At 37.4% G+C, this 57,671-nt stretch carries 57 protein-coding genes and 1 pseudogene (2 of these 58 cut by a window edge); 25 read left to right on the top strand and 33 right to left on the bottom strand.

Features of this window, described 5'->3' with window-relative positions; all coding sequences use genetic code 11:
* The 21 genes and pseudogenes from AY601_RS21750 to AY601_RS21855 all read right to left on the bottom strand — a co-directional run.
* Nucleotides 1-900: the 5' portion of an XrtY-associated glycosyltransferase XYAG1 gene (locus AY601_RS21750; protein ID WP_068405064.1), read on the bottom strand. Its footprint begins 258 nt before the window's first position; only the first 900 of its 1,158 coding nucleotides appear in the window; its start codon is at nt 898-900; its stop codon lies off the left edge, out of view.
* Complete coding sequence (locus AY601_RS21755; RefSeq protein ID WP_068405066.1) at nt 897-2,297, bottom strand: exosortase Y-associated Wzy-like protein; 1,401 nt, start codon at nt 2,295-2,297, stop codon at nt 897-899. The genes AY601_RS21750 and AY601_RS21755 overlap by 4 nt, the downstream gene beginning before the upstream one ends.
* Entirely contained in the window at nt 2,290-3,447 is a 1,158-nt protein-coding gene (locus AY601_RS21760) for a glycosyltransferase family 4 protein (RefSeq protein WP_068405067.1), read from the bottom strand. The genes AY601_RS21755 and AY601_RS21760 overlap by 8 nt, the downstream gene beginning before the upstream one ends.
* Before the next feature lie 34 nt (nt 3,448-3,481).
* Nucleotides 3,482-4,714, bottom strand: coding sequence for a glycosyltransferase (locus AY601_RS21765; protein ID WP_232324646.1), 1,233 nt, complete (start codon nt 4,712-4,714; stop codon nt 3,482-3,484).
* 53 nt (nt 4,715-4,767) lie between these two features.
* Nucleotides 4,768-5,991: a hypothetical protein gene (locus AY601_RS21770; RefSeq protein WP_157288057.1), complete on the bottom strand. Its 1,224-nt coding sequence runs from the start codon at nt 5,989-5,991 to the stop codon at nt 4,768-4,770.
* Nucleotides 5,988-7,208, bottom strand: a complete 1,221-nt coding sequence (locus AY601_RS21775) for an acyltransferase family protein (protein WP_068405073.1) — start codon at nt 7,206-7,208, stop codon at nt 5,988-5,990. Before AY601_RS21775 ends, AY601_RS21770 begins: the two co-directional genes overlap by 4 nt.
* Nucleotides 7,205-8,233: a glycosyltransferase gene (locus AY601_RS21780; protein WP_068405075.1), complete on the bottom strand. Its 1,029-nt coding sequence runs from the start codon at nt 8,231-8,233 to the stop codon at nt 7,205-7,207. Before AY601_RS21780 ends, AY601_RS21775 begins: the two co-directional genes overlap by 4 nt.
* Complete coding sequence (locus tag AY601_RS21785) at nt 8,230-9,207, bottom strand: glycosyltransferase (protein ID WP_068405076.1); 978 nt, start codon at nt 9,205-9,207, stop codon at nt 8,230-8,232. The genes AY601_RS21780 and AY601_RS21785 overlap by 4 nt, the downstream gene beginning before the upstream one ends.
* Nucleotide 9,208: 1 nt before the next feature.
* The gene (locus tag AY601_RS21790; RefSeq protein ID WP_068405078.1) at nt 9,209-9,910 is read right to left on the bottom strand and encodes a hypothetical protein; all 702 of its coding nucleotides are present in this window, start codon (nt 9,908-9,910) and stop codon (nt 9,209-9,211) included.
* Nucleotides 9,911-9,982: 72 nt separating this feature from the next.
* A pseudogene (locus AY601_RS21795) lies at nt 9,983-10,858 on the bottom strand (glycosyltransferase).
* A gap of 13 nt (nt 10,859-10,871) precedes the next feature.
* The gene (locus tag AY601_RS21805; RefSeq protein WP_068405085.1) at nt 10,872-11,870 is read right to left on the bottom strand and encodes a glycosyltransferase family 2 protein; all 999 of its coding nucleotides are present in this window, start codon (nt 11,868-11,870) and stop codon (nt 10,872-10,874) included.
* 1 nt (nt 11,871) lies between these two features.
* Complete coding sequence (locus tag AY601_RS21810; RefSeq protein WP_068405087.1) at nt 11,872-12,876, bottom strand: glycosyltransferase family 10 domain-containing protein; 1,005 nt, start codon at nt 12,874-12,876, stop codon at nt 11,872-11,874.
* 28 nt (nt 12,877-12,904) lie between these two features.
* Nucleotides 12,905-13,801: a hypothetical protein gene (locus tag AY601_RS21815; protein WP_068405091.1), complete on the bottom strand. Its 897-nt coding sequence runs from the start codon at nt 13,799-13,801 to the stop codon at nt 12,905-12,907.
* Nucleotides 13,794-14,546 carry a glycosyltransferase family 2 protein gene (locus AY601_RS21820; protein ID WP_068405093.1) on the bottom strand — a complete coding sequence of 251 codons (753 nt, stop codon included), beginning with the start codon at nt 14,544-14,546 and terminating at the stop codon, nt 13,794-13,796. Before AY601_RS21820 ends, AY601_RS21815 begins: the two co-directional genes overlap by 8 nt.
* A 1-nt stretch (nt 14,547) precedes the next feature.
* On the bottom strand, nt 14,548-15,204 hold the full coding sequence (locus AY601_RS21825; RefSeq protein ID WP_068405095.1) for a class I SAM-dependent methyltransferase: 657 nt from the start codon (nt 15,202-15,204) through the stop codon (nt 14,548-14,550).
* Nucleotides 15,205-15,215: 11 nt separating this feature from the next.
* A complete protein-coding gene (locus AY601_RS26120; protein ID WP_084359385.1) occupies nt 15,216-16,469 on the bottom strand; it encodes an ABC transporter ATP-binding protein in 1,254 nt (417 codons plus the stop codon).
* Between the two features lie 12 nt (nt 16,470-16,481).
* Complete coding sequence (locus AY601_RS21835; RefSeq protein WP_068405098.1) at nt 16,482-17,345, bottom strand: ABC transporter permease; 864 nt, start codon at nt 17,343-17,345, stop codon at nt 16,482-16,484.
* Nucleotides 17,329-18,459, bottom strand: a complete 1,131-nt coding sequence (locus tag AY601_RS21840; RefSeq protein ID WP_068405100.1) for a glycosyltransferase family 4 protein — start codon at nt 18,457-18,459, stop codon at nt 17,329-17,331. Before AY601_RS21840 ends, AY601_RS21835 begins: the two co-directional genes overlap by 17 nt.
* A 112-nt stretch (nt 18,460-18,571) precedes the next feature.
* Nucleotides 18,572-19,090: a UpxY family transcription antiterminator gene (locus AY601_RS21845; protein WP_068405102.1), complete on the bottom strand. Its 519-nt coding sequence runs from the start codon at nt 19,088-19,090 to the stop codon at nt 18,572-18,574.
* A 9-nt stretch (nt 19,091-19,099) separates the two neighbouring features.
* Nucleotides 19,100-21,502: a GumC family protein gene (locus tag AY601_RS21850; RefSeq protein WP_068405104.1), complete on the bottom strand. Its 2,403-nt coding sequence runs from the start codon at nt 21,500-21,502 to the stop codon at nt 19,100-19,102.
* A complete protein-coding gene (locus AY601_RS21855; RefSeq protein WP_068405106.1) occupies nt 21,502-22,278 on the bottom strand; it encodes a polysaccharide biosynthesis/export family protein in 777 nt (258 codons plus the stop codon). Before AY601_RS21855 ends, AY601_RS21850 begins: the two co-directional genes overlap by 1 nt.
* A gap of 402 nt (nt 22,279-22,680) precedes the next feature.
* On the opposite strand from AY601_RS21855, the gene AY601_RS21860 reads away from it, so the two are divergent.
* The 3 genes from AY601_RS21860 (at nt 22,681) to AY601_RS21870 (ending at nt 25,369) form a co-directional block, all read left to right on the top strand.
* Nucleotides 22,681-23,427 (top strand): glycosyltransferase family 2 protein, encoded by a 747-nt coding sequence (locus AY601_RS21860; RefSeq protein WP_068405108.1) that lies wholly within the window; start codon nt 22,681-22,683, stop codon nt 23,425-23,427.
* A gap of 16 nt (nt 23,428-23,443) precedes the next feature.
* Nucleotides 23,444-24,562: an MraY family glycosyltransferase gene (locus AY601_RS21865; protein ID WP_084359387.1), complete on the top strand. Its 1,119-nt coding sequence runs from the start codon at nt 23,444-23,446 to the stop codon at nt 24,560-24,562.
* A gap of 165 nt (nt 24,563-24,727) precedes the next feature.
* Complete coding sequence (locus tag AY601_RS21870) at nt 24,728-25,369, top strand: TetR/AcrR family transcriptional regulator (RefSeq protein WP_198163565.1); 642 nt, start codon at nt 24,728-24,730, stop codon at nt 25,367-25,369.
* A 241-nt stretch (nt 25,370-25,610) separates the two neighbouring features.
* On the opposite strand, the gene AY601_RS26390 is transcribed toward AY601_RS21870, so the two are convergent.
* The 11 genes from AY601_RS26390 to metK all read right to left on the bottom strand — a co-directional run bounded on the left by AY601_RS26390 (nt 25,611) and on the right by metK (nt 36,393).
* On the bottom strand, nt 25,611-25,808 hold the full coding sequence (locus AY601_RS26390) for a glycoside hydrolase domain-containing protein (protein ID WP_420480564.1): 198 nt from the start codon (nt 25,806-25,808) through the stop codon (nt 25,611-25,613).
* A gap of 39 nt (nt 25,809-25,847) precedes the next feature.
* Complete coding sequence (locus tag AY601_RS26395) at nt 25,848-26,195, bottom strand: glycoside hydrolase domain-containing protein (protein ID WP_420480554.1); 348 nt, start codon at nt 26,193-26,195, stop codon at nt 25,848-25,850.
* A 93-nt stretch (nt 26,196-26,288) separates the two neighbouring features.
* On the bottom strand, nt 26,289-26,537 hold the full coding sequence (locus AY601_RS21875; RefSeq protein WP_068405112.1) for a hypothetical protein: 249 nt from the start codon (nt 26,535-26,537) through the stop codon (nt 26,289-26,291).
* A 170-nt stretch (nt 26,538-26,707) separates the two neighbouring features.
* Entirely contained in the window at nt 26,708-27,583 is an 876-nt protein-coding gene (locus tag AY601_RS21880; RefSeq protein ID WP_068405114.1) for a thiopeptide-type bacteriocin biosynthesis protein, read from the bottom strand.
* A complete protein-coding gene (locus AY601_RS21885; RefSeq protein WP_068405117.1) occupies nt 27,576-29,792 on the bottom strand; it encodes a lantibiotic dehydratase family protein in 2,217 nt (738 codons plus the stop codon). The genes AY601_RS21880 and AY601_RS21885 overlap by 8 nt, the downstream gene beginning before the upstream one ends.
* A gap of 62 nt (nt 29,793-29,854) precedes the next feature.
* Entirely contained in the window at nt 29,855-31,060 is a 1,206-nt protein-coding gene (locus AY601_RS21890) for a lanthionine synthetase LanC family protein (protein ID WP_068405120.1), read from the bottom strand.
* A gap of 220 nt (nt 31,061-31,280) precedes the next feature.
* The gene (locus AY601_RS21895) at nt 31,281-31,625 is read right to left on the bottom strand and encodes an antibiotic biosynthesis monooxygenase family protein (RefSeq protein ID WP_068405121.1); all 345 of its coding nucleotides are present in this window, start codon (nt 31,623-31,625) and stop codon (nt 31,281-31,283) included.
* Nucleotides 31,622-32,752, bottom strand: coding sequence for a cytochrome P450 (locus AY601_RS21900; protein ID WP_068405123.1), 1,131 nt, complete (start codon nt 32,750-32,752; stop codon nt 31,622-31,624). Before AY601_RS21900 ends, AY601_RS21895 begins: the two co-directional genes overlap by 4 nt.
* A 183-nt stretch (nt 32,753-32,935) precedes the next feature.
* Nucleotides 32,936-33,283 (bottom strand): hypothetical protein, encoded by a 348-nt coding sequence (locus AY601_RS21905; RefSeq protein WP_068405128.1) that lies wholly within the window; start codon nt 33,281-33,283, stop codon nt 32,936-32,938.
* Nucleotides 33,284-33,335: 52 nt separating this feature from the next.
* Nucleotides 33,336-34,883, bottom strand: coding sequence for an alpha,alpha-trehalase TreF (gene treF, locus AY601_RS21910; RefSeq protein WP_068405130.1), 1,548 nt, complete (start codon nt 34,881-34,883; stop codon nt 33,336-33,338).
* A gap of 241 nt (nt 34,884-35,124) precedes the next feature.
* On the bottom strand, nt 35,125-36,393 hold the full coding sequence (gene metK, locus AY601_RS21915; RefSeq protein ID WP_068405133.1) for a methionine adenosyltransferase: 1,269 nt from the start codon (nt 36,391-36,393) through the stop codon (nt 35,125-35,127).
* 232 nt (nt 36,394-36,625) lie between these two features.
* On the opposite strand from metK, the gene AY601_RS21920 reads away from it, so the two are divergent.
* From AY601_RS21920 to AY601_RS21965, 10 genes are all read left to right on the top strand, one after another.
* Nucleotides 36,626-37,525 carry a diacylglycerol/lipid kinase family protein gene (locus tag AY601_RS21920; RefSeq protein WP_068405142.1) on the top strand — a complete coding sequence of 300 codons (900 nt, stop codon included), beginning with the start codon at nt 36,626-36,628 and terminating at the stop codon, nt 37,523-37,525.
* A gap of 10 nt (nt 37,526-37,535) precedes the next feature.
* The gene (locus AY601_RS21925) at nt 37,536-37,889 is read left to right on the top strand and encodes a translation initiation factor (RefSeq protein ID WP_068405144.1); all 354 of its coding nucleotides are present in this window, start codon (nt 37,536-37,538) and stop codon (nt 37,887-37,889) included.
* Between the two features lie 133 nt (nt 37,890-38,022).
* Nucleotides 38,023-39,627: a phosphoenolpyruvate carboxykinase (ATP) gene (gene pckA / locus AY601_RS21930; protein ID WP_068405147.1), complete on the top strand. Its 1,605-nt coding sequence runs from the start codon at nt 38,023-38,025 to the stop codon at nt 39,625-39,627.
* Nucleotides 39,628-39,906: 279 nt separating this feature from the next.
* Nucleotides 39,907-40,734 (top strand): MotA/TolQ/ExbB proton channel family protein, encoded by an 828-nt coding sequence (locus AY601_RS21935; protein WP_068405149.1) that lies wholly within the window; start codon nt 39,907-39,909, stop codon nt 40,732-40,734.
* Between the two features lie 86 nt (nt 40,735-40,820).
* Nucleotides 40,821-41,435, top strand: coding sequence for an ExbD/TolR family protein (locus tag AY601_RS21940; RefSeq protein ID WP_068405151.1), 615 nt, complete (start codon nt 40,821-40,823; stop codon nt 41,433-41,435).
* An 8-nt stretch (nt 41,436-41,443) separates the two neighbouring features.
* Entirely contained in the window at nt 41,444-41,980 is a 537-nt protein-coding gene (locus tag AY601_RS21945) for an ExbD/TolR family protein (RefSeq protein WP_068405154.1), read from the top strand.
* A gap of 27 nt (nt 41,981-42,007) precedes the next feature.
* Nucleotides 42,008-42,829 carry an energy transducer TonB gene (locus tag AY601_RS21950; protein WP_068405156.1) on the top strand — a complete coding sequence of 274 codons (822 nt, stop codon included), beginning with the start codon at nt 42,008-42,010 and terminating at the stop codon, nt 42,827-42,829.
* Between the two features lie 14 nt (nt 42,830-42,843).
* On the top strand, nt 42,844-43,068 hold the full coding sequence (locus tag AY601_RS21955) for a hypothetical protein (RefSeq protein WP_068405158.1): 225 nt from the start codon (nt 42,844-42,846) through the stop codon (nt 43,066-43,068).
* A 1-nt stretch (nt 43,069) separates the two neighbouring features.
* A complete protein-coding gene (locus AY601_RS21960; RefSeq protein WP_068405160.1) occupies nt 43,070-43,975 on the top strand; it encodes a substrate-binding domain-containing protein in 906 nt (301 codons plus the stop codon).
* A 146-nt stretch (nt 43,976-44,121) separates the two neighbouring features.
* Nucleotides 44,122-45,834, top strand: coding sequence for a tetratricopeptide repeat protein (locus tag AY601_RS21965; RefSeq protein ID WP_232324647.1), 1,713 nt, complete (start codon nt 44,122-44,124; stop codon nt 45,832-45,834).
* 100 nt (nt 45,835-45,934) lie between these two features.
* On the opposite strand, the gene AY601_RS21970 is transcribed toward AY601_RS21965, so the two are convergent.
* A complete protein-coding gene (locus AY601_RS21970; RefSeq protein ID WP_198163566.1) occupies nt 45,935-47,395 on the bottom strand; it encodes a serine hydrolase domain-containing protein in 1,461 nt (486 codons plus the stop codon).
* Between the two features lie 878 nt (nt 47,396-48,273).
* Here AY601_RS21970 and AY601_RS21975 point away from each other — a divergent pair.
* From AY601_RS21975 to nuoL, 12 genes are all read left to right on the top strand, one after another.
* Nucleotides 48,274-48,645 (top strand): NADH-quinone oxidoreductase subunit A, encoded by a 372-nt coding sequence (locus AY601_RS21975; protein WP_068405164.1) that lies wholly within the window; start codon nt 48,274-48,276, stop codon nt 48,643-48,645.
* Nucleotides 48,646-48,751: 106 nt separating this feature from the next.
* The gene (locus tag AY601_RS21980) at nt 48,752-49,294 is read left to right on the top strand and encodes an NADH-quinone oxidoreductase subunit B (RefSeq protein ID WP_068405166.1); all 543 of its coding nucleotides are present in this window, start codon (nt 48,752-48,754) and stop codon (nt 49,292-49,294) included.
* Nucleotides 49,294-49,794: an NADH-quinone oxidoreductase subunit C gene (locus AY601_RS21985; RefSeq protein WP_068405168.1), complete on the top strand. Its 501-nt coding sequence runs from the start codon at nt 49,294-49,296 to the stop codon at nt 49,792-49,794. The genes AY601_RS21980 and AY601_RS21985 overlap by 1 nt, the downstream gene beginning before the upstream one ends.
* Before the next feature lie 4 nt (nt 49,795-49,798).
* Entirely contained in the window at nt 49,799-51,013 is a 1,215-nt protein-coding gene (locus AY601_RS21990; RefSeq protein WP_068405170.1) for an NADH-quinone oxidoreductase subunit D, read from the top strand.
* On the top strand, nt 51,006-51,518 hold the full coding sequence (gene nuoE, locus AY601_RS21995) for a complex I 24 kDa subunit family protein (protein WP_068405171.1): 513 nt from the start codon (nt 51,006-51,008) through the stop codon (nt 51,516-51,518). Before AY601_RS21990 ends, nuoE begins: the two co-directional genes overlap by 8 nt.
* Nucleotides 51,518-52,885, top strand: coding sequence for an NADH-quinone oxidoreductase subunit NuoF (nuoF, locus tag AY601_RS22000; protein ID WP_068405173.1), 1,368 nt, complete (start codon nt 51,518-51,520; stop codon nt 52,883-52,885). The genes nuoE and nuoF overlap by 1 nt, the downstream gene beginning before the upstream one ends.
* Nucleotides 52,886-52,946: 61 nt before the next feature.
* A complete protein-coding gene (locus AY601_RS22005) occupies nt 52,947-53,951 on the top strand; it encodes a 2Fe-2S iron-sulfur cluster-binding protein (protein WP_068405175.1) in 1,005 nt (334 codons plus the stop codon).
* Complete coding sequence (gene nuoH, locus AY601_RS22010; protein ID WP_068405177.1) at nt 53,951-54,991, top strand: NADH-quinone oxidoreductase subunit NuoH; 1,041 nt, start codon at nt 53,951-53,953, stop codon at nt 54,989-54,991. The genes AY601_RS22005 and nuoH overlap by 1 nt, the downstream gene beginning before the upstream one ends.
* Before the next feature lie 33 nt (nt 54,992-55,024).
* Nucleotides 55,025-55,525 (top strand): NuoI/complex I 23 kDa subunit family protein, encoded by a 501-nt coding sequence (locus AY601_RS22015; RefSeq protein ID WP_068405179.1) that lies wholly within the window; start codon nt 55,025-55,027, stop codon nt 55,523-55,525.
* Nucleotides 55,526-55,605: 80 nt separating this feature from the next.
* Nucleotides 55,606-56,103 (top strand): NADH-quinone oxidoreductase subunit J, encoded by a 498-nt coding sequence (locus tag AY601_RS22020; RefSeq protein ID WP_068405181.1) that lies wholly within the window; start codon nt 55,606-55,608, stop codon nt 56,101-56,103.
* Entirely contained in the window at nt 56,103-56,432 is a 330-nt protein-coding gene (gene nuoK, locus AY601_RS22025; protein WP_041883890.1) for an NADH-quinone oxidoreductase subunit NuoK, read from the top strand. The genes AY601_RS22020 and nuoK overlap by 1 nt, the downstream gene beginning before the upstream one ends.
* A gap of 21 nt (nt 56,433-56,453) precedes the next feature.
* On the top strand, nt 56,454-57,671 hold the 5' portion of the coding sequence (gene nuoL, locus AY601_RS22030) for an NADH-quinone oxidoreductase subunit L (RefSeq protein WP_068405183.1). 675 nt of this gene lie beyond the right edge of the window; the window shows 1,218 of its 1,893 coding nt (coding positions 1-1,218); the start codon lies at nt 56,454-56,456; its stop codon lies off the right edge, out of view.

The following is a 57,671-nucleotide window of genomic DNA, read 5'->3' on the forward strand; positions in this document are numbered from 1 at the left end:
GCTTTCAATCACCACATTACCAAAATTCTCATCATAAGAAGGAAGGATGAGCAAGTGATGGGCGGCCATTAGCTCAAACTTGTCGTCGTCTTTAAATCCGACCCAATCTACCCGATGATCAATTTTATAGTCATTAATTAATTTTTTCAACACTGCAATATATTTTTCATCGCCACTTCCTGCAATAGTAAGCCGGAAAGGAAGCGTAGTATCGGCTAGTGCAGCGAATAATAGCTCAAGCCCTTTTTTCTGTTCTATTCGGGAAAAAAAAAGTAACCTGAAAATTCCATTTTCCTGTGGGTTCAGAGGTGTGGTTGTGGGGAAATGTGCAATCTTGGGCATCTTTACAAAATTGTATAGCGTGTAAATGCCTTTTGGCTTTAGTAATGTAGCCATTGCAGCTTGTTCTCTTTCAGAAGTCGTATGCAGAAAACAATAGCTGAGCAACGGCCTGCCGATAAGTGCATGAAATACTTTTTTTAAGGCTATATGCCTGTTCTTAAAAGAATAGTTACTCAAAGTCCCACGTGGTGACAAGACAATTGGAACCCTGCGTAAAATAGCAATAAAGCAGGCGAATATAGATACAAGGTTCCACCAGGCATGGACATGAACCACATCAAATGATTGTACTTCTTTCCATAGAAAGGCTAATAAACCAGGGGAGAAGTGGCTGTGGTCTTTAGTGAGCCGTTTGAAATACCTTACTTTTACGCCATCAATATCCTGAGGAAGAACCGTTGTAACCTGCAGTTCTGTAAGTCCATTAGCTGTTGTTGTAAATACTTCTACCGTACAACCTGCCTTTACCAGCTCTTCGCTTAGTTTTGAAACGGACATGGTTGGCCCCCCATAAATATACGCCGGTTTATAAGAGGCGTTTATCTGTAAAATTTTCATAGCCGTTTGATCACGTTTGTGAAAAGTAATACTCTGAATATTAAATACATTGTAACATAGTTCCAGAATACGGCATTGATTAGAAATTCAAGGCTAAGCCCACGCCAGAATAGCTGGAATAATCCGGTAAATATTAATGCCGTACCTAAGGTATAACCACCAAATATCTTTTCTGCTTTTATAGCGATCAGCTGACATGCCGCCCCATAAATGAACAATAATATGAAAATGCTTACGATGCCGCCAGATAAGTAAGCATCAACAACGATGGCTGGTTTGGCAGATGCATTAGATCCGCGGGATATAATCCCTGCATTATAGACACGTTCCATAACCATATTTTCGGTAATTGGTTTTGATGGCCACAATATTCGGGGCATAATAGCTATTGCTGATTGCCTTAAGAGCTGTGTCCCATAAAAATCAATATGAGCAGGCGTAGACTTCACATAATTGGTAAACATATCGATTTCGCTTAACCGATAGGTGAAAAACGCCCAGTTGTCATCAGCATTATTCTGGTTAACTACCGACTTTAATGCTAACTGTGTGGCCTCAGTAGTAGAAAGATTGCCAGACCATGCTTGCTGCCTGAAAATGCGGTTATAGGTAGGCAGTAATATAAAAAAAAGTAAGAGTAAAGGAACAAAAAAGAGGAGCACTGTTCTTTTATAATTGGGGTATAGAAAGATACCTAATATCAGGACATTTAAAATTATTGGTTCTTTAAAACCCGAGATCAGGGCCTCATAAAGATTGAATCCATAAATGATCAGGCAGATCAGGATACGCCATATGTTTTTATTCGGTATGGCAAATGCGAGTGCCAGTGTTCCAGCTATAAAACTTAACAGACTAAACTGATGGGAAAATTGTGATAAACCACTTATATGCATCAGCAGAAAAGACAATAGTGTAGTTATTAAAGCGATGTTAAGAATAACCTTGGTTAAATCTGCGCGGTTGTATCCATATTTTTTCTCAACCGGATAGCGCATAAAGGCCAGAATCCCGGTGACAAAAGAGGCGTGGGCAAGGCAATAGTAGCGCTGACATTGTGCAACAAGCCTTAATCTGTCCTGGTCTACCAGGTAGAAATTACTTAGCTTATGAAAATTAATATACCCCAAAACATCAAAAAAATAAAATATGGAAGTACAGGCCATATATCCCGCAAATATGACTTGAGTGAGGAAAATGGGACGCATAAGCTGATCTTCAATATTGCGGTCATCGGGCAAAGCTATGATCCGGCCTTTTAAAGTAATCCAGAATATAAAAAAAGAGCCAAACCAGGCAATAAAATAAGACAGCATATAAGAATCCTGGAAAAGCATGGCCAATATCCAGGGGATAAATAATACAATATATTTTTCAATAAAAATGCGGTTATTCATGCTTTAAAAATGCGGATTCAATTGCCTCTGCCTGTATTTGGAACGTCCATTTATCGATGATTGTTTTTGAATTTGAGCCCATATGCTTCAGCTCTTCCTTTCCTTTATGGACCAGGAAATCTAATTGTTCGTTCAGGCTTGTTATAGACCGGGCCTTAAAGATACTTCCATTGTGTTCATTCTTTACCAGGTCGGCTGCGCAGCCAACTTTATCTGATACCAGAACTGCTTTTGAACAGGCCATGGCTTCGTTTACTGCAAGGCCCCATGTTTCACCTGGGCCTGATGAAGGGAGACAGAACAGATCGCAACTCTGATAAATTACCGGCATATAAGATTGGTTCTCAAAGTCCATGAAATGAACATTGGGTTGATACTTAGCTTTTTGCTTCAATGTTTGCGCTAATGCGCCATTTCCTACAAAAAGAAGATGTACATCTGGCTTTTTCAATTGTAAAAATGAATCCAGTAAAAGCACGGGGTCTTTTTTTTGCTCAAACTTACCCGCAAAAAGTATAATGATGTCTTCCTGTGCAATGCCTAGCTTTATTTTTAATTCTTGCACTTCCTTATTTCTATCTGCAGCGAACCTTTGGTTATCGATTGCATGAGGAGCAAAGATCAGCTGTTTCTCTTTCAGACCGTATTTTTTAAAATAAGCTTTGCTGTTGGTACCGGTATATAATGCCTGATCAACATGCCTGTAAATCCATTTGAGGAATAAAGCCCTCGCATATTTTTTTAATGTACCCGATGGATCCAGCAAAGTAGAATCTCCACGAAAAAAAACAGGTAACTTGTTTTTAAAATGCTTTAATGTTTTTAGATGGCTCTGATTTGCCCATCCATAAATTAATACCGCATTTGGCTGCCAAGCTTCAATATTCCGGATCAGATCCGGATTAATAATGCCTCTAAAGTTATGCGAACCCGGGTCAGAAGAAGTATTTCGTACCCATTCATAAGGATAACCCGATAAAAGAGGTAAATCCCATTTAATGTTGGTATCAAATCCGGGGTCATAATTGTCTACAGCTTTTTCTCCCCAAGTGTAAAAAACTTTAATAGGTATTTGTCCACGCTCATGCAGCAGTTTAAAGACCGGGGCATAATATTGAATCGGATGGGTCGTAATAATTGCTAAACGCATTTTAAATATTATTTCATAAAGATGGTCATTTGTTTCAGTTAGACGTGGCAGCCAATACTTGATTAAATAGTGAACATTGGTGTAAGGTCATACTTTTTGCCGAATATTTATCAACAGTGCTTGCGTTATAGCTGATTTCAGGAATTTCCTTGCCTGATACTTCATTCAAAAAAAGATTTACTTTATGATCAAGAGTGGGGTCATCATAATGATAGGAATGCTTTACTCCATATTCTTTGAGAACGTCCATCGCCGGACTATGGCTGTTGAATATGGCTAGCGTTATTTTATTTGCAGACAGGTAAGGATAAATTTTTGAAGCGGTGTATTTTGGGTCATCGGAGCCAGGTATAAACAACGCGTCAGCATTTTGAAGGGTAACCAGGGTATGAAAATAGCTTATCCTATCTGTAATTTCCACCACATAATCTTCTACTCCATATTGTTTTGCCAATGGCAGTATCGTTTGTTTCCCCTGGCCTTCTGCAGCGTAGCTGGTACCGATAAAATGCAGTCTGACCCTGCTGAATTTTAAAGGATCGATTGTCAGTCCGCTTTTTAATCCCCTAATTAAAGGTGTTATGGCCTTATGCATGTCATAACCCCCTCTGCCAATGTACACTATGTTTATAAAATCGCTGCTCAACAGTGGTTTAAATAAATGCTGATTTTTTTTTGCGGTATCAAAGTCTTTTTGAAATGCTCCAAAGGTGATTATTGCTTGAGGAATGTGCCGGATTCGGGAATAACGATGCTTTAATAGATTAATATAATCTGCCGATACGCTGATCAAGCCATCTACATGATTCATCGCCAGAGGTTCAAGATATTTATTGATGCGGTAAGAAAACCAATATTTAGGAGGCTGCTGTGCTTTAGGTTTATCTTGGTAGTAGTCAGAATGCCAGGGGTCCTGCATGTCTATAACATAAGGGATATTGAAGCGTTTTTTCCAGTACGCACCTAAAATGCAGATGGGAAACTGGGTAGTTGAAAAATAAATGAGATCAAATTTCTGCTTTTTAAGTAGCTGATTTACCTTTAACAGGTAGAACAAGAGCGCTCTTAATGCGATACTACCCAAGCCAATTTTTGAGGTCCATTTTTTATGGAATGCTTTAACATAGTGAATTTTGGTAGCTGCTGGCAGGCTTTCTATCAGTAACTCATCTTTTGGAAAATCTAAATATTCCGGATCAACGGAAACGACTTCTGCATCCCATCCATATTGGTTAAAATAAGACATGCTCATTCTAATACGCTGCATGTCAGGTGCGTTAAAGATAGGAAAGTAGGGCGAAATAATAAGAACTTTACGGTTCAAGATATAAATGGTTGAATGATCTTTAAAAATTTTAACTGCTCCGTTTCCCAGTTTAATGAAGTTTGAGCAAGGTTTAATGCGGCCTTTCTGGCTTTGTAGAGCTCATCCCTGTGTTCTGAATATTGCTGCAGAATTTCTGATAGGGAATGAATATTACCGATCTCATATGATTTACCAATTTCCGGATATTTCTTCAAAAAGGCCTGTTGTGAAGTGGTGTTACTGGCAATAATTGCCAATCCTGCCTGCATATAGGTGAATATCTTATTACTTAGGGCCAAGTCATTGTTAATGGAAAATGCCGGTTCAAGCGCTAAACCCAGATCAAATTGTGATGAAAAGGCAGGTAATTCATCAGGGGGAACAGTATCATGGAAATACAATCGATTTGGCATGTGCCCGACTAATGTTTCAAAATACTCTTTTGAGATATTGTACTGTAACTTTCCCATCAGATGTAATTCAAACTCCCTGTCTTTTAGCAGATAAAGTGCTTTAAGGACGTCCTCTATACCACGGTTGGTACCTATAGTCTGAGAGCACCAAAAAAGTTTGAGCGCAGCATTTGGCTTTGCAGGAATAATATGGGCATCTATCAGATCCTTGTTAAAAACATTAAGAATAACTACTGGATTCTTTGCCGGGAAAAGCTTTTGGTAAGCTTCCGCAATCTTGGGACTACTCGCTGTAAGGTAATCTGTATGCGGAATATATCTGTTTTCAATATAGGTCTTTAGTAAAACATCAAAATGATGTTGGTCATTGCTTACTTCGTTCCTGTGAAAATCTTCTGCATCAAACCCGCAAGGTTTGTGATGATGTTTTGCAGCTTTTACAACAGCTGGCAAAGCCCCGAGATTATGGGCGATATACAGATCCGCAGGATATGCAGCAGCGGATTTGATCAGCCAGCAGGTATTTCTGGAAATGGCAAATTCAGCAAAGTATCTCAATCCTATCCTTTTAGCAAAAGTAATAGCAAGTTTGTGGATCACCCTGCTGAAAAAGTAAAGCATGGGTTTCTGCTCTGGGTCGCCGCCAATACGAATGGCTTTCCATTTTTTAGATTTGAGTAAAGAACCATCAAATTTAGTTCCCCAGTCATTCCAATAGGTATATAAAACGGTTACGTCGTGACCGGCAAAACTTAATGTATCAGCCTCTTTTACTAAGCGCGGGTTCAAGGAGGGTTGGCCTGATGTCACTAATATAATTTTCAAGACTGATCCTGTTTCGCCGCACTCAATCTCAATTTGCTATAAGCATTCAATAAAGCAGCTGGCCTTTTAAATAAATAGATTTCAAAAAGGTAACTCATTGATATAGTTAAAAATATGCATAGTATAGCCCCTATGAGTTTTTGATCGGGGATAAAGTAAAACATCAGGTACATTATTGGCATATGCAACAGATATAGCGGGTAGGAAATACCGGCAAAGAATCTGAAAAATGGTTTAGATTTATTGTATACCCATTTTATGTTAAACTGAATTGGTTTATAATATAAAATTAAAGACAACCAGGGTAGTAGGGTATAAATAATCTTACTGCTGGCCAGCGAATTTGAATACTGCCATAACAGGAGTACACTCATTATATAAATAGGGATAACCCACTTATAATTGATAACTATTTTTTTTCTATCCGTTATGGTATCGTCTCTAAGCAGGTAGATAAAAAGGGGTAATAAGAAAATCCCGCCTACGAAATACATAACTTCATGGACGTTACCCGGCAATTGATGAAGCCTGGTTACCAGAGGGATCATGAATAGTCCGCATAATGCAACTGATAAGCTGGTCTGGAATTTATTCCGGTATTCAAAAACAAGATATCCGAGTATCCATAAAAAGGAATTGTTCAGCAAAAATATAAAATGATTAACTATTCCTATATCACTAACTATTAGCAGTCTATAAATTATAGACAGACAGCAAACTGCAAACCATACCCATATCGCGCTCAATCTTTTTGATTTATAGATCAGGCCAAACAAAAGGTAAAAAAAGGCTTCACAGCTTATACTCCAAACGGCAGGATTTAACGGCATAGTAGGTACTAAATAACCATCAAGAGTGGCCGAGAGCAATAGATTGCCTATAAAGATCCCTGGAACTATGGCATGTCCTAATATCAGGTTGTCGCAGGCAAAGCAAATTAAAAGTATAGCCAGATAAATGGGGTAAATGCGGATAAACCGCTTTTTGAAATATTGCCATTGATCCGTTTTATTCTGCGAACTGAGATTGATCACTATACCTGATAAAATGAAGAATATCATGACAGACTCCTTTCCCCAGGCAGAGAAAACCTGGATAAAGTCAAACCTGGAGTCTACAAAATACCGGGTGGCAACCCTTACATGGCTGATCCAGACAAGTAAGCAGGCTATGCCTCTTAATACATCCAGTGAAACAAGATTTTCTTTTGACTTCATAGATTGGATCTGTAAACAGATAAGTAATCATCTGCGATTTTAACATCACTGTAAGTGGTTTCTGCCTTTAACCGGCAGGCATAACGATCAAGCTGACTTATCTTTTTTACCTGCTGTGCCATTTCTTCGGTGTTTTGGCTGATGTATCCCGTTATATTTTCGTCGATGCCTTCTGCTATTCCCCCGTCATCAAAACCAAGCACTGGTGTCCCGCAGGCATAAGCCTCTGGTATAATGATAGGAAAAGGCTCAAACCATTCAACAGGAGTAAGCAGGGCAATGGCATTTCCCAGTAATTCGTTTTTTTGAGCATTATCTACCTCGCCAATGTAACTGATCTGATCACCATCGATCAATGGCATTATTTCCTGTTCAAAATAAATTCTTTCTTTCTCGATTGCCGATATGTTGCCTGCGATGACCAGTTTGCTATTGGTTAGCTGTGCCACTTTAATCGCATTATGGAGTCCTTTACATCGCTCTATTCTTCCCAAAAAGGCAAGATACCCCTTAGGTGATACCGTTGCTTTAAACTTGAACTGTTCAATCGGGGCACAGTTATAAATGGTTACCCACTTACTTTTATTGGTCTTGCCAGTATTAGTAATTGCATTGGAAACAGCAGTATAAGTAAGGTTTACGGGCCGTAATTTATCCAGCCATTCAATGTTTTTCCGGTTAACTGTACGCATGTAAGTTTGTACCTTAGGTATTTTATGTTTCAAGAAAGGAAACAGAAAGAGCAAACGGCCAAAGTTATGGATCACATCATGTTGCTTGATTTCTTTTCGCAGTATAAAAAAAACAGTGGTAAGCAATTTGATGTTGATGGATGGATCTAAGGAGCCATTCAATCCATAAGTGATTAACCTGTCAGGTGATTTTGAATTTGGTCCGGCAACAATAGTTACGCGGTGCCCAAGTTTCACATATTGACAGGCAATATCATAAATTACACGTTCTATACCGCCATAATGCGCTGGCGGCACAGGTATAAATGGATCCATTACCAGTAATATTCTCATTTGATTTCTTTTTTAACTTGCTGATAGATCTCTATATATTGTACTGCGCATTTTTCCAGTGTCAGGTTTTCCAGGATATAAGCACGTGGCTGAAAGTGGCTAAGGTTATCCAGGAAAACGGGAAGTTTCGCTTCGAAATCAGCTATCGTATTAAATTTTATACCGCAACGCTCATCCCAGTAAGGCACAGCACTGACTGGCCGATATTTAACTTGATGGGGGAAATAAGCTGGATCTTCCCAGTATCCTCCTTTTTCCCATGCCAATATAGGTGTACCAGTAGCTAAAATTTGCTGATAGGCTAAACCTTGTGTTTCACTTTTGCTCAGGAAAATTGCGGCTTGGGAATTTGCAAGTTTATGTTTCAATTCATGCTGCGTATAGGTTCCATAATTGATAGACTGGTAAGTAAGATTTTGTTTTTTGAGTGTCTCCATAATAGCATCAGGTAACTGATCGCCTTGTATTTTATTATAGATTAAAAAATCAAATTCTTTGGGCTGCGTAGTCACTGTGAGCCAGTGATCTGTATCTATTCCTGTGGGCCAGGCGATTACTTTATCCAGATAATAAGGTTCACACATCTTGCGCATCCATTCCCCTGGGACAAGGAAACGTTTTACATTTGGATATTTAGTGAACAGGTCTGGACATTCAATAGGATGGGAGTATACACCGGCGCCAAATATGACAGGGTTTTCCCAGTTTTTCCCAAATAATAAATTTGGTTTTCCAATAATGCAGGCAATCTCTTCAGGATGATTTTTAATATACTTATAATCGTTAAAACGATAAGGAACACCTATTTTATCAAGCCCTTTCATTAAGTTGACCGCAATCATCATTACCCCTCCAGGACGCTGTTTACCTCTGATCAGGCGACGTATGATTTTTCTTGGATATCGGTCATATTTGATCCACCGGTCCGGATCGGGCTCTTCATAGAATAAGTTTAAAGGGTTATTGATCAGCATCTTATTCTGTGATAAGTTCCTTCTGTCCGGCACCGGCAATATATCCCTCTATACCTATGTTTTCCAGTAATTGATAACTAAAATGTGTTTTTAAAATGCGGGCAAAAGCATGCTCCATCGATATCTGGAAGGGAGAGCCTGTCTGCAAAACGAATATGGATTTTAGATGGTTAATCAGGCTGCTCAACCCGTAGATTCCTTTGCTATAACTCATCATATCTTCTATACATAGAACTAGCATCCTCTCTAGCAGCTCTTTGTCTTTGACAATATAGCCACGTGTACTAAATAAGCCTCCTCGTTTATCGAAGCTATAACCCTTTCCGATAAAATCAGTAGTAACTAAATTCATTCTTTCAGTGTTAAATTGATCAGTAGGATAATAACGGGCGCTTATTTTAAAGATGGGCCGATCTGGGGGTAAGTGGTTTAAACTATTTAAGATCAGCAGAGCCTCATTCAAGCCTTTATTACGAAAAGTATATTGGCAATTTTGGATAAAAAAAAGCTTGCAGCCACTATCTTGTATCAATTGTTCTCCATTTATTTTTTTAGATGAATTATCGAAAATGTAAATTTCGGAAAATCCTTTACCAGACAATTTTCTAATCGTCTCCAATGTTTGTGTATAGCGCTCTTCTTCTTTAAAAAAAGAATGCGTTTTATCTGTAGGGCGTAATGTAGAAGTAATGAGGGCAATCATGCTGGTAGCTTTAGTTCCTATATTTTAAATGGACTGTTTAACGGCAAATTATTTTATTGCAGCATGTAAATATTATCCGAATAGCTTTCGGAAAATACTGCGGCCAATTTCATTCAGCAATTGTATATTTCCTGTAAAAGAAAAAAATCTAAAATATCCGAATTTAAACAATACATGGGCAGCTTCAATTTTGGGTGACCCGTAAATCAGCATCTTTTGAAAGAACATTTTTTTTTGCTGCCATTCTATTTTTCTCTTTTCGGTGTGAACGAGCTCACCCAGGGGTAGCACGTTTTTCCATTTTTCAGCTAGCAAAACAGATGCTTTAATCCAGTCTATATTTAAAGAACCCATTGATAAATGCTCGATCAATAGCGCATAGGTCACATATATTTTATATTTCCTTTGTACTTGAAGTGAAAAATCAAGATCATAGCAGTGAAATCCTTCAAATGTTTGCGCATCGAAAGGATTTTCTGACCAAACTTCAGTGGTTGTAAATAAGAATAGCCCATCAACCGTTATAACTTCAACATATAAATTTTCACCTTCAGGATTAGAATTTTGTCTTTCACTTTTATTCTTATCATGTTGTATCACGTTTAAACAATCAAGCGATGGCAGACCGTTAAACCAGCCTCCGGGGGATAGGGATTTATATTTTGAACCTGCTACACCGATCAAACCGATTTATTTATTATTTTGAAAGAAGCTTATCAGCTCTTTGCCCCAGTTAACAGACCGGAATATAATATCTTCATGGATAAAACATAAATAAGGAAATTTAGCCGCTGCGGCACCTATATTATAGGCTGTGCAGATACCATACTGATTATTGGAATTATCGATTTTTATAATCTCGAATGGTATCCCAATAGTTGTTGAGATATTCTCTTCTGCTTGGGTAAATAAAGCAGCATTAACAGAACAGGTAATTATGGAAATCATTTATATATCCTGGTTAATGCGTCTGGGGTTTCAGGGTCTGATAATAATATTGTAAGATCCTGGCACACTTCCATCCAAATATATGCTTGATTAATTCTATGACTTTACCTCCTATTACAGGTCGGTGTCGACTACCACCAACTGCTTTGACATTACGCTCTACTGCTAAGGCAAGGTCTTTATGCTGTGGATAAACCTGGACCAATAACTCCATCAGCAGTCTAGATATGACCGTAGCTACTCTGTGGTCCTTTGAGCAGGTTTTCAGGTGTTTTTGGATGAGCTTGATTGACATGAACTGGCTGGTCAATGCTTTATCATCTCTATGTGATGAAAGTGAATTACCTGCGGATATTTTTCTATAATAACAAACAGTATCCGGGGTATTGAGAATTGCAGTAGCATTAGCCGCCATCCTGCAGAAAAATTCACCGTCGTCGTTCAATGAAAGTTCTTCATTCCAAAGTCCGGCCTTTTCTATTACGGAAGCTGGTGTGAGCCAGGAGTGAACCGGGATCATAGAGCCTCCATTTTTATTCACTCCATAAAGGTTCAATAAAAATTCAAAAGGGTTATCGCTAGCTATATAAAATTGAAGTTCGTACGCATCAGGGCTAAGAATGGTCAATTGATGCTCCTGATCATTATTAAAATGAACAACCGGACATATTGCAAGCGTATCTTTTTGAGCACTGATCAAAGCCATCTGGCGGCTTATTTTATCTGGGTGCAGTAAGTCGTCAGCATCCAAAAATTGTATAAAATCACCTTTAGCTTCTGACAATCCCTTATTCCTGGCGGCACTGGCACCGCTGTTAGGTTGATTGTAAACTTTTATAAAAGAACATTCATAGGATTTTGCTATTATCAAAGAGTTATCTGCTGACCCATCATCAACCAGTATAATTTCTTTATGGTCCCAGGTTTGAGCAATTGCAGAGCGCAGGGTTGCCTCTAAATACTTTTCGGCATTGTATACAGGGATAATTATAGAAACTAAAAGAGGCTGCACTTTAGATGGGCTGTTTAAATATTTCAATCCAGCGTTCCTTCGCCGATGTATTAACAGGCGCAGGGTGGAGCCACTGTTGATTTAAAAGCTGCATATAAGCTTCTTTATCCTGGTCGAGTTCAATTATTTTTTCAATTATCGGTTTGAAATTGAGCTTTTGAAACTGTAAATACATTTTTGCATTTCTTCCGGCTATTTTTAACTTTCTTTTGAGACGGTGGTTAAAATTTTGGTAAAATTGAGGCCTCATATCTATAAAATCGGGTTGGCTATTCTTTTCAAGCCAATTGACGGTAGAATTAGAAACTACGTTCAGGTGATCTGGGGCATTAAGAAAACTTTTTGTGTTAAAAATATCCCCAATAAAGGGGTCACCAAAGTAAATGGGGACACTATTGGCTTGCATGGCATCATATAGCTTTTCTGTTTGATAACCGGGGTAGATATAATTTTCAAAGGCTATAGTAAATTTATACGGGTGCAGAAATTGTCTTTTACGTTCCCAAATGTTACCCTTATATTGTTTGTCAATACTTGCCATATTGTTCATAGACAGGCCTGGAGCATCAACTTTTTTGTATTTCGATAACTGTTTAAAGAACTCCTCCCTGTAGTATACTTTATGTGAATACAGGAAATTACAAAAAAGAGATTTACTATTGTATACCTGCTCTGCATCGTAATTGTCCGGCTTTATAAGTATTTCTGGGTCAAGTCCGTGCCATTGTATCCTTTTATATCTCGGATGTAATATTTCCTGTTCTCTTGGAATACCAAATGCCCATTCACATATTTCCATATCAGGTGTCATATTTTCACAGAAATAGCCTATTCTGATGTAATGGCCTGGTAAAGGGATATCATTTCCATAAGGGCCAAATAAGATGAAATCAGGATTATCAGTTTCCTCAAATATGAAATCATCCAACAAATCGGTCAGAATTTCATTTTCCGCGATTGACCGGTCTATACCATTTTGGAATTTTATCCTGATTGTTGTTTTCATTATTGTAAGATGTAAGCTGACGCAGGTTTTATTTCAACAGCTGCTTTAATGTTTTTCCAAAGAAATATATGGGTTTAAAAATTACCTCTACGGCCAGATTGGCTACTTTTTTTGGTAAATGATAGCGATAAAAAAGTTTTAAGCGTAATGCATCAAATACCCATGGATTTTTATTGTAACAGTTGCCTCCAAAGTGTACGATCAGCGGATGATATTCTCCTTCAGGAAGCCAGTATTTATACTTATAGTCTTTTGAGTTATTAAATATGGCTTTATTATACAGTGTATTTAAGTTTTTGTGGGTTCTGAATTGTGCCGTATCCGTCCATATATGACCAGTATCTGCATAAGGAGTAGCTCCAGACTTTGCTAAACTGATAGAAAGAATAGGTTCATCATTTACACTTTTTGTATGACGCTGGAACTTATAATCGCTCAGAGACAGCTGCCTGGCTGTCTCACAAATGTTAGCTGTCAACTGGTTTTTAATGATATAGTAAAAAGCCCCGCAATAACGGATGATATATGGAATTGCAAAATAGTCCAATACTTCAGGTAGTTCCAGTTCAGCCCAGTTACCCTTGATCTCTTTCATGCCGATAACTTGTATAGCGGGATTAGGAATGTTAAACACATGAGAGATATTACCATAAATAATAGAATCTGCATCGATAAAAATTGATTTGTAAGCCGGTGTAATGTGGTCGAAATTAAATTTGTAGCTTACTCCGGGGGTTAGTAAATCCCTGGCTATTATTTTTTTTTCAATCCATCTTAAATCTTTTGGTAAGGTAAAATCTGCATCAGAGATAATAAAAAAAGGGATTTCATGAGCATGATGAAACTTATATGACCTGGCTAATGTAAAAGCAAAGCTTAAATATTTATCTCCGGTGGCTACAGTAAAAAAGCATTGATCAATCATTAAGAAGCTTTTTTATGAACTGTTTTACTTTTGACCCTAAGGCAACTGGCTCTTTGCCCCATTTTTTTTCGAAGATTATTTTTTGGCCGTGCGTAAGATGGGATAACTTTTTTTCATTGATGGCAGTATGGGTTTGATTGCCTAGATGATCTACTTTAGCGGGTATAATGAGCGCATGGTCTATTTTATATTTTAATAGTGTACGCCCAAAATCTTTATCTGCATACCAAAACTCAAATTTTTCATCTAATAAACCAATGGAGTTAAAGACTTCCCGTTTAAGAAAGATGCACCATCCAGTAAGGATTCCATTCAGGAGATTCCTGGTTGTACCAACTACTATTTTTTTAGGTTCAGCTATTTTTAATTGAGGATGAAAATAGCTGCAATAAGGGTTCGCTGATTTTATATTCGGGTTTTCCTCCATTGCGCTCAGTATTTCACTTGCCCAATTTTGATGATAAATGAGATCATTATTACACAGGCATACATAAGCATTATCCGTTTGTGCAATACCAATATTCAGATATTTATTAAAGCCAAATTTTTCATCAGGATATATAGTTTTGGTATTGGGATATTGATAAGGAAACAATGAAGCATTTGATTCAATAACGAGAGCCTCAAATTGAATATGCTCAGAATCTTCTGATAGAAAAAGGCTTTCAATCCCCTGTAAAGTGATTTGCTTTAACAGTTCTGTCTTCGCGTAGCTTAAAATAATGATATCTATTTTAACAGGCATACTAAAGGGAGGCAACAATTACAAATTGGGGAAATTTCATGTCTTCCTGGGTACCCAGTAAAAGGAAATTAAGGATATTAAAAAATGAAAAGCTATTGTCTTTATTAATTCCCTTAACCTGACAAACTTTATAATCACTTTCTTCAAAAAGCCTGATCATACTTTTTTTTGTGAAAAAGCGCAGATGTGTTTTATCCATCACCCCAGCTTCCTGATATTTGAAATCCTTATACCTGAGCAGTGATAAAATAACCGGGTACCAGCGGATATTGGGAATAGAAGCAATAATGCGGCCGTCTGTAGTCAGTAGCTCTTTGCAAACAGAAATTGCTTCTGAAGGATCTGCAAGATGTTCGAGTACATCATTAAAAAATATGGCATCAAATTTTTTACCGGCCAATTCTGGCATGGAGCCAGAAAATATTGCATTCACACACTTGTCAATTTTTTTTTCTGCTTCACGTGCAGAATTTTTGTCCGGTTCGATTCCCCAAACCATACATTGATATTCTTTTTTTAAAAGGGATCCGAATGAACCGTTCCCGCAACCTATATCCAAAGCCGTCTTTATACCAGCAGGAATAAATGGTAATATTTCTGTACGGCTGTGATTGTAATATATCTCATTCTTATTTTCGTACAGCTTCTCGTAGTTCATTAATTGTAGGGCTAAATAACGGTAAAATGATAGTCTACTTCCATATATCCTCTTATAGGTAATGGATAAGGAAGCAGTTTACTGGTTAATTCTTTTTGCAAGACTTCAAACTGCAACAGGCTAAAAAAATCTTTATACAATAAGTTCGATTGAATATGTAAACCTATTTTATATTTCCCTGGTTTGAGCGGGAGGTTTTTTAAGATACCTTTAATTTCAAATTTTTTTTCGGAGGTACTTATTTTAAACATCTCTTCACTGCGTAAATCTACAAAACCTGCTTTCTGATCGTATTCATCATAAATAAATAGCGCAATAGATTGAAAACTATTTTCCATAAGGCTTTCGATAATGATACGAAAAGTCAGATCCTCATGTGAGGTGATTTCAGCTTTATCTATTTGGAACAGGCATAAACATATATCTGAGTTAAGCTGAAAATCTGAAATAACAGTTTTAGAGATTTCATTGCTATTTTTTGATGAATATTTTGTTATAACCTCATTAACTTCACCTTGAAAAACCAGTTCGCCATGATGCAGCAATAATCCTTTATTGCACAAAGATTTTATACTTTCCATCTGGTGGCTCACAAATAAGACCGTTCTGCCTTCGCCCTTACTGATCTCACCCATTTTTCCAAGGCACTTTTTCTGAAATTCTGCATCTCCAACAGCAAGGACTTCATCCACAATTAAAATCTCTGATTCCAGATGTGCGGCGACAGCAAAGGCTAATCTAACATACATACCCGATGAATATTTCTTAACAGGAGTATCTATATACCTTTCTATACCTGCAAAATCAACAATAGCATCAAAATGCTTTTTAATTTCTACTTTGCGCATACCCAGAATTGCACCATTTAAAAAGATGTTCTCTCTGCCAGTTAACTCCGGATGAAAGCCGGTGCCTACCTCCAGCAAACTGGCGATACGTCCTTTTACTTTGATTGACCCTGTCGTTGGAGAAGTCACCCTGCTCAATATCTTCAACAATGTACTTTTCCCTGCGCCATTACGGCCTATAATGCCAACCGCATCACCCTGGTTAATATCAAAGCTGATATCTTTTAAGCTCCAAACTATATTGCTGTTCCCTTTCGCAGCTCTGTCATTGGTTTCGCCGATAAGCAAAAATGGATCCTCTTTACCACGTAGCTTTGCCCACCAGCGTTCCAGATCGCGCGAAATTGTTCCCGTACCTATTTCCCCAAGCTGGTAAGCCTTGGAAAGATCTTCTGTTTTAATAGCGATATTATTCATCAACCTGCTTTATCAAATGGTATCTACAAAATTTTTCTCAACTTTATTAAAAACAATTATTCCTAATAACATGATCAATGTCGTTATACCTGCACAATAGGCCAGAGATTCCCAGCTAAAGCTACCACTTCCCAAAAATCCGTACCGGAAAGTTTCAATAATAGGTGTCATTGGGTTATATTGAATAATCCATGCATATGCTGGATATTTCTCTATTGCAGTGGATAATGGATAGATCACAGTTGTGGCATACATCAATAGCTGCACGCCAAAGGTGACTAAGAATGCCAGATCGCGGTATTTAGTGGTCATTGCAGAGATGATCATGCCTAACCCTAAACCCAGGCAGGCCATGAGTAATACAATTACTGGAAATAAAAGGATAAACCAATTTGGACCAAAATGTTTACCAATGATCAGATAATAAACGATCATGATTATAAATAACAGTAATTGTACACTAAAACGTACAAGGTTAGACACTACAATGCTCAAAGGCATAATTAGCCGTGGAAAATACACTTTTCCAAATATATTGGCATTGTCCTTAAATACGGTACTGGTCTTAGTCAGGCATTCTGCAAAATAATTCCATGCAGTAATACCTGCCATATAGAATAAAGGTTGCGGAAGTCCGTCTGTAGAAATACCCGCCAGATTTCCAAAAATAAAAGTGAAGATAATCGTGGTAAAAATAGGTTGTATAAAAAACCATAGCGGCCCCAGGATGGTCTGTTTATAAAATGATACAAAATCGCGTCTCACAAAAAGTAATAACAGATCACGATAATACCATACATCCTTCAACCTTAAATCAAACAGGTTGTTCTTTGGGGTAATCTCCATGTCCCAGTTTTCTTCAGGCAGTTGCTCCATTTTTTATCAATTTTTCTAAGGCATTGCTATAATCCTGTGGATTAAAATATTTTAGGCATTGCTGCTGAATACTTTTTCTTTCAGCAATTGTTAAAGGATGCGCTAATTTCTGACGGATTGTCTGTTCTAAGAGCGCACTATCGTCAGGATCAATAGCGGTTCCCATTTCTTTGTTGCGTATAGCATCTACGCTGCCATCTGCATTACCGCAGATTACAGGAAGTCCAAATGCCATGGCTTCTATAAAAACAATTCCGAATCCTTCTTTTTTGCTGGGCATCACAAATAAATCAGCCATTAAAAAGTAGTCGGCCAAGGCTGTTTCTTCAAGATAACCTGTTAATATAAAATTGCTTTCCAGCTGCTCATCCTTTATTAATTGCAAGATTCGTGTTTTTTCATTTTCATCATAAGGGCCTGCAAGAATATACTTCACCTTTGGAAAGCTTTCTTTAATCCTGCTTACTGCTTTTATAGTTTGCTCGTATCCTTTAAATTTCTCTGTTGAGGTGATGCGTGATAAGCTCAGTATAACTTTATCATGTGCCAGCAGGTCGTAACGTTTTAATAAATGTGCAGGCTTCACAAAAAAATCAGGCAGCTTTGTAAAAGGATCCAGCGCATGGTTTAATACCACACATCGATCAGGGTCAACAGGATGCATCTCCACTATTTTTCTCTTGGTAAAATTACTTACACATATAATTTGATCCGCTATGCCCCAGATTGCTTTTTTCCAAAATTTTAAGGGGCGCCATACCTCTACACCGTGAGTGATCAACCATATTTTACAGGCAGGATTCAGCAGTCGGATAAGGCAGCCTATGGAGGAAAGATGAACATGGCTTAAAATGATTAAATCGCTATTCATTCCGGCTTTTAAACTATGCCATAGGTAATTTAATTTACTTTTTTTAAAAGCTTTAAAGTTAGCCATAGGCAGATAGTTGGGCAGGAGATCTGACTGTTCATCATGTAAAGCGTACACGGTGACATCCCAATGGTTCTTTTTGCCTAACTGGGACAATGTATAGGACATTGTCCGGTTCATTTTCTGAATTCCGCCAGTTCCGCCAAAAGTCTCAAGGGTTAAAAAAAGTATTTTTTTAGACATGAATCATCTACCTTTTATTATTCATAATTATGCACAGCTTCGCCTCTTTAGTCACATTTATTTACGTAACTATTTATAAACCATTGCATTAATTGCACCTAAGAATCGGTGTTTATTGCAGTCTTTCTATCAAGGATGCTGGGACATGCACAATGATATTGTATTTGATATCGCCTAATCTCAGGAGCAACTGCTTTTGAGAATGGTATTTAATAATTTCTCCATGCATTCCTTTTAGGGAGCCTGCTTTAATAATAATTTTTTCTCCTGGCAGCAGTTCATCTTCTGTAATTTCAAATTCATAAGCACTTGCCAGTACTAATTTGAGTTCCTCTATTTGCCGGTCAGGCATTGATGCAATTTTGCCTGAAAAATAGAGGAAACGTGCAACTCCGCTGGTCATCAATACCTCAGTTTGCTGATGCTGATGTATATGTACAAAAACATAAGATTTAATCAATGGCTCTTCTACCCATTTTTTCCTGTCACTCCATTGTTTCATCTGACGGCGCAAAGGCAGATAGGCTTCAATATCTTTGTTCAGTAATTCCTGATATGCTTTCTTTTCCGACCTTGAGTGGGTATAAACTGGATACCATTGCTTTCTTTCTTTATCTCTAATGTCAGCCATCTGATTAAATTAAGATTTAAACCAATGCTTGATGTTCCACCATTTTAATTTTTCTTCTTCATCTAAATAGTAACCGGAATTTTCATAGTCGTATTGTGTATCTGAACTAAAACTACCACTGTACTTATATAATCCGGCATGTAAAAGGTTTTTTTCAAAGGCATTTAATACAATCACGAGGTTATTTAAATTATATTCCTTTGATAGCCTATCAGGTAATGTAGCTGAACTGTATTTTGATTTTCCGTAGCGGATTACAAACAGGTTGATGTCGCTCATACTGATCAGCGGAACTGAGTCTGAGACCAGGCCCACAGGAGCAGTATCTATTAAGATCACATCATATCTTTCTCTCAACTGGCCAATTAGTTCGGCCATCCGTTCAAGATGCAATAATTCTGAAGGATTTGGCGGGATAGGGCCTGAGCTTATAAAATCAAGATTTTTGGTGTTTGATTCTTGAATGATATCATCTATGCCACATTTGTTGACAAGGTAATTGCTTAAGCCCATGGCGTTAGGCTTACCAAAGGTTTTATGCAGTTTCGGTCTGCGAAGGTCGGCACCAATAAGTAATATTTTTTTGTTGATCAAGGCGAAACTGCTTGCCAGGTTAATAATTACAAAAGATTTTCCTTCTCCTGCGCTTTCCGAGGTAATACAAATGACCTTACTTTTCTTTCCTGAGGCGAGAAAATTGAGGTTCGTACGTATAATGCGAACGGATTCTGCAAAGATAGACCGTGGTTTACTTAAGGAAAGTATCTGACTATTGTTTTCATCAATTTTTTCCGGGAACTTTCTGAGGGCACCTAAAATTGGTATCGAAGTTGTCCTTTCAATGATCTCCCTGTCATAAATGTAAGGATTGGATATTCTGATCACTATAATAATCCCAATGCCGGCTAAGAAGCCCAATATAACAGCGGTACGGTAAATCTCATCGGTATTAGGGGCAATAGGAACTGTATTCAGCTGTGCCTTTTCAACAATGATTGCTCCTGGTAAGATAGCAGCGCGGTTAACTTGTGCCTCAAGGCTTTTTTCGGATAAAAAAGAATATACCTTTTCATTAATCTCGAAATTACGGTTTAAGCCAATCAAATCTTTTTCTGCTGTTGGAAGCAAAGCTACCTGCTGGTTTACTTTTGCTAATTGATCGTTCAAGTAACCAATACTTTTCTGAATGCGCTGATTTGAAGCACTAATATTGCGCATTGCAGATTTTTTGACCTGCGAAATTTGTCTGTTAATCTCCTCTACAGGTTGCGACGTACTGTGGTAGACTTTTAACAGGGCATTTTTATCGTTTATTAAAGTATTGAAATTGCCTACAAGAACGCCTAGTAAGGGATCAATACTTCCCTCCAGGTTAAGATTAAGGTTTACTGCATTTTTTTCTGCAGCTATTTGTTCTTTCAGTTGATCAATAACAATGAGTTGCATTTTCAGCAAGGAACGCTGCGACTCCAGATCACTGACTTTGCTGAATGCAATTCCTGCAGATGAACTCACGTCCATGATCTTTGTATTCTCCTTGTATTTTTCCAATGACCGTTCTGATCCTTTCAGCTCAGTGGAAAGGTATTTTAACTGATCGGTAATAAAGTCGATCAACTGTGTCGCAGATTGTGTTTTCTGGTTACGGTCAAAATTCAGGTATTCCTTCATGATCGCATTGATGATATCCATTGCGAACTGAGGATTAGCATCAGTTTGCTGTAGCGTCAGAAGATCTGAATTTTTAATCGCCTCATTGATCCGTAAACCACTACGTACCCGATCTAAAAAAGATTCAGGAATATTGAATTTAAACAAGTAGGAGATATTCGGGTTAACTGATCCCGGATAGCCGATGGTAAAGGTAACAGCTCCGATATTTACCGGATAACCATATTTGAAATTTTGCTGGACTTTGTTATTTCCGATTTTCCAGCTCAATTCAAATTTATTTTTATTTATTGGTTTAAAGGCGATCAGATCCTGGTAAAAATTCAGGCTATCAAATTTTAATAAATTGATCTGAAGCGGCTTCTTTGGGTACATATCATAGGTACGTACCCTTCCCGAAAGATAAAAGCTGGTTCTGTAATCCAGGTTTTTAATGGCCTTTAATAGCAGGCTACGGCTTTGGATGGTAAAACTTTCACTTTGCAAATTGACAGTATTCCGATCGGAATTGCCCATTGTTCCGATGATGTCAGAAAGTTCTGGTTTTTTTTCTTCAAATTTAAGTAATCCGTTCGTGGAATAGGTTTTTGGAGTATACCATAAATAGAGATTTGCCGTGATTAAACCGATTATAATTGGGCCCGCTATCAGGTACCAGCTGTTAAACAATATCTTAATTATTTTTAGATAGTCAACTTCCTTGCTATTCAGGTATGTTTGGGCCGTTTTTACTTCTTGCATTATCGCGTTATCGTATAAATGATCAGTGCAGTATTTAATAACAAGATAATTGGTTGCAATATAGAAGAGAAGCCTGTCACTTTTGTAGTGCGTACAGCTTGTTTATTTTGTGTGACGTAAATAATGTCCTCGTTTTTGAGGATGATCCTGGGATCGGAGAGCGTAGTGAGATTACTTAAATCCAGATCAATCACCTCTTGATTTTTTATTCCTCCCCGAATTATTCTCACGTTTTTACTGTTTGCCCGCTCGGTTAACCCACCTGCCTCTCCAATCATTTCTATTAATGAAGTCCGGTCTTTTACCAGCGTATAGCTACCCTGAGTTTTAACTTCGCCCAGGATTGTTACCTTCAGGTTTACTATTTTTAGGTCAATAATAGGGTTTTTGATTTCTTTACTATAAATATTTTCAATTTTCTTGGCAGCATCATAACGGTTAAGCCCCTCTACTTTTACACGTCCTATGATCGGGAGTGCTACCGTCCCATCACTTTCTACCAAAAAGGTCTGGCCATCTGTACTGTTGGCGCCCTTTGCGGCTGATATAGTTGTAGTAGGTTCATCAACAATATATTTAGGGCTCTGCAGGTTTTTTATTTGAAGCAGATCCTGCGGTTGTATCTTATAGGCACTTGTATCAGTAATAGTTGGGGTATTATTGAAAGCCTGTCTTCTATTCTCAAAAAGAGCCTGTTGCTGTTTAACAGAACATGAAAAACAGCTGGTAAGAAGAATAAAGATAAATGCATAAAGTATGTATTTATTTGAAGGCATAAATATTTATTATAATGGTTTGTATCATACTTTATGAATCTAAGGTAGGTAATCATTTACCATTAAGGGGTAATTTCATTTTGCACGATTTGTAATATTTTTGATACAAAAAAATAAATATTGAATTAATCCTAAGTTTAGGAGTGTTTTAAATTTTAAATTAATTTACCATAAAGTTATTGTATTTTTTTGTTGATTAATATTCTACTTATTTAGTTTAAAATATAATTTGAGTGATAGATATTTGGCACACATTCTTACTATTGCTGTCATTTGATTGATCAGAAATTAATATTTTTCCATCTGTACTTGTCGTTCTAAGTTCTTGAAGTGTGTCTTGTTTGCTAACTATCTCATTATTATAATTATGTTTACTTTATCATTGCATATTTACTTCATATAGTGCACCAACCAAAGATCTCTTTAATCACAGTCACCTATAATGCAGTGGAAACATTGCAACGCTGTATTGAATCTGTAACCAATCAGACTTATGGCAATTTAGAATATATTATCATTGATGGTAGTTCAACGGACGGTACATTGAAAATTATTCAGAATAACCAAAAATATATTCATGTTTTCAATTCTGAACATGACAATGGGATCTACGATGCAATGAATAAGGGTATTAATCTGGCAACCGGTGATATCATTGGTACCCTCAATGCAGATGATTATTTTGCTAATAATGATGTATTAGAAAAGATAGCGCAAGCATTTAATACTGATCATAGAGAAATGTTATATGCGAACCTTAATTATGTAAATAAGCATGGAACAGTAGTTCGTAAGTGGCGATCTGGAAAATATAAGGCTACTAAATTTAACTGGGGATGGATGCCTCCTCACCCAACATTTTATGTAAAGAAGGACTTTTTTGATAAATACGGTTTGTATGATCTCAGTTATGGAACTGCTGCTGATTATGAACTTATGCTTCGTTTTATGTATTTAAAAGCCGTAAATGTGTTTTTTCTCGACGAAGTAATCGTAAATATGACTATTGGAGGAGTGAGCAACAGGAATTTTAGAAACAGAATTAGCGCCTGGGCGGGTGATTTTAAAGCGATGAAAAGTTGTCAACTACCGATTCCGCTTTTAGGGGTGATTTTCAAGCCGATACGAAAAATACTACAGTTCATTTAATATAAAAATATTTTTTATGGAAACATTTGATTTGCCAATTTATTTAAACAACCATCCTTTAATTTGTTGCATTCTGGTATTTGTATCTTCTATTTTAATTACTCTGGCTATTATTCCTTCTATTATTTTTGTTGCTAAAACTCATAATTTATACGATAACTTCAGCTATTTCAGAAAGCAGCATCTGGGTGCTATTCCGCGCTTAGGCGGAGTAGGGATATACACTGGTTTTACTGTTACTTTACTGTTCTTTGATTTAACGGATAAAATAACCCCGATCAATTATTTGCTTGCTTCCTGTATGATATTGTCTATTATGGGGATTAAGGATGACCTTCTTGGAGTTAATCCGCGTACAAAACTCATCATTCAGTTAATTACATCGCTGATTTTGGTTATTCCAGGAAATACCAGGATCAGTAGCTTACATGGGGTATTCGGCCTCTACGATATCTCCTATCCTGCAAGTGTTGTATTGTCTCTGCTGACTATCATATTCATTATTAATTCCTTCAATTTGATTGACGGAATTGATGGGCTGTCAGCGATGACAGGCATTATTGTGAATAGTGTTTTTTCAGCCTTATTTATATATATGGGCAAATATGAATTAGCTGCCATTTCGTTAGCAATGACTGGTGCTATTATAGGATTTATACAATTTAACATTACTCCGGCAAAAATCTTTATGGGGGATACCGGAGCATTGATAATCGGATTGATATCGGCCGTTATGGCTATCAAATTTTTAGAATTAAATAAGTTTACACCAGATCACAATCCTGATGTTTTCCCTGCTCCGGCTATAGCACTGGCTATTCTGATTATTCCTGTTTCAGATTCATTGCGCGTGTTTATTTTAAGAATTTTAAAAGGAAAATCACCTTTTTTGGCTGATCGGAATCATATTCATCACCGGATATTAAAATTAGGTTTTACCCATATGCAGACTACCACACTTTTAATTGGTGTTAATCTATTGATGATTTTAATCGCATGTCTCTTTGCCAGTTATGGCAATGGGTTCTTGCTGATAGTTATTTCTCTTATTGCATTAATGTTAAACTGGATACTCAGTTACCTGATACGCTCCAAAGAACGTGAAAGTTATGCTTTACGTAACTTATTTTTATAAGATATATCAGGTCTTTTGCTGAACCTTTCTGGAGTTCTTGACAATCTTTCGTGTATTCTCCTCTGTCTGCTAATTAAATCAACTAAAAAATAAGTTTAAAAGATTACATAAAACTCTATTTTTGGGTAAATTCCTACGAAAGAGATTATGCTGGATAAAAATGTTTTGAATAAAACGGAGCCGAAAAACAGGAAACTAACTGAGCGAAAGCTTATTGATGCAGTAGGTGAAATTATCCGGTCCACTGGATATACAGGGCTGGGCGTAAATGCAATTGCCAAAAGCGCAGGTGTCAGTAAAAAATTGATCTACCGCTACTTTGGTACAGTAGATGCTTTAATTGAAACTTATCTCATCGAAAGAGATTATTGGGTCACTTTTTCTAAAAAAGTGAGTGATGCAGCAGTAGCTTCTAATAAAAAACAAACCATGATTGAGTTTTCGTCCAGCATCTTCGAAAATCAGTTTGATTTCTTTTTTAATGAAGATGAAATGCAGCGGATTATCCTCTGGGAGATCTCGGAAAAAAGTAATATTTTAAATGAGCTGAGCAGAAAGCGCGAAGCCATGGGAGAAGAACTTTTAAAGTTAACGGATCCTTATTTTAAAGACTCAGATATCAATTTCAGAGCTGTTTCAGCAATTATTATATGCGGAATTTATTACTCTGTGTTACATACTAAAAAGAATGCAAGTACCTTATGCGGACTTGACCTGAATACCGAGGCAGGAAGAAAAGAGATTACTAAGGCAGTAAGAAAAATAGTAGAGCTGTGTTTTGGAAGTAAAAAGAAAAAAGCAAATTAAAAGATACCTCATGGCTAAACACACCTAAAGCCATGAGGTATACTCATTAATGTTGGTAAGAACGATTTCTAATCTTCTCAAAGATTCACACATCACAAAGTTAGATCACATTAATTCTCTAAGTGGTGACATAAGCTAAAAATAATTCAATTATTTTTAGCTCAAATATTTATTCAAATATCTATCAGTCAGCATGTTGTGTTTTCTTTTGCTAAAGACGTGGATAAAATTATTTGACAGGTCATTTCAAAATTGAAAATTGAACGCTGAAAATCACTCCAAAGTCAACAATAGACCCTCTTCTTTTTTTAACTGGAATTTCTTCATTCACAGCGAAAGTACTTGCCAGTTGAAAATTCCTGATAGCAGGTGCGCTGAGCTTTGCTTTTTTTGGATCAATCCCCAAAGCTTTCCTAGATAACTTGATTAGACCGATTATTAACTATCCATGTGCTTTTTACAATCTGCAGGAGCTTCCTTAGCCTAGCTTGCCAGGGCAATCATCTTTTCTTCGCCATTCAATAACTGTTTTTGCCACTGCACTGGCGGTACTTATAGTTATAACTGCACGATGGTTGCCTAATGAATCAGGATTCCAACTGTTGGTTCCAATTTTATAGTGGAGTTGCTGGCCTGAGCAATTGCGAAATTGATACTTGAAAGTAGAGCAATGCCAAAGATAGCTTTTGTTAGAAATTTTGCCTGAATTGATTTGAACATGGTCTTCGAAGGAATATTTTCCTAAGCTGAGAGTATTGATTTTAATCACGAAACACCTGAAATGGCCCGGATTTGGGACTGAAAAATTAAGGCAAATGTTTGACATTTAGCTTGGTTAGACTATAAGATTGTAGCTTTCATTCAGTCGTATAATAATGCCAGAGTAGTCAGGTTCGATAGACTATTCTGGCATTGAAAATTAACAAACTCTAATTCCTGGTAAAGTACCGCAACTTCTTAACGTATCATTATAATCTCCAGGAGTACCACAACTACACGTATTAGGATTTGGTAGTGGATCTGCGGTTCCACATTTTGCGCCTGCAGTTTGACACTGATAAGTACTGACGTCCATAGTTACGGGGGCACTTCCTCCTTTTATAGCACTCAGGTCACCAATAATCTGTTTATCGAATATTAGTTGTTTTTCAATCTTTTGTTTTTTCATGATTTTAATTTTACAAATGATAATTGGTTAATTTTGTTAATTTAAGTTTTATGTAATTTAGTTTATTAGTTTCTGATTTTATACATAAATTTATTTATTTTTATGAATACACGCTATTATAATTCTTAATTAATCATGTTAATTGCCTTTAGTATAAAAAGGAGTATTTATTATTTTTCTTTATAAGATTCTTCTAAAAAATACCTATGCATGAAATCATATAATATATATTCTGACACGCTATTATCTTTAATGAAAATTCGATTTAATGACATATGAAAAAAACTTGTAATAAGTCTGTTGGCTGGGATAAAGGGTGAATTGTGGGCAAAATTAGATATCAACGATTTAATCACAAAAGATTGACTTGATGAATCACGTTGATGTAAAGTAAATAGTTTATTGTAATGTGCATCATCTGAATTTAATAGATCGGCCAGCAATTTTCGCTTATTTTTGTACCTGTTTGCTATTTCCTTACTGTCCTTAGAACTGATATAATATTCATTGTTAAAGTTTGACTTTAGATTTTTTAAGAAATCTATTCTTTCATATAGATCAAAATCAAATAGATCCAAGTAATGATTTATTAATAATGCTGCGTGTAACCATCTGGAATCGCTATTTGTACTGAGGTCAATTGAACTTAGAATTTGTAGAACGTTGAGGCTATCATAGAAAAAAAACTGCTCAGATAACTCCATTGTAAAATCACCGTATCTTTCTATCTCTCGCTGGTAAGTATCAATTTGAATAGAATTAATACGCTCATCCAAGACGTACTTATTAAAAAGATTATGAAATACACTGATAATAAAACCTAATTTTTCAACATTTTTGAGCTTTATTCTTAACCTAATATGAAATTCAGGATCATTATATCTTATAAAAAAAAATGAATCGATCTCGTTATCTTTTATTAATTTCTTAAGGGTTTTGTAAATTGAATTAGCAAGAAGATTATCAGCTGTGCTTTCACTTAAGTAAATTTTATAACATAGCCATTCCGAACCAACAATATATTTCCTAGACACCTGATTATGCATTTTTATAGAATGAAATTATTAATTCGTGACAATGGTTCTGATTTGTAACATTTTTAACTAAGCTTTCTTCTTTGAACAAAAATTCCTTTAGTAATATTGTGTTACTCTTAAGTAGCTTATTTAGAAAAATCTTCACAGATAACTGATTCTCAAAATCAATAAGAAGTTCATTATCTCCTTCACATAGCAATACTAGCTCAGGCAGTTTAAATTTATTTCTAAAGTTGTTTATCGAATTTACTAAAGCATTGGTGTCTTCTTGATTAATACCCTTAAGTGTAGGCTCATTGAACTTAATAAACCAGCGTGCCTCAAGAACGATACAATTTTTATATTCAATTCTGGGGATGTGAGAAAACATTTTTTGCAGATCATCCAAATAAAATCCTAAATAATTTCTTTTCCCATATAATTGGAGGTCTGTAAGAAATCTATATACAGGTATGTTTGATTTTAGACTGTTGTGGGCATTAGGTAAAAATGGTTTAATAATCTTATTAAGTTTTTTAGATCTTAATTCTATCTTCATATCGTTTGTTAATCTTACCATAATATCCTCAATCGGTATAGGATTGGCTACAGTTGATAGTGGGGCTGAAAGTATAGGGATGAAATGATCGAAAATATGCTTTTGTTCAAAAACATTTGTTAAATGAATATTAGGAGCATGAATGATTTCTGCATTAATGTAGCCCTTTCTATCTGCATTCTCATTCTCTTTTTTAACGATGTCGCTTACTAAATATTTGGTCGTTTTATCCTGATAAGTGAATCTCGTAAGTAGATTTACAGCTGAAGGCCCCCCAAACCCATTAATGACAATTTTTTTTCCATCTGAAGTTTGCAGGATTTTTATATTCGCATAAATAGTATTTGGGATATCATCCCAGTTCTCCTTTAAATCTTCAAAGTCAGAATCATAGAGCTCGATTACCGTTTTGTTATGGGTATAAGCTGAAAGAATTCTTTCATGTAGAATAGAGGTCACTGTATTCCATCGGATGATATCGCTTTTTCGTTGTTTTTGTTTTATGTTTAAATTTTCAATGAGTGGATTAGATGATATTTGATGGTGGTTAATTGGATAACCTAAACCTATATCGTTATCCATCAATGTGACAATATTTACTTCTCTAAACTCATATTTTTTGTAGAAAGACTGTGTAAATTGCTCTAATTCAGGGTTGTTTATAGCTGTTGTTATCTTGTTGAAAAATGGTAACAAACTTTTGATTTTTAAAAATGTGGTTTTATCTAAAGTATTTATGCCATCCTTCATTACTACTGTTGATTTTATCGGAGAAAAATTAATCAGACCATCAACTGAATTTTTTTTGATATCTATGATTTCATTAAATTTTTGTATATCTAATCCATCACTATTTATATCTTTCAGAATTTGAGTATATTTATTTACAATGTCACGCAATAAAATGTTGTCAATTAGTTTGTTGGAAAGTGACACAATTTTTGTAAAATAATCTTCCCTTAATGTGGGTTGTATCTCCGTTAGAAGAAGCTTATTAATTATTAATGTATCTAAATATGCCAATGCGTCACTCTTGGAATATCCTTGTGAAATTAAATCATCAAGCAATATCCCTAAAGTACAACCTGTTTTAGTCAGTTTTAGAATTCTTGTTAAATAAGTATTATTACTAGTTATTACCTCTTTAAATGTTCTTTCTCCTTTAGGAAAGTTATCAAAGAATTCGATGAATTTATATCTTTTGTCATGTCCAAATAACATATTATTTGAATAAATATTCATGTCTGAAAATTTATCAGGTTCTAATCTATATAACGCAGTTACTAATTCGTATAAAAAGGTATTATCATATTGATAATTTAAAGTGATTTTACTTGAATCAATAACGATCTTGGATTCTTTTCCTAATTCGCCAACAGAAATCCCAGAAAAAAGACCAAAAGGTGTACTTCTTGTGCTCATTCGGGATAGATATTTCATCAAAGTACTATTAAACCTCACTTTGTCTTTGGTATTAATTTCAACATGATTTTTAATTTCTATAGCTTTAAGCTGAAGATATAGATCAGGTGAGGAAATTAAAATGGCCATTTGGAAATATTTATTTAAACAAAAAAAGTTAAACATATTATCTTCATGTATTATCTCCTTAATGCCGTCAATGGAATAAACCGGGAATCTTAAGAAATATTTATCGAAATAGTGATAAGGATTCTTCATTAGTAATGCTATATTTTAAATTAATGTCTCTATTATTACCATCTTAACTGGGACGTTGAGAATTATATCATCATAGATTGTTTCCAGTTTAATTCGGTGTCAGATATCAGTGATATTATACCCAGACCTATTCCTGCTATACCGTCTAAAAGATTGACCTCGTTGATGTATTTATTGTAATCATATTTTTTAAATCCACCCAATCCGTCTGGGAAACTTCCTTTCATTAGACCATCATTTAACCAATAATTGGAGGCTTGGCTAAAATTTTTATTTGAAGTTATATCATAAAAGCTCTTGTAAATAACAGCAATGCCTAATGATCCGTGACATAATCCACTATCTACTACTCCTGTTTCCAGGAGAGATCTTCTTGAACAGCACTTTATCATGATTCTTTCACTTTCTTTTAGTAAGTCTTGTCCTTTGATAAATCTACTGGCATTCATGAAGGCACTGGCAATTCCTAAATCACCATAACACCACGCCATTCTGCTTGCCTCGGCTAAATGCGGATCGATTAAATTAATATAAATATTTTTGGGATATGCAGAATCCAACTGATCGTTCCTAGCAGTTAAAAGGAAATTAGTTGCCAGATCTAGCATTTTTAGGGCTTTTGGACTTTTTATATTATATGACAAAACGTTGGTTAGGAAACTAATTATACCTGACATGCCATGGGCAAATCCTGTATCTACTGAGTTTTTGGGAAATCCCTCAAACGTATTTATCCAATAAATACCATTTTGGCTTTTAAAAGAAAAAGCAGAAAGACCATCAATCAAGTCATGAATATAGTTTAGGTATTTCTGTTTTAGTCTTTTTGAGTTTGTTAAATTATATCTTTTTAAGAAGTAATATCCATACCCAATGGAGCAATGTAAAAAATCAAATTGACCCTTCTTCATACAACTGTTCATGTTTTCTGCTAAAAATTCATCAATCTCATTGAAATTTTCATCTGAACTAAATTGTATAAAATTGTATTCATTTAGATATTCAATTGTCCAGGCAGCACCTGCAATTCCACTGCAATAGGTTGGAAAGGAATATCCATTGTTGATTCTGTCAATAATTTCTACTATATATTTTTTTCCGAGGTCTGAATAATACTCATCTCCTGAATATTTATAATAATGAAAGAGAAATAGGGCGATTCCTGAGATTCCATTTAATACTCCCAGGTTAGGGCTATTGAGGTACTTTTCATCTTTTAATTCTTTAGCAATTTGTTTTAGCTTTTCTTTCGCAAGCTCATATTTCATAATTAATTTTGTATTAATAAAAACAGACGAAATTCTATAATTAAATAGAATCTAGATTGAAGTGCATTTTTAATTATACAATATAATCTTTATTGCTTAATATTATTCTGTTTATTTAAATTATTTTTCTATTATGATCTTTGTTTTTCTCTTTGTCGATGCTGATTTAATATGGTAAGCTAGTGGGCATGGAATAAATAATGTAGGTAATTTGAAGCGATTATCCATGTGCTATTTTACTATCCGCAGGAGCTTCCTTACGGTCGAACATTCCGTAATCTCTAACCACGGTTGCTATTCTTAAATGATAATCATTAAAAACGGTCTCCCGGCCCTGTGCTTGTGCATCCCGGTGCATTTCTATATTTCTCCATTCCAGAATCGCTTTTTCATTTTCCCAAAAAGACAAGGACAGTATCTTATCCGGATGTACCAGGCTCTGAAACCTTTCAATAGATATAAAGCCCGGTATAGTAGAAAGTTCAGGATTAAGTTTTGCAGCGATGGACAGGTAGTCTGCCATTTTACCCGTTGCAGGGATAACTTCAAAAATTACTGCGATCATTTTTCTTGATTTTTAAAGATGATAAATAGATTTTTAACCAATCTGGCATTTAAGAGTGGCTCATAAGTAAAGGATTGGGGCAATATTTGTATTTGGTGGTACAAAATTTTAAAGGTTTCTGCTGTTAACCTCATGGTTAAATGCTTAGCCAGGCACTGATGATGACCTGCGCCAAAAGTCAGGTGTGCCTTATTATTGCCTCTTGATGGGTTATATGTTAAGGGAGATTCAAATATTTGAGGATCAAGATTGGCTGCTGCTAATAAAATGATAATCATTTCTCCTTTTTTTATCAACTGATCATTTATCAAAAGATCTTTCCCGGCAACTCTCCGGGTTAGGTGTATTGGCGGATCAAAACGTAAAGTTTCTACAACGGCTTGTTCAAAATAGTTTTCTGCCTCCGATAGGGAGAGTTGTTGATTTGAGAGCTGCAACAGTGTGTTAGTGAGTAATCCTCTTCCTGCGTCATAGCTTTGAATCAAAAGCCCAATGAGATTAGAGACCAGCAATGTTTCCCATTCTTCAGCGGCTATATAATTTGGGGCAAATGCACCGTCCGGCAGATATTTTTCCAATAAAGGAAATATAAGGTTGATCAACTCATTTAACTGTTTAATGGTTGCTGGATTTTGCTGCGGGGACATGATTTTGACCAGTACAGGAAGATGATCAATTAAAAACGTACAATCTTTTGCCTCAACGTTCAGGCTTTTTAAGATATAGAGTGCTGGTAGCCTTTTACAAACAACTTCAACCCAATCTACAGGTATCCCTGTTATCACTGGTTTCAATAAAAGATCAAGTAAATCCTGGGTAGCAACAGGCTGCATTTGATTATAAATCTGCAATGCTGCTGCTCTTGATTGCTGGTGTTGTTCAAAATTGTTCAGCCTTGCTAACTGTTGAATTAACTGGACTGCATTTTTATTCAGGCCAGTCTGACTGGTGTTAAGTTCGGGGATAAGGGCATCCTGGTGCAGCAAGACTTCTTTAGCTTGCGGATAAGCGTAAATTAACCAGCTTTGTTGCGCTTTGGCGTAATAGAGCGGGTGCGTTGCTCTTCTTTGAGTGTAAAATGTATAGGGTTCAATTGTATTCCAATCTAAAATAATTCCGGTATCCATGCTTGCTTTTTGTTGACTTCATCAAAATTAGCTAACCAGAAAAGGTTATACTTCATTCTAAAATGAATCGTACGCAATGGATGGGAAATTAATTAGCACAGCTAATTTTTAAAGTGGAATTCGGGAAGGAAAAATGCTGAATGCATAAAGGAAAACAGCGCCTGTTTTCCTTTATGCATCTGGCTATTTAAATAATTCTTGCAGGTCTCTGTCAGCAGTAGGGATCTTTTTGAGAAAATCATCAAAACCCGTTCCTTCTTGAGAGCTGTACATGCCATAGGCATCCATAATGTAGCCAATCTGGCCATCTTTGTCTTCTAACAAATAAAGCACAGAATTATCTGCCGGATCTGAGTCACCTTCAAAACGATATGTTTTTATGATAGTCAGATCTTCCGGTAAATAGATTTTGTGCAGACCAACACCCTGCATTTTGCCATGGTCGGTCATCTTTATTTCGTTATCTAACCCTTTTTGCCTTAATTTTTCTAAAATCTGGCTAAGTGTGTTCATTTCCGCTGGTTGTTCCATAATAAAGATTGTTTGCTTATTAAACAAAGCCTTCAATAAATGGTTTTCTTTTTTATTTCATGTAGCCGTATTTTTTCATCAGGGAAATTAACACACCGTTAGTCCAGCCAAATCCATCTTGAGAGGTATATTCGCCACCTCCTGCCTTTAATTGCAAGTCTACGACATTGTATTTCTCCATTAACTTTCCTGTGCGCTGATAAACGCTGGTATTTAAATTAATCCAGCGGACAGAGATCTGTTTCTCTAAAGTATGGAAGCCATAATTCCCCAATCCTGTGATCGCCATCCACTGTAAAGGAGCCCATCCGTTAGGTGCATCCCATTGTTGGTGCGTATTTAGCGGTGTAGAAACCAGTCCACCAGCTTTAAGGAATTTTTGTTGTAAAATATTCTTAACCAGTTTGGCCTGTTTTTGATCAACCAGGTTAAAAGACAAAGGGAACATCCCTGCCAAACTCAATATGGAGGATTGTTTTTTGGTTTTAAGGTTATAATCTGTGAACCAGGAATATTTTGGTGACCAGAAATATTTCTGAATACTCGCTTTTCTTTTTAAGGCCAGCGCCTGATATTCCTTTTCTTTAGCCACATTGTGCTGAAGTGCATAACATTTTTGCAGCGTTAATTCCAGATTATACAATAAACAATTCAGATCCACAGGAACGATTTGTGTCGTTTGAATTGTCTTTAACTGCATGCCATCTGCCAGCCATCTGCTGCTGAAATCCCAGCCACTTTCTGCTGCCGACCTGATATCGCGGTATACTTCCGGGTTTTTTGCTTCCGCTTGTTTACCGATCAGCACATCTTCTTTATAAGATTCTTGTCTGGGCGTGTTTAACTGATCATAATAGCGGTTCAGTTTACTCCCGTCGGGCATAATTACCACATGTTTAGTCGCTGCAGACTGATCCATCCAGTACGCATATTCTTTTTCCAGTGCCGGTAAGTAGGTAGAATAGGCTTTATTTCCTTTGATTTGAGCAAGAAGCCCAATCATCAGCGAGAAAAAAGGGGGCTGCGATCTGCTGAGGTAATAATTTCTGTTTCCATTTGGGATATGGCCGTTCTGTTCAATCAGGTAAGCGAAATTTTTGATCATATTTTCTATGGTCTCATTTTCTCCGGATACCTGCAGTCCTAACATCGTGAAATAGCTGTCCCAATAATAAACTTCTCTGAATCGTCCGCCAGGAACGATATATGGGGAAGGAAGGTCGAGCAGGGAGCTGTTGGCAATTTTTTCTGCAGGTTTACGGCGCAGTGCTTCCCAAAGTTGGTTAATGTGCTCAGTTACTGGTTGATTTGCTTGAATAACAACCGTGGTATTGGTATCTGGTAGAATAAAGTTGTCATTCACAAAAGCTTTGGTGCTGAATTTAGTTTTAGCAGCTTTTAATTTCATGTAATCTTCAAGAATACGCGCAGGATCTCTTTTCGGTATACAATCCACAAATGTTTTCCCATCTTTCAGCACATTCTGCATTTGTACATCAATAAATAGCTGACCGTAGAGCGCATCTGGTGTTTTAGTCTGGGCGGAAACCCTTCCCAGCTGAAGCCCGATAAAGAGGATAAATATAATCTTTCGTATCATAATCTCATATTTTAATTAATAATACGATTTATTCTGGCTTTACCGATAAAACCTGGATTAAAACCGCTGATTTCCTATCCTTTTTCTGGCTTGTTCAACTTCTGGTATGAGGTATTATTAGCTAGATAGAAGTATCTATGGATTCATAGGCAAGTTAATAAGAACCTGACCAGGACTTAAACGCAAAAGAGCAATGCCTGTGAAGACATCGCTCTTTTTTCTAAAGATTTTACTGACCGGATTATAGAGAGAACGCTTTTTTAACTGCGTCTACAAAGTCTAATTTTTCCCAGGTGAACAATTCTACTGTAACTTCTTTTTCAGTACCATTAGATGCTTTAAAGATTTTGGTAATGACTTCATTGTTTTTACCAAAGTGTCCATAAGCTGCAGTTTCTGAATAAATAGGGTTTCTTAACTTCAAACGGGTTTCAATACCGTAAGGAGTCATATCGAAGATTTTTTCAACTTCTTTCGCTATTTCACCATCAGTAAGCAATTTACCGTCTGCTGCTTTAACTTTAGCTGTTCCGTAAGTGTTTACGTAAATACCCATAGGCTGAGCAACACCAATTGCATAAGATACCTGTACCAGGATTTCATCAGCAACACCAGCCGCGACTAAGTTTTTAGCGATGTGTCTGGTTGCATAAGCTGCCGAGCGGTCAACTTTAGATGGATCTTTTCCTGAGAATGCACCACCACCGTGAGCACCTTTACCACCGTAAGTATCTACAATGATCTTTCTACCGGTCAAACCAGTATCTCCATGAGGGCCGCCAATCACAAATTTACCAGTTGGGTTAATGTGATATTTAATATCCTTGTTGAACAATTTGCTGAACTGAGGATATTGACTTGATACACGTGGAATCAGGATATTGATAATGTCTTCTTTTATCTTTTTAAGCATGGTCTGCTCTTCATCGAAATCATCATGTTGTGTAGACACCACGATAGAATCGATTCTTACAGGCTCATTGTTATCGTTGTACTCTAAAGTAACCTGAGATTTTGCATCCGGACGCAAATAAGTGATTTCCGTGTTTTCACGACGGATTGCAGCTAATTCAATCAGGATTTTGTGTGCAAGGTCAAGTGCAAGAGGCATGAAGTTTTCAGTCTCTCTGGTTGCATAACCAAACATCATTCCCTGGTCACCAGCTCCCTGAGTAGTTTTATCTTCTTTGTCTACACCCTGGTTAATGTCAGGAGATTGCTCATGAATAGCAGATAGTACGCTGCAAGAGTTACTGTCAAACATATATTCACCTTTAGTGTAACCAATTTTACTGATTACTTCTCTTGCGATCTTCTGCACATCAAGATATGCTTTTGATTTAACTTCTCCGGCAAGAAAAACTTGTCCGGTAGTTACTAAAGTCTCACAAGCAACTTTTGATTCAGGATCAAATGCTAAAAAATTATCAATTAGTGCATCCGAAATTTGATCTGCTACTTTATCAGGATGGCCTTCAGAAACAGATTCTGATGTAAATAAATATGACATTTTAAATAATTAGGTATATAATCAACAATTCTTTAAAATGGAAATGACCCCGTAAAAACAGGCAGTAAAATGAAGTGTATGAATGGTTAGCACTTTTTTTTACGTGGTTGCAATCCCGTCATGCTAACATAACATCGCAAATCAGTCCACCTTTATATTGCAAAATTACTATATATATTCAAAATAGTCAAAAAATATCAATTATTTTGTGCCATAATTAAATCATATCCCTTTGGCAAAGTCGAACATTCTATTTATTATTAATCCTATATCCGGGGGTAAGGATAAATTAAAGATACCAGCTATCATTGATGCAAATCTGGACAGGTCCAAATTTAACCCTAATTTTAGCTTTACGGAGTATGTAGGACATGCTGCGGAGATAGCAGAAGAGGCTGCAAATAAGAACTTTGATATCATTGTTGCCGTTGGTGGGGATGGAACAATCAATGAAATTGCAGCGAAAGTAATGCAGCAGCAGAAGATCCTGGGTATCATCCCTTTTGGATCGGGAAATGGTTTGGCCAGGTTTTTAAAAATACCAATGAATACAGCCAAAGCGATCCAGGTATTAAATGAGCTGATCGTAACGAAAATTGATACGGGTACATTTAATGATAAGTTTTTCTTCAATATGGCCGGGATGGGATTTGATGCACATATCAGCTCTGTATTTGTTGGCAATAAGAAAAGAGGCTTAACAGGGTATTTCAAGCTGGGGCTCAAAGAAATGATTAATTATAAACCTGAAACCTATCATATCCGGGTGGATGGGGTAGGGTATACCAGGACGGCTTTTGTGGTCAGTGTGGCCAATTCTTCTCAGTATGGAAATAATGCACATGTTTCACCGCATGCTTCTGTAACGGATGGTTTGCTGGATGTTTGTATCATTAAGTCTTTTCCACTTTATAAAATACCACTACTAGCTTATCATATGCTGAATGCGAGTACAGACAAATCTGATCTGGTAGAAATTATCCAGGGAAAAGAGATACAGATTACCAGGGTGGATGATGCTGCTATTCACATTGATGGGGAACCTTATTTTATGGGAAGAGAGATTGAAGTAACGATTTCGCCGCTCTCTTTAAATGTAATTGTACCAGCGGCAATGGGAGTTATCATTTAATATTATTATTATGAAACCTAATAAAAAATCATTGAGCGATCTTGGTGGGATCATGTATTCTACTGATCCTTCTTTTAGCTATGAAACTGAGAACGAGACACCGCAGGAGGTAATTGCCAACAATCAGCAAGATTTACGGGTAATGCTGGACCGGAAAAACAGGGGTGGTAAAGCAGTTACACTGGTGACCGGGTTTCGGGGAAATGCAGAGGAATTAGAGAAATTATCAAAAATGCTGAAGACCAAATGCGGGGTAGGAGGAAGTGCTAAAGATGGAGAGGTTATGGTGCAGGGAGACTTCAGAGATAAGGTGGTTTTGATGCTTCAAAAAGAAGGCTATAAAGTGAAAAAATCTGGCGGATAATACCCTTGCTAAATCTTTGATATTCAAATGATTATTCTATAGTGTATATGCCACAATAAGTGAAATATTTCCTTTGAAATGATAATTTTTCAATAAATATCTCCTTAGCTTTGCCTAAACAAATAATCATTTTATGAGCAAAGTTTTAATGCCTGAACCAGACTTATCCCGGTTGAATTTGGGTAATGATAATGCATACTATCAGTTAAGCGTACCGGAACTGGTAGAACAAGCAATCAATAACGGAGAGGGTACACTCTCCTCTTCAGGTGCTTTGGCAATTGATACTGGTAAATTTACTGGTCGTTCGCCAAAGGACAGGTTTATAGTGCTGGATGATATAACGAGGGATTCAGTTTGGTGGGGCGATATTAACATCCAGTTTAGTCAGTCAAATTTCGAGTCTTTACTACATAAAGTTTGTGCGCATCTTAACAAAGACAAGTTTTATGTGAGGGATGCTTATGCTTGTGCGGATGAAGCTTACAAAATGAGCCTCAGGGTAATCACTGAAACCGCTTATCAAAATCTATTTGCTAATAATTTATTCCTCAGGCCAGCAGAAGGAGAGGTGATTGAAAATCCGGAGTGGACAATTATAGCTGCACCAACATTTCTGGCCGATCCGGCTATCGATGGTACGCGCCAGGCTAATTTCGCGATCCTGAATTTCACAGATAAAATAATACTGATAGGTGGAACGGGTTATACAGGTGAAATTAAAAAAGGCATCTTCTCTGTATTAAATTTCATTTTACCTGAATTGAAAAGCACTTTATCCATGCACTGTTCTGCTAATGTAGGCGCTGAAGGGGATACTGCAATTTTCTTTGGCTTATCTGGTACAGGTAAAACAACATTGTCTGCTGACCCTGCAAGGGGGTTGATCGGTGATGATGAGCATGGCTGGGGAGATTCTTCTGTCTTTAATTTTGAGGGTGGATGTTATGCAAAATGTGTAGATCTGACTGCTGAAAAAGAGCCACAAATCTATAATGCAATCAAATTTGGCTCTTTGCTGGAGAATATCAATTATTTTCCGGGTACAAGAACTGTTGATTATTCAAATATTGAAAAAACGGAAAATACAAGGGTCGCTTATCCTATAAATTATATTGACAACGCGGTTTTACCTTCTATTGCGGGTATTCCAAAGAATATTTTCTTTTTGACGGCAGATGCTTTCGGTGTTCTACCTCCATTGTCGAAATTAAATCCTGGTCAGGCGATGTTTCATTTCATTTCCGGATATACAGCTAAGGTTGCAGGTACAGAAGCCGGAGTAACTGAGCCTCAGGTAACGTTTTCTGCTTGTTTTGGAAAAGCATTCCTGCCTTTGCACCCGACTAAATATGCGGATCTTCTTGGAAAAAAAATGGAAGAACATAAAGTGAATGTCTGGTTAGTGAATACAGGCTGGAGTGGTGGTGCTTATGGTACAGGCAGCAGGATGAAATTAAGTTATACACGCGCATTAATCACTGCAGCATTGAATGGGGAATTAACTTCAGCAACATTTACTGAACATCCGGTTTTCGGATTACAGATGCCAGATGCTTGTCCGGGCGTTCCTTCAGAAATTTTGAACCCAAGAAATACATGGTCAGACAAACAACAATATGACCATAAAGCAAACGAACTTGCTAAAGCGTTTATTGACAACTTTAAGCAATTTGAAGAGTTCGCAAATGACGAAATACTGAAATCAGTCCCAAAAGTTGTAGAAAACACACTTTAAATCATTTTTTTTAAGCAAAAATTTGCATTTCAATTTTTTTTTAGTTTTCATTGTGAAAGATTGTCTTTTAACCGGGACAATCTTTTTTAATAATAGCTACGCGACGATAGATTTATTGCGAAAATCAAATTTACCTGGTAATGATAATTTAATTTGGAATTAAAATCAAAGTTGTAGATTTGTTATTGCAACATTTGATTCTATTCGTCGTTGTGTGTATTACAAGATATTTAATCTAAATTTAAAAAACAAAGTACTAAAAACTCAAAAACTAAAAAAATGGCAAACGCACCAAAACCAACAACAGTTAAAAAGGAAAGCTCATCAGCTTCAAATCTATTCGCTACTCTAGTCATCCCAATTTGTATTATCATCGCAGCACTTATTTATAAATTCGTTCTTGGAGATGCAAATAACTTTATTGACAACAATGTTGAGAACTTACCTAAAGTTGGTAACTATGCAGGTATGGCTTACAAAGGTGGACCAATCGTTCCAATCTTAATGGGTATGCTTTTAATGGTAGTCGTATTCTCAGTAGAACGTTTCATCGTTATCGGAAAAGCAACTGGTACATCTAGTTTAGATGCTTTTGTGAAGAAAGTACAAGCACTTTTAAATTCAAATAATATCGAAGCAGCTATGGCTGAGTGCGATAAACAACAAGGTTCGGTTGCTAACGTAATCAAATCTGGTTTGAAAAAATATCGTGAGATGGAAGTTGAAACAAACATGGACACAGACCAGAAATGTTTAGCTATCCAAAAAGATATCGAAGAAGCTACAACATTAGAAATGCCAATGTTAGAGCAAAACTTAACAGTAATCGCAACATTAGTATCAGTTGGTACATTAATGGGATTATTAGGAACAGTAACAGGTATGATCAAGGCCTTCGGTGGTTTAGGTGCTTCTGGAGCTCCGGATTCAGCAGCGTTAGCAACAGGTATCTCTGAGGCACTTATCAATACTGCAACTGGTATCGGTACTTCAACTTTAGCGATTATCATGTACAACATCCTGACTTCTAAAATTGATAAATTAACTTATGCAATTGATGAAGCTGGTTTTAGCATCATCCAAACTTATGCTTCTACGCATAAATAGAAAATAATGTAATTTTTTTTTACCGGCTTTATGGAAAACCGGAAGAATTAACATCATTATATAAAACATAAGTAATTTTTAAAATTATGCCTAGAGCAAAGGTTCAAAGAAAGAGTACCTCGATTGATATGACCGCCATGTGCGACGTGTCCTTCCTGTTACTTACTTACTTTATTTTATCAGCAACTGCAAAACAACCGGATCCTTTGGATGTAAGACTTCCTACGTCAACGTATAAGATCAAAGTTCCTGAAAAGGATATCGCGATTTTAACGATTGGTAAAGATAAAGTTTACTTCGAAGCTGCTGGTCAGGATATCAAAGTAGCTACGCTGGAAAAAATTGGTGAGCAATATAAGATCAGTTTTACACCAGAAGAGAAAAAACGCTTTAGCGTTATTGGATCATTTGGTGTGCCGATCCAGAGTTTAAAACAGTTCGTCATGCTGGACGGAGATAAAAGAAAGAAATCAGGTCTGGAAACAGGTATACCTACCGATTCTACCAATAATCAATTGGCAGATTGGATTCTTCAATCCCGTAAAGCTGTTGCTGAGCTGCATTCTGAAGGAATGAGAGTAAGTATTAAAGGCGATGCCGAAGAAGGCTACCCGATGGTCAAGAAAATTGTTGACATCCTTCAAAAACAAAAAATTAACAAATTCAGTTTAATCACCACTGCTGAAGGCGGTAGCAAATAATTTAAAACATGGCAGAATTAGATACCTCCGGCGGGGGTGGCAAAAAGGGTGGGAAAGTAAGAAGTAAGAAATCGTCTACGAAAGTAGATTTAACCGCAATGGTTGATTTAGCGTTCTTATTGATTACCTTCTTCATGTTAACCACCACGCTGAATAAACCAATCGCAATGGATATTGCGAAGCCAGATAAAGATGAAAAGAATGAACAGAGACTTGAATTAAGAGCATCTCAGACTATGACAATTTTGTTAGGTAAAAATAACAAGGTTGCCTGGTACATGGGAGAGGCTGGAAAATCAGCTCCTGAGGTTCAGGATTTTACTCAGATCAGAAAATCGATACTGGAGAACAAACAAAAAGTACAGGCTGCAAGTGGCAAATCTATCGTTATGGTGATTAAACCTACTTCTGGAGCTACCTATAAAAACTTTGTTGATATCATGGATGAATTAGCAATTACCGGAATCAAGTCGGCTCCTGCAATTGACGATGAAAACATTACTGATGCTGAAAAAGCATTCATGAAATCTCAGAATCTTTTATAATATTATTAACATTTTAAATAACAAGCAATGTTCGGATCTAAAATAGATTTATTCAATAAGGAATGGCTTGATGTTATTTTCGCTAAAAAGAACAAAGAATACGGAGCTTACGAGTTACGTAGACAAAATGGCGCAAATACTTCGAGAGCACTACTTTTTGCTTCGGCAGCTTTTATATTTTTGTTTCTTTTACCTAAGATCGTTACTTTGATCAAAGGTCAGCTTCCTGAAGAGGAAATTGTGAAACAAGTTGAAGTTACTGTTGCACCTCCGCCTCCGGTGGATCCAAAAACACCTCCACCGCCTCCGGTTGAGCCACCGCCACCAAAGACGGATCAAATCAAGTTCCCTCCTCCGATTGTAAAACCGGATAACCAGGTTCGTGATGAAGATCCTCCTCAGATTGAGCAATTAAAAGCTGCTGACCCAGGTCAGAAAACAATCGAGGGTGATCCGGGTGCTGATATTGTAGTGGTTGGTCCGGTAGGAGAAGGCCCTAAACAAGCAGCAGTAGTAGAAGATACTAAAGTCTATGACTTTGTAAGTATCGAAACTCAGCCAGGTTTCCCTGGAGGTATGGACAAGTTTTATGCATACTTGCATAAAGCGGTAAGATATCCTCCTATGGCTCAGGAAAATAATATTCAGGGTAAGGTGTTCTTATCTTTCGTAGTGGAGAAAGATGGCCGTCTGACTGATATAAAAGTTGAGCGTAAATTAGGTGGTGGTACTGATGAAGAGGCAATCAGGGTATTAAAGGCTAGTCCAAAATGGACTCCTGGTATCCAGAATGGTAAACCTGTTCGTGTTAAATATAACATCCCGATCAGTTTCACTTTATCTAACTAAATATTATAACAATAATGTTTAATTTCAATATTTTCAAACAGAAATCGCCTCAACAGCGATTTCTGTTCATTTTAGGCCTAGTGATGCTGACCATGTATGTAGTACTTGGAACAGCACTAATCTTCTGGAAAGACATTCCTTTTGAGATTAAGCCTACCTACCGCATCTTATTCGGATTATTATTGATCGCTTATGCCGTGATAAGATTTTTCCGTTTGATTAATCAAAAAGACAATTAGCATGAACAAACTAGTTTTTATCCTGCCATTATTTTTATTCATTGCTTGTAAGCAAAAGCCTAAAAGTAATGATGGGGAGGCTTCCCGTGTTTCAGGTACGCTAAAGTTACTGGTTGACGAGAGTTTTTCTTCGGTATTGGAAGATCAGATTGAAGTTTTTAAACTGGACTATCCGGATGCTAAATTTGAACTGGTCCATGGCAATGAGAATAAGATCCTGCCTACTTTCTTAAATGATAGTGTAAGAGTTGCTGTTTTATCCAGAATGCTTACACCTGACGAAGAAAAGGCTTACAGTAAACGAAGTATCCCGATTTTTACTTCCCGGTTCGCGATTGACGGTATCGCATTGATTACAGGAAATGATAACCCGGATTCAACGATTACTGCTGATGAAGTGGTTTCGATTATGAAAGGGACTTCGGCCTCTGGTAAACAATTGGTTTTTGATAATGCTTATTCCAGCACATTGCGCTATTTTAAGGACCTTTCTCAAATTAAGGATTTACCTAAGTCAGGTATTTATACTTTACAGAATAATAAAGACGTTATCAAATACGTTGCAGAACATAAGAACTATATTGGAGTTGTTGGAGTGAACTGGCTAATAAAAAATGGCCGTGATCAGCAGGACTTTACCGACCAGGTGAAAGTTATGGGTGTGAAAAATACCAAGGGCAAAAAAGGTGATGATACCTTCTATAAGCCTACTCAAAAGAACTTAATTGATGGTATATATCCTTTCTTAAGGAATGTTTATATTATTAATGCAGAAGGAAAAAATGGTTTAGGCACGGGTTTTGCAACATGGTTGACGGGTCAGCGAGGCCAGTTAATCGTTTTAAAATCTGGATTGGGACCAAATAAGATGAATCCAAGGGAGATTAATATAAAAAAGGAAAATTAATATTATATTGAGCCGTGGCTTTAAGTAGTCGGGTAATAGAAAAAAACGAATTAGCTTACAATAAATAAAAATTTAGTAACCGATGAAACGTGCATTATTCCATGCAAGCTTCATCACCTTTAAAATCAAATCTAAAACGGATGAAAATGACAAAGAAAGCAATAACCTTAAGTTTAGGTTTAGTAGTGATGGGTTCTGCCTCTTTTGCTCAAAACTTAAGTGATGCAAAAAAAGCAATTGATGCTGAGCAGTATGCTAAAGCAACTTCTATGCTTAAATCACTAGTAAGTTCTCAGGCGGGTAAAGGGGAGAACTATTTTAACTTAGGTGATGTATATCTGCATAATGAGTATGTGGATTCTGCTAAAGCAGTTTTTACTAAAGGAGTTGCTGCTGATCCTAAATATGCCTTAAACTATGTTGGATTAGGACATGTAGATCTTGCTACAAACAACGCGGCATCAGCAAAAACCAATTTTGATAAAGCTATTGGATTAGCTTCTAAAAAAGACCATACTCCATACTTATATATTGGTAAAGCTTACCTGGAGCAAAGCAAACCAGATTTCGCTGCAGCTTTAACCAGCTTAACAAAAGCAGACGAAGTTGATGCAGCTGATAAAGATCCTGAGACATTTTTAGCTTTAGGTGATTTATATGCAGCACAGAAAAAAAATTCTGAAGCATTAAGCAATTACCTGCGTGCATTGAACATCAATGAAGGCTTAGTAAGAGCTAAAGTTCAGATTGGAAGAATGTACAAAGAATCAAGAGCATTTCCTGAGTCTGAAACTCAATTAAAAGAAGTAATCACAGCTGACCCTAATTATGGTCCTGCTTACCGTGAAATTGCTGAATTGTATATGCAATGGGCAAACTTTGAGCCAGCTCACTATGATGAGAAATCTAAACAAGCTTTAGAAAACTACAAAAAATACATGGACCTGACTGACAAATCTTTTGATACAAGATTACGTTATGCACAGTTCTTGTTTTATGCAAAAGACTTCAAAGCTTTAGAGACTGAAACTGCTGATATTGCAAAATTATATCCTAACAACCAAAAAACGTTAGTAATCAACCGTTTACAAGCATACTCTGCGGCTGAAAACAAAAGCCCTGAGAGTTTGAAATTATTAACTGATTTCTTCGCTAAAAACGCTGATACTTCTCGTTTAATCGCTGCCGATTACCTTTACTTAGGTAAAGCACAATTAGTTGCAGGACAAGATAGTTTAGCTTTAAAAAGCATCAGAACAGCGATCTCTAAAGATTCTACAAACGTAGAAGCATTAGAAGATGTTGGTAAAGCATTATATACAAACAAAAAATACGATCAGGCTGCTGCTGTTTATAAAGACGCAATCAAATTGAATCCAAATGGTAAAGGTTCATTAACTAACTATTACTACCTGGCTTCTGCTGATTACTTTGATTATGCAAATAAAGACAGAGACAAAAAGAATCCAGCTAAAACTATTTTAGTGGAAGCTGACTCAGCTTTAGCACACTTAAACAAAGTTTCACCTGAATTCACTTTGGCTTACATCATGAGAGCACGTGTTGCACGTTTGATGGATGATCAGACTAATCCTAAAGGTTTATTAGTTCCTTACTATGAGCAATACCTGGATTTAGTAACTGTTAAAAAACCTGAATTAGGTGCTGCTGAAGCTGAAAAAAGAAACTTAGTTGAAGCTTATACTAACTTAGGATTTGCTTATACTCCTACAGATAAAGCAAAAGCAGGTGACTATTTCAAAAAGGCATTAGCTATTGATCCTGCAAATGCAAATGCATTGGCCGGTGCAAAACAATTAGCTGCCCCAGCTGCTAAAGCTCCATCGAAAAAGAAATAGTATTCAAAACATTATTTCACAAGAATGCCCCGGAAAGTATTTACTTCACGGGGCATTCTTATTAAAAGCCATTTTTAAAACCAATTTTGTATAACCCAGGCTAAATGCCTTCGAGTTTTTTCAGCTGCTGAGCAGCATTCGTGTTTTTTGGGTTCAGTTGAAAAGAGCGTTGATAGTTCTTTATAGCCTCTGTCTTATTCCCCGTTGCAGCAAGCGCTTCTGCATAGCTATCATAAGCATTGCTGCTCTTCGGATAAAGCTCTGTGTATAACTTAAAGACCTTGACAGCTTCCTGCTTCTTTTGCTCACCCAAAAGCCTGTAACCAAAAGCATTGATATCATCCTCATTAAGTATAAAACCTGCACCATGTTTCTTTTTCAATTGCTGTGCAGTCTTTAAAGCATTGTTGTATTGCTGCTTGATTAATTCCTTCCTTAATAATTTGACTGCAGGAGACAAGCCAAAACCATTCGATTCTTTTAAACCAGAGACATAATATCCAGCAATCTCATCTATAAAATACTCTGGATTAGCTCCTTGTAAATTAGTAAGCACAATTACAGCAAGCTCATCCTTTGGATAAACAAAGAAAGAGTTTCTCATTCCGCCAACCGGTGCAACTGCCGGATGCTCATCCCGGACAATAACCGGCCAGCCCAGCGCATAACCATTTAAGAAATTATTAAGCCCCTCAGGTTTTCCATTATTCATCAATGAAGCTGTCCAAAGCAATTCCAGGCTCGATTTCTGTTTCAACAACTGACCATCCTGAAGGGCAATAATCCACCTTGCAATTTCTCCGGCATTAGAGATCATGCCGCTGGCAGTTCTGAAGAATAAAGGAAACTCCATATAAGCCGTTGTTAAATTCCCGTTACTTACCCACTGACCCTTTACATTACTCACGGTAGAATAAGCACCAGCAGAATGTGGTATCACATCATGCGCATCACCAAAACGGGTTAACTTCATATCCACCACCCTAAACTGACGCTCTTCAATAAATTTAGTAAAATGTACCCCACTGAGTTTATTGATGATCATGCCCAGCATAACGTATCCAGTTTGATTATAACTATACTTTTCACCCGCCTGAAATTGAACCGGAAGGGTTTTTACTTTTGTCCATGCTGAAGCCTCATCACCATTGCCTAATATCTTTTCCTGTTCATCGATAATATTTGGAAGCCCCGAGTTATTCGCCAGTACCTGCTTTATCGTGATCTTATTCCATGCCTCAGGTAGACTATCAAGGTACTTTGATACCGGATCATTGATATTGAGCTGACCGTCCTCCTGGAGTTGCATAACAGCTACCCCAACAAAGGCCTTCGTACAGGAATTGATAGAAAATAAACTTTCATCCGTCGCAAGTACCGAATTCTCAGGGTTAGCCATTCCATAACTGCTCAATTTAACCAGTTTTCCCTTTTGAATAACCCCAAGCTGAAGCGCCGGAATACGCAACTGCTGCATTTTATTTTTGATAAACACATCCACACTATCACTCGTCAGATCACTCTGCGCATTGACCTGGATATAAAAAAGGAGAGTAGACAAACAAATAAATAATCGTTTTATAATCATAATTCAGCGCTAAGTTTGTTCTAAATTAGACTATTTTAAAAAAAACAGGAAATACATCAGGTCACTGAAGCAAATCGGTGAGCAGTGTATACTCACGATAACTCGACAAATTGATCTGTCTAAATCAATCAAATGCCCGATTTAACCACATACTGTAGAGACAATAGGCAATGCCAATTTAAACTTTCTAATCAGCTCCGTCGCAAGGTTTCTTCGTAAGTTTCGTCATAAAATACCACTATTAGCTTCGTCACAAGGTTTTTCCATAAGCTTCGTCTTAAAATACCGCTATTAGCTTCGCCATAAGTCTTTCCATAAGCTTCGTCTTAAAATACCGCTATTAGCTTGGCCATAAGTCTTTCCATAAGCTTCGTCATAAAATACTGTTATTAGCTTCGCCATAAGTCTTTCCATAAGCTTCGTCTTAAAATACCGCTATTAGCTTCATCACAAGGTTTTTCCATAAGCTTCGTCTTAAAATACCGCTATTAGCTTGGCCATAAGTCTTTCCATAAGCTTCGTCTTAAAATACCACTATTAGCTTGGCCATAAGTCTTTCCATAAGCTTCGTCTTAAAATACCACTATTAGTTTCGCCATAAAGTTTTTCCATAAAGTCTCCTCTTTCACCTCCAACCAACATTTCCTAAGAGCGCATTAATCTTAATTTGTGCCTTTTGTAAAACACCAGCCAAGGGTGCAGTGTGAAATACTTAAAAGTGATTTGCTAATGTAAGGACACTGCATTTTTGCCTTTTCAGGCAAAGAAATGCCGTCCGAACATGGCAAGTCACTTTTAAGTATTTGATTTCCCCCTTTTTTCTTTTACTTTTGTGGCCTAATTAAGATTATATGGAAACGCAGAGTTTACCCTCAGACTTTTTACCTATCATTTTCCAGGTTATCGTAGCCCTTGGTTTTGTTGTAGTTACTCTTATCGCTACACACTTCTTAGGTCCCTCCCGTAAAACCAGTGACAAACTAGGTACATTTGAAGCCGGGGTAAAAGTAGTCGGAAACGCACGTCAGCCATTCTCCATCAAATACTTCCTTGTTGCCATACTATTCGTACTATTCGACGTCGAAGTTATCTTTATGTATCCATGGGCTGTAAATTTCAGAGAACTTGGATGGCCGGGATTAATAGAAATGTTTGTCTTTATGGGTACGCTTTTATTAGGCTTTATTTACATTCTGAAAAAGAAAGCACTCGACTGGAACTAATTATTTAGATCGGTTCTAAATCGAGATAGACTAAGCCTTTTTGGCTCGAAATATTGTAGATTTGTGGTTCATTCTGTATTAGAATGAGCCTTTTTTGTTTTATGATATGAGTGACATCAATATAGTAGACGCGCCTCCAGGCATTGAAGGATCTGGCTTTTTCGCTACTTCTTTAGACAAGGTTATTGGTTTAGCCCGTTCCCATTCATTATGGCCATTGCCATTTGCAACCTCATGCTGTGGAATTGAATTCATGGCTACAATGGGTTCGCACTATGATTTCGGTCGTTTTGGTTCAGAACGTTTAAGTTTTTCTCCACGTCAGGCAGATTTATTAATGGTTATGGGTACCATAGCTAAAAAAATGAGTCCTGTACTAAAGCAAGTGTATTTACAAATGGCAGAGCCCCGTTGGGTAATGGCAGTAGGTGCATGTGCATCAAGCGGTGGTATTTTTGATACTTACTCAGTTTTACAGGGAATCGATGAGATTATTCCGGTAGATGTTTACGTTCCTGGCTGTCCGCCAAGACCAGAAGCTATTTTAGACGGTTTCGGTAAGATTCAGGAATTAGTAAGAAATGAATCTGGCAGAAGAAGAGATTCTGATCAGTATAAACAAATGTTGGCTTCATACGGAATCGAATAATGGCAGAGGTTAACAATAGTAGCGTAATAGAGCTGTTAGCTGCCCGTTTCGGAGCTAAAGTGAGTGGAGTGAACGAACCTTATGGTTTACTTACTGTAGAGACCACTAAAGATGTAATTATTGATGTACTTACGTATTTGAAAGAAACAGAAGGCACTAAGTTTGCTTTTCTGACTGATATCACTGCAGTACACTACCCTGACACTAAACATATCGCTGTAGTTTACCACTTACACAACATGGTAAACAAAATCAGGATCAGAGTTAAGGTATTCATCCATGAACAAACCCCTTCAATCCCAACAGCTACTGTGCTCTGGAATGGTGCAAACTGGATGGAGAGAGAAACATATGACTTTTTCGGTGTTAAATTCGAAGGTCACCCCGATTTAAGAAGGATTTTAAATATGGATGAGCTGAATGTTCACCCGATGTTAAAACAATATCCTTTAGAAGATCCGAACAGAGTTGATAAAAAAGACGAATACTTTGGTAGATAAGAACATGAATCACAATCAACCAGTATATACAGACAACGATCCTCAGAATGAGCTGGTCACCTTAAACTTAGGCCCGACTCACCCTGCAACACACGGTGTTTTTCAAAACGTACTTCAGTTAGACGGAGAACGTATTGTAAGCGGAGTTTCTACCATCGGGTATATTCACCGCGCCTTTGAAAAGATTGCTGAACACAGGCCATTCTATCAGATCACACCGCTGACAGACAGATTAAACTACTGCTCATCACCTATTAACAATATGGGATGGCACATGACAGTAGAGAAACTGTTAAATATAAAAGTACCTAAACGTGTAGATTATTTAAGGATAATTGTCATGGAACTGGCGCGTATTTCAGACCATATTATCTGTAATACAATTATCGCGCAGGATACTGGTGCAACAACCACCTTCTTATATCTTTTCCAGTTCAGAGAGCATATCTATGAAATTTACGAAGAGATATGTGGGGCACGTTTAACAACAAACATTGGCCGTATAGGTGGTTTTGAAAGAGATTTCAACGACATCGCCTTTGCTAAAATCAATAAATTCTTAAAAGAATTCCCTGTTGCTTTAAGGGAATTTGAAAGCCTGCTTAACCGTAACCGTATCTTTATTGACCGTACTGCCGGCGTTGCCTGTGTTACTCCTGAAGATGCTTTAAGTTACAGCTGGAGCGGTCCTTTATTGCGTGCAACTGGTGTAGACTATGATGTACGCGTAAGTGAGCCTTATTGTTCTTATGATGAATTTGATTTTGAAGTTCCTGTAGGTACAAGCGGTGATATTTACGATCGTTATTTAGTGCGTAATGAGGAAATGTGGCAGAGTGTAAGTCTGATTGAACAGGCACTGGAGAAAATCAAACATGAACCTGCCGGAGTTTTCCATGCAGATGTGCCTGATTTCTATTTACCTGCTAAAGAAGAAGTATATAACAATATGGAGGCCTTGATTTACCATTTCAAAATTGTAATGGGAGAGATTGATGCACCTAAAGCAGAAGTATATCATGCTGTTGAAGGCGGAAACGGAGAACTTGGATTTTATCTGATCAATGACGGTGGAAGAACACCTTACCGTCTGCACTTCAGAAGACCTAGTTTTATCAATTATTCCATGTATGCAAAGATGAGTGAAGGAATGTTACTGTCTGATGCCATTATCAACATGAGTAGTATGAATATTATTGCCGGAGAATTAGATGCTTAAAGTAGAAGAACAACAACCAGTAGAGTTTTCATCAGCTTTGATTGCAAAGTGTGATGAAATTTCAAGTAGATATCCGCAAGGGAAACAAAAATCTGCCCTATTGCCTATACTTCACGAAGTTCAGGCAGAACTGGGTTGGTTAAGCTCCAATGCGATGGATAAAGTAGCAGCATATTTAAAAATTGAACCTATCGAAGTTTACGAGGTAGCCTCTTTTTACAGTATGTACTTCTTACAGCCAAAGGGTAAATATGTTTTAGAAGTTTGCCGCACCGGGCCTTGCTGCCTGGTAGGCGCAGAAAAACTGATGGAGCATATGGAACAGACTCTTGGGGTGAAAGAAGGAGAGGTTACAGCTGATGGTTTATTCAGCTGGAGAGGTGTTGAATGTCTTGCAGCCTGTGGTTACGGCCCGGTTCTGCAAATAGGCCCTGAATACACTTTTTATGAAAACCTCGACAATCAAAAGGTAGACACATTGATAGAAGAATTACGCAAAAAATAATGGCCCGTAAACTCTTATTAGAACATATAAACGTACCAGGCATCAATACACTTGATGTTTACCGCCAAAAAGGCGGGTACCGTGCTGTGGAGAAAGCTTTGAAAACTCTGACCCCTGATGAAGTGGTAGAAGAAGTTAAAAAGTCTGGCTTGCGCGGACGTGGCGGTGCAGGTTTCCCTACAGGAATGAAGTGGAGCTTTCTGGCAAAACCAGAGGGTGTTGCCCGCTACCTGGTATGTAATGCTGACGAATCAGAGCCGGGCACTTTTAAAGACCGCTATCTGATGACCTACATTCCTCATGCTTTAATTGAAGGAATGATTGTGTCAAGTTTTGCATTAGGGGCTAATACATCTTATATCTACGTTCGTGGAGAGATGATGCCGCAAATCAGGATTCTGGAAAGAGCAATCGCAGAAGCAAAAGCTGCTGGCTTTTTAGGAAAAAACATTTTAGGGTCGGGTTATGATCTGGAAATTTATGTTCAGCCGGGTGGCGGAGCTTATATTTGCGGTGAAGAAACGGCTTTATTAGAATCACTGGAAGGTAAAAGGGGTAATCCAAGGATTAAACCGCCGTTCCCGGCTATTGCTGGTTTATATGGCTGCCCAACGGTAGTGAACAACGTTGAATCTATTGCCGCAGTTGTGCCTATTATTAATGACGGTGGTGATGAATATATGAAAATCGGCATTGGCCGCAGTACAGGAACAAAACTGATCTCTGCTTCTGGTAACCTGGTCAGACCAGGTGTCTACGAAATAGAATTGGGCCTTCCGGTAGAAGAGTTCATTTATTCTGATGAATATTGTGGTGGTATTGCCAATGGCAAAAGATTGAAGGCTACTGTAGCCGGAGGTTCTTCTGTTCCGGTATTGCCTGCTAACCTGACGCTTAAGCTGGCGAACGGTGAACCACGCTTAATGAGTTACGAATCACTTTCTGAAGGTGGATTTGCTACCGGAACGATGTTAGGTTCAGGCGGTTTTATAGCTTTTGATGAAGATCAGTGTATCGTAAGAAACACCTGGAATTTTTCCCGCTTTTATCACCATGAAAGCTGTGGTCAGTGTTCTCCTTGCCGTGAAGGTACTGGATGGATGGAAAAAGTCTTACACAGACTGGAGCATGGACATGGTAAGATGAGCGATATTGACTTATTGGTTGATGTGTCTAAAAAAATCGAAGGAAATACGATTTGTCCTTTAGGGGATGCTGCTGCATGGCCTGTCGCAAGTGCAATCAGACATTTCAGAGATGAGTTTGAATGGCATGTGAAAGAGCCTATAAAAAGTCTTCAGGGAAATTATGGTATCGCTAATTATGCTGTGCCAATTCCTAAAGCAGAAGTAAAACAGGAAAATTAACTGTCAGACCTGGGTTTTTTAATTAAGGAACGCAGGAATGATAAAAGAATATCATTTAACAATGAGTGAAAAAGTTAAGGTAACCATAGACGGGATAACCGTCGAAGTAGAGCCCGGTACAACGATCCTGAATGCTGCAAGGCAAATAGGAGGGGATATTGTGCCCCCTGCAATGTGCTACTATTCCAAATTGGAAGGTAGTGGAGGTAAGTGCCGTACTTGTATCGTAAAAGTAAGCAAGGGTTCTGAAAAAGACCCAAGACCAATGCCTAAGCTGGTTGCTTCGTGCCGTACCACTGTAATGGACGGAATGGAAGTACAGAATATTACTTCTCCTGAAGTAATTGAAGCCAGAAGTGGTGTGGTAGAGATGCTGTTGATTAACCACCCGCTTGATTGTCCGGTATGTGACCAGGCTGGAGAATGCGATTTGCAGAATCTGGGTTATGAGCACGGTTTACAGAAAACACGTTATGAATTTGAGCGCCGTACTTTTGAGCGTATTGATATAGGAGATAAGATCCAGTTACATATGAACAGGTGCATTTTGTGCTACCGTTGTGTGTTTACAGCAGATCAGATCACCAATAAACGTGTTCATGGTATCTTAAACCGAGGTGATCATTCAGAAATTTCTACTTATATCCAGACTGCTGTTGATAACGATTTCTCCGGAAATGTGATTGATGTATGTCCGGTTGGGGCTTTAACTGATAAAACTTTCCGTTTCAAAAACAGGGTTTGGTTCACAAAACCTGTAGATGCACATAGAGATTGCCCTACTTGTAGTGGTAAAGTGACTTTATGGTACAAAGGGGAAGATGTTTTAAGGGTAACTGCCCGTAAAGACATTTATGGTGAAGTAGAGGAGTTCATTTGTAACACTTGCCGTTTCGATAAAAAGAAAACAGCAGACTGGACTATTGAGCATCCTACGCACATCAGTGATACTTCCGTAATCTCTTCTAACCATTACGAAACGATGATCCCATTACCTGTAATTCAGGAAGATCTTCGTTTGCAGGAAGCTAATAAAGTTGAACTGGAAAAAACCGCTAAATTCTAATGGATATCTCATTCGTCATAGAAAAATTTATACTGGTTGCTATCATTTTTGGTATAAGTTTAGTTATCGCTATGTATTCTACATATGCGGAAAGAAAAGTTGCTGCTTTTTTGCAGGATAGGCTTGGACCAGACCGTGCAGGGCCTTTCGGGATCTTGCAGCCATTGGCAGACGGACTGAAAATGTTCATGAAGGAAGAAATTATTCCTACGCATGCAAACAAATGGTTGTTTATGGTTGGGCCGGGTTTAGCAATGCTGACCGCCTGCATCGGAACTGCTGTTATCCCATGGGGAAGCCCGATTACTACGGCTGCAGGAAGGGTCATCCCTTTGCAGGTTACTGATATTAACGTAGGTGTTTTATATATTTTCGGGGTAGTTTCTCTAAGTGTATATGGCGTAATGATCGGGGGCTGGGCTTCTAACAATAAATACTCTCTTTTAAGTGCTATTCGTGCGGCTTCGCAAAATATCAGTTATGAGGTTGCCATGGGACTTTCTATTATCGCCTTATTATTGGTGACCAATACAATGAGCCTGAAAGAAATCGTGGATATGCAGCATGGATGGCGCTGGAATGTGCTTTATCAGCCATTAGGCTTCCTGCTATTTATCATTTGTGCATTCGCTGAAACTAACAGGGCACCATTCGATTTACCGGAGTGTGAAACTGAATTAATCGGTGGATACCATACAGAGTATTCTTCGATGAAATTAGGTTTTTATCTTTTTGCGGAATATATCAATATGTTTGTGTCTTCGGCAGTAATGGCTACTTTATACTTCGGTGGTTACAATTATCCGGGTATGGACTGGGTACTGACGCAGGTTGGTCCTGTAATCGCACCATTAATCGGAACGGCTGTATTGTTCGCTAAAATATTTGCATTCATATTTTTCTTTATGTGGGTGAGATGGACAATTCCCCGTTTCCGTTATGATCAGCTGATGCATTTGGGCTGGAAAGTGCTGATCCCGATTGCCATAGCGAACGTAATTATCACAGGTATTGTGATTGCAATAGTAGAAAAGTTTTAACTATCCGCTCAGCGGAATATAAAAGGAGGTTTAATGCAACCATTAACCAGTAAAAAGAAAATATTAATACAAAAGCCACTTAATTTTGCGGAGCGGATGTATCTGCCTGCATTAGGAAAGGGACTGGCTATTACGATCAGTCACTTCTTCAAAAAAGAAGCAACGATCAGATATCCTGAAGTTCAGCGCGAAATGTCTATCAACTGGAGAGGGATGCATTCCCTGAAAAGAGATGAGGACGGAAAGGAACGTTGTACTGCTTGTGGATTATGTGCATTATCATGCCCTGCAGAAGCGATCACTATGATTGCTGCTGAACGTAAACCAGAAGAAAAGGACTTGTATAGAGAAGAAAAATATGCGGCTGTATATGAAATCAATATGCTGCGCTGCATTTTCTGTGGTTTATGTGAAGAGGCTTGTCCAAAAGAAGCAATTTACCTGGATGGCCCTATCGTTCCTTCAGATTATTTACGTAAAGACTTTATTTACGGTAAAGATAAGCTGGTAGAAGAGCCTCTTGTAAAGAAATAATGAAATTGAAGCGGGTAATCGCTTCTTGATATAAACAGTTTATACATTTGCCGTTTACGGCTTTAAAACAAAAATAATAAATGGGTACATCAGTATTCTATTTGGTCGCTTTTTTAAGTATTTTCTTTTCACTGATGGTGATTTTCGCAAAGAACCCAGTGCACAGTGTACTTTATCTGATCGTAACGTTTTTTACGTTCACAGTCCATTACATTTTGCTTAATGCGCAGTTTCTGGCAGTGGTAAACTTTATTGTGTACATGGGGGCAATTATGGTACTCTTCCTGTTTGTCCTGATGCTGCTCAATCTCAATAAAGAGAATGAACCGCTAAAGTCTGGTTTAGTAAAGGTTGTAGGTATCGTTGCCGGATGTTGTCTGGTTGTGACACTGGTTGGCTCTTTAAAGGCTACAGCTGTATCTGATCCACTGGTATTGCAGAATCCAAACTTAGGTCTGGTTAAGAACCTGGGTAAAGAATTGTTCGGTCCATTTATGCTGCCTTTCGAGTTGTCTTCAATTCTATTGCTTACAGCTATGGTGGGTGCCGTATTATTAACTAAAAAAGAAAAAGTATAGTGAATAATCTTACTCAAACCTTACAGGGTGTACCGCTTAATCATTATATATGGTTAAGTGCTATCATTTTCACCATCGGTGTAATAGGCGTACTGACCCGCAGAAATGCTATCGTAATTTTTATGTCGGTAGAATTGATGCTGAATGCTGTTAATTTATTACTTACTGCTTTCTCTGTACATAGCAACGATCCTTCGGGACAGGTGTTTGTGTTTTTCATCATGGCTTTGGCAGCGGCCGAAGTAGCAGTGGGCTTAAGTATTATTGTAATGGTTTACAGAAATACGCAGTCTACAGATATTAATGTATTGAATCGCCTTAAGTGGTAATTATTAAGAATAAATTATAAAATGATAAATTTAGTTTGGCTGGTTCCGTTAATTCCTCTTTTAGGCTTTATCATCAACGGTCTTGGGAGAAATACATTATCCAAAAACCTGATCGGTTTTATTGGGAGTAGCGTGATATTCATATCTTTTGTGATTAGTATCGGCATCTTTTTAGCTTTAGGCAATGATGCTGTGAAATCGCATGAGGTTTTCTTGTTTGACTGGATCAGTGCCGGTTCATTAAAAATTCCGGTTTCCTTCCTGGTAGATCCATTGAGTTCAATCATGTTGCTGATCATCACCGGAATCGGTTTCCTGATTCATGTCTACTCTATCGGGTATATGCATGATGATGAAGGGTTTGGTAAATTCTTCAGCTATTTAAACTTGTTTATCTTTTTCATGTTGTTGCTGGTTCTCGGATCAAACTATATCGTGATGTTTATCGGTTGGGAGGGTGTTGGTTTATGCTCTTACTTACTGATCGGCTTCTGGTTTACCAACAGCAGTTACGCAACAGCAGCAAAGAAAGCCTTCGTGATGAACCGTATTGGTGATTTAGGCTTCTTAATCGCGGTATTCCTGATCTTCACTACATTTGGTAGTGTAGAGTTCTCTAAAATATTCCCGCTGGCAGGCAATATGCTGCCTGGCAATTCTACCATTGCATTAATTGCTTTGTTATTATTTGTAGGTGCTTGTGGTAAATCTGCACAGATTCCATTGTTTACCTGGTTACCAGATGCGATGGCTGGCCCAACGCCTGTTTCTGCCCTGATTCACGCGGCAACAATGGTAACCGCTGGTATCTATATGATTGCACGTTCCAATGTCTTGTTTGATCTCGCTCCGGTAGTTCAGCATTTAATTGCAATTATTGGTCTGGCTACAGCCGTTATGGGTGCATTGGTTGCCCTGACGCAAACAGATATTAAAAAAGTACTGGCTTATTCTACGGTATCTCAATTGGGGTATATGTTCTTAGGGCTAGGTGTTGGTGCTTACAACGGTTCTTTCTTCCACGTGATTACACATGCTTTCTTTAAAGCATTATTGTTCTTATGTGCAGGATCGGTGATCCACGCGATGCACCATGAGCAGGATATGAGACATATGGGTGGTTTACGTAAAAAACTTCCGGTAACTTTCTTAACCATGCTGATTGGTACGATAGCGATTTCAGGTTTACCTCCGTTCTCAGGTTTCTTCTCGAAAGACGAGATTCTTTCTCATGTATAT

This window comes from Pedobacter cryoconitis (assembly GCF_001590605.1).
Taxonomy (GTDB): domain Bacteria; phylum Bacteroidota; class Bacteroidia; order Sphingobacteriales; family Sphingobacteriaceae; genus Pedobacter; species Pedobacter cryoconitis_A.

Coding starts and splice junctions, on each gene's coding strand:
- AY601_RS21955 (WP_068405158.1), top strand. CDS start 42,844: ATGTTTAATTTCAATATTTTCAAACAGAAATCGCCTCAACAGCGATTT.
- treF (WP_068405130.1), bottom strand. CDS start 34,883: ATGATACGAAAGATTATATTTATCCTCTTTATCGGGCTTCAGCTGGGA.
- AY601_RS22005 (WP_068405175.1), top strand. CDS start 52,947: ATGAGTGAAAAAGTTAAGGTAACCATAGACGGGATAACCGTCGAAGTA.
- AY601_RS21975 (WP_068405164.1), top strand. CDS start 48,274: ATGGAAACGCAGAGTTTACCCTCAGACTTTTTACCTATCATTTTCCAG.
- AY601_RS21760 (WP_068405067.1), bottom strand. CDS start 3,447: ATGCGTTTAGCAATTATTACGACCCATCCGATTCAATATTATGCCCCG.
- AY601_RS22015 (WP_068405179.1), top strand. CDS start 55,025: ATGCAACCATTAACCAGTAAAAAGAAAATATTAATACAAAAGCCACTT.
- AY601_RS21925 (WP_068405144.1), top strand. CDS start 37,536: ATGAAACCTAATAAAAAATCATTGAGCGATCTTGGTGGGATCATGTAT.
- AY601_RS21885 (WP_068405117.1), bottom strand. CDS start 29,792: ATGAAGAATCCTTATCACTATTTCGATAAATATTTCTTAAGATTCCCG.
- nuoF (WP_068405173.1), top strand. CDS start 51,518: ATGGCCCGTAAACTCTTATTAGAACATATAAACGTACCAGGCATCAAT.
- AY601_RS21775 (WP_068405073.1), bottom strand. CDS start 7,208: ATGAAGTCAAAAGAAAATCTTGTTTCACTGGATGTATTAAGAGGCATA.
- pckA (WP_068405147.1), top strand. CDS start 38,023: ATGAGCAAAGTTTTAATGCCTGAACCAGACTTATCCCGGTTGAATTTG.
- nuoH (WP_068405177.1), top strand. CDS start 53,951: ATGGATATCTCATTCGTCATAGAAAAATTTATACTGGTTGCTATCATT.
- AY601_RS21835 (WP_068405098.1), bottom strand. CDS start 17,345: ATGGAGCAACTGCCTGAAGAAAACTGGGACATGGAGATTACCCCAAAG.
- AY601_RS26395 (WP_420480554.1), bottom strand. CDS start 26,195: ATGTCAAACATTTGCCTTAATTTTTCAGTCCCAAATCCGGGCCATTTC.
- AY601_RS21810 (WP_068405087.1), bottom strand. CDS start 12,876: ATGAAAACAACAATCAGGATAAAATTCCAAAATGGTATAGACCGGTCA.
- AY601_RS21815 (WP_068405091.1), bottom strand. CDS start 13,801: ATGATTGATCAATGCTTTTTTACTGTAGCCACCGGAGATAAATATTTA.
- AY601_RS22020 (WP_068405181.1), top strand. CDS start 55,606: ATGGGTACATCAGTATTCTATTTGGTCGCTTTTTTAAGTATTTTCTTT.
- AY601_RS21820 (WP_068405093.1), bottom strand. CDS start 14,546: ATGCCTGTTAAAATAGATATCATTATTTTAAGCTACGCGAAGACAGAA.
- AY601_RS21825 (WP_068405095.1), bottom strand. CDS start 15,204: ATGAACTACGAGAAGCTGTACGAAAATAAGAATGAGATATATTACAAT.
- AY601_RS21895 (WP_068405121.1), bottom strand. CDS start 31,625: ATGATCGCAGTAATTTTTGAAGTTATCCCTGCAACGGGTAAAATGGCA.
- AY601_RS21935 (WP_068405149.1), top strand. CDS start 39,907: ATGGCAAACGCACCAAAACCAACAACAGTTAAAAAGGAAAGCTCATCA.
- AY601_RS21840 (WP_068405100.1), bottom strand. CDS start 18,459: ATGTCTAAAAAAATACTTTTTTTAACCCTTGAGACTTTTGGCGGAACT.
- AY601_RS21940 (WP_068405151.1), top strand. CDS start 40,821: ATGCCTAGAGCAAAGGTTCAAAGAAAGAGTACCTCGATTGATATGACC.
- AY601_RS21765 (WP_232324646.1), bottom strand. CDS start 4,714: ATGCAGCGTATTAGAATGAGCATGTCTTATTTTAACCAATATGGATGG.
- AY601_RS21780 (WP_068405075.1), bottom strand. CDS start 8,233: ATGAGAATATTACTGGTAATGGATCCATTTATACCTGTGCCGCCAGCG.
- AY601_RS21990 (WP_068405170.1), top strand. CDS start 49,799: ATGAATCACAATCAACCAGTATATACAGACAACGATCCTCAGAATGAG.
- AY601_RS21850 (WP_068405104.1), bottom strand. CDS start 21,502: ATGCAAGAAGTAAAAACGGCCCAAACATACCTGAATAGCAAGGAAGTT.
- AY601_RS21960 (WP_068405160.1), top strand. CDS start 43,070: ATGAACAAACTAGTTTTTATCCTGCCATTATTTTTATTCATTGCTTGT.
- AY601_RS21845 (WP_068405102.1), bottom strand. CDS start 19,090: ATGGCTGACATTAGAGATAAAGAAAGAAAGCAATGGTATCCAGTTTAT.
- AY601_RS21865 (WP_084359387.1), top strand. CDS start 23,444: ATGGAAACATTTGATTTGCCAATTTATTTAAACAACCATCCTTTAATT.
- nuoE (WP_068405171.1), top strand. CDS start 51,006: ATGCTTAAAGTAGAAGAACAACAACCAGTAGAGTTTTCATCAGCTTTG.
- AY601_RS21790 (WP_068405078.1), bottom strand. CDS start 9,910: ATGATTGCCCTCATTACTTCTACATTACGCCCTACAGATAAAACGCAT.
- AY601_RS21950 (WP_068405156.1), top strand. CDS start 42,008: ATGTTCGGATCTAAAATAGATTTATTCAATAAGGAATGGCTTGATGTT.
- AY601_RS21875 (WP_068405112.1), bottom strand. CDS start 26,537: ATGAAAAAACAAAAGATTGAAAAACAACTAATATTCGATAAACAGATT.
- AY601_RS21785 (WP_068405076.1), bottom strand. CDS start 9,207: ATGCTGATCAATAACCCTTTAAACTTATTCTATGAAGAGCCCGATCCG.
- AY601_RS21855 (WP_068405106.1), bottom strand. CDS start 22,278: ATGCCTTCAAATAAATACATACTTTATGCATTTATCTTTATTCTTCTT.
- AY601_RS21985 (WP_068405168.1), top strand. CDS start 49,294: ATGGCAGAGGTTAACAATAGTAGCGTAATAGAGCTGTTAGCTGCCCGT.
- AY601_RS21890 (WP_068405120.1), bottom strand. CDS start 31,060: ATGAAATATGAGCTTGCGAAAGAAAAGCTAAAACAAATTGCTAAAGAA.
- AY601_RS21980 (WP_068405166.1), top strand. CDS start 48,752: ATGAGTGACATCAATATAGTAGACGCGCCTCCAGGCATTGAAGGATCT.
- AY601_RS26120 (WP_084359385.1), bottom strand. CDS start 16,469: ATGAATAATATCGCTATTAAAACAGAAGATCTTTCCAAGGCTTACCAG.
- AY601_RS21880 (WP_068405114.1), bottom strand. CDS start 27,583: ATGCATAATCAGGTGTCTAGGAAATATATTGTTGGTTCGGAATGGCTA.
- AY601_RS21965 (WP_232324647.1), top strand. CDS start 44,122: ATGACAAAGAAAGCAATAACCTTAAGTTTAGGTTTAGTAGTGATGGGT.
- AY601_RS21900 (WP_068405123.1), bottom strand. CDS start 32,752: ATGGATACCGGAATTATTTTAGATTGGAATACAATTGAACCCTATACA.
- metK (WP_068405133.1), bottom strand. CDS start 36,393: ATGTCATATTTATTTACATCAGAATCTGTTTCTGAAGGCCATCCTGAT.
- AY601_RS21945 (WP_068405154.1), top strand. CDS start 41,444: ATGGCAGAATTAGATACCTCCGGCGGGGGTGGCAAAAAGGGTGGGAAA.
- AY601_RS21755 (WP_068405066.1), bottom strand. CDS start 2,297: ATGAATAACCGCATTTTTATTGAAAAATATATTGTATTATTTATCCCC.
- AY601_RS21905 (WP_068405128.1), bottom strand. CDS start 33,283: ATGGAACAACCAGCGGAAATGAACACACTTAGCCAGATTTTAGAAAAA.